General features: G+C 39.4%; 58 protein-coding genes, 1 pseudogene and 2 riboswitches (1 of these 61 running past the window's edge). Of the genes and pseudogenes, 37 read left to right on the forward strand and 22 right to left on the reverse strand.

What is annotated here, in order from left to right; translation table 11 throughout:
* Nucleotides 1-245: 245 nt before the first annotated feature.
* From AC6CHU_RS20485 to AC6CHU_RS20505, 5 genes are all read left to right on the forward strand, one after another.
* Complete coding sequence (locus AC6CHU_RS20485; protein WP_498122667.1) at nucleotides 246-2,801, forward strand: glycosyltransferase; 2,556 nt, start codon at nucleotides 246-248, stop codon at nucleotides 2,799-2,801.
* Nucleotides 2,802-3,010: 209 nt separating this feature from the next.
* Nucleotides 3,011-4,027: a hypothetical protein gene (locus AC6CHU_RS20490; RefSeq protein WP_498122668.1), complete on the forward strand. Its 1,017-nt coding sequence runs from the start codon at nucleotides 3,011-3,013 to the stop codon at nucleotides 4,025-4,027.
* 143 nt (nucleotides 4,028-4,170) lie between these two features.
* Nucleotides 4,171-4,893: a class I SAM-dependent methyltransferase gene (locus AC6CHU_RS20495; RefSeq protein ID WP_498122669.1), complete on the forward strand. Its 723-nt coding sequence runs from the start codon at nucleotides 4,171-4,173 to the stop codon at nucleotides 4,891-4,893.
* A 102-nt stretch (nucleotides 4,894-4,995) separates the two neighbouring features.
* Nucleotides 4,996-5,160, forward strand: coding sequence for a hypothetical protein (locus tag AC6CHU_RS20500; RefSeq protein WP_498122670.1), 165 nt, complete (start codon nucleotides 4,996-4,998; stop codon nucleotides 5,158-5,160).
* A gap of 297 nt (nucleotides 5,161-5,457) precedes the next feature.
* A complete protein-coding gene (locus tag AC6CHU_RS20505) occupies nucleotides 5,458-6,330 on the forward strand; it encodes a glycosyltransferase family 2 protein (RefSeq protein WP_498122681.1) in 873 nt (290 codons plus the stop codon).
* Nucleotides 6,331-6,385: 55 nt separating this feature from the next.
* Here the strand turns inward: AC6CHU_RS20505 and AC6CHU_RS20510 are convergent, their stop codons facing one another.
* The 3 genes from AC6CHU_RS20510 to AC6CHU_RS20520 form a co-directional block, all read right to left on the reverse strand.
* The gene (locus AC6CHU_RS20510; protein WP_159866509.1) at nucleotides 6,386-7,345 is read right to left on the reverse strand and encodes a CgeB family protein; all 960 of its coding nucleotides are present in this window, start codon (nucleotides 7,343-7,345) and stop codon (nucleotides 6,386-6,388) included.
* A 9-nt stretch (nucleotides 7,346-7,354) separates the two neighbouring features.
* Nucleotides 7,355-7,846: a hypothetical protein gene (locus AC6CHU_RS20515; protein WP_251282989.1), complete on the reverse strand. Its 492-nt coding sequence runs from the start codon at nucleotides 7,844-7,846 to the stop codon at nucleotides 7,355-7,357.
* A gap of 180 nt (nucleotides 7,847-8,026) precedes the next feature.
* The gene (locus AC6CHU_RS20520; protein WP_159866515.1) at nucleotides 8,027-8,770 is read right to left on the reverse strand and encodes a BMQ_0737 family morphogenetic spore coat protein; all 744 of its coding nucleotides are present in this window, start codon (nucleotides 8,768-8,770) and stop codon (nucleotides 8,027-8,029) included.
* Between the two features lie 316 nt (nucleotides 8,771-9,086).
* On the opposite strand from AC6CHU_RS20520, the gene AC6CHU_RS20525 reads away from it, so the two are divergent.
* The 5 genes from AC6CHU_RS20525 (at nucleotide 9,087) to AC6CHU_RS20545 (ending at nucleotide 15,302) form a co-directional block, all read left to right on the forward strand.
* Nucleotides 9,087-10,190, forward strand: a complete 1,104-nt coding sequence (locus AC6CHU_RS20525) for a glycosyltransferase family 61 protein (protein ID WP_498122671.1) — start codon at nucleotides 9,087-9,089, stop codon at nucleotides 10,188-10,190.
* A gap of 44 nt (nucleotides 10,191-10,234) precedes the next feature.
* Nucleotides 10,235-10,918 carry a sulfotransferase family 2 domain-containing protein gene (locus AC6CHU_RS20530; protein ID WP_498122672.1) on the forward strand — a complete coding sequence of 228 codons (684 nt, stop codon included), beginning with the start codon at nucleotides 10,235-10,237 and terminating at the stop codon, nucleotides 10,916-10,918.
* A 339-nt stretch (nucleotides 10,919-11,257) separates the two neighbouring features.
* On the forward strand, nucleotides 11,258-14,404 hold the full coding sequence (locus tag AC6CHU_RS20535; protein WP_498122673.1) for a coiled-coil domain-containing protein: 3,147 nt from the start codon (nucleotides 11,258-11,260) through the stop codon (nucleotides 14,402-14,404).
* A gap of 10 nt (nucleotides 14,405-14,414) precedes the next feature.
* The gene (locus AC6CHU_RS20540) at nucleotides 14,415-14,825 is read left to right on the forward strand and encodes a M67 family metallopeptidase (protein WP_498122674.1); all 411 of its coding nucleotides are present in this window, start codon (nucleotides 14,415-14,417) and stop codon (nucleotides 14,823-14,825) included.
* Between the two features lie 300 nt (nucleotides 14,826-15,125).
* A complete protein-coding gene (locus AC6CHU_RS20545) occupies nucleotides 15,126-15,302 on the forward strand; it encodes a hypothetical protein (protein WP_159866530.1) in 177 nt (58 codons plus the stop codon).
* Between the two features lie 136 nt (nucleotides 15,303-15,438).
* Here the strand turns inward: AC6CHU_RS20545 and AC6CHU_RS20550 are convergent, their stop codons facing one another.
* Nucleotides 15,439-15,702, reverse strand: a complete 264-nt coding sequence (locus AC6CHU_RS20550; RefSeq protein ID WP_201306556.1) for a DNA-binding protein — start codon at nucleotides 15,700-15,702, stop codon at nucleotides 15,439-15,441.
* A gap of 286 nt (nucleotides 15,703-15,988) precedes the next feature.
* On the opposite strand from AC6CHU_RS20550, the gene AC6CHU_RS20555 reads away from it, so the two are divergent.
* Entirely contained in the window at nucleotides 15,989-16,789 is an 801-nt protein-coding gene (locus AC6CHU_RS20555) for a CsxC family protein (protein ID WP_159866533.1), read from the forward strand.
* 350 nt (nucleotides 16,790-17,139) lie between these two features.
* Here AC6CHU_RS20555 and AC6CHU_RS20560 read toward each other — a convergent pair whose 3' ends face one another.
* The 3 genes from AC6CHU_RS20560 to AC6CHU_RS20570 all read right to left on the reverse strand — a co-directional run bounded on the left by AC6CHU_RS20560 (nucleotide 17,140) and on the right by AC6CHU_RS20570 (nucleotide 21,803).
* Nucleotides 17,140-17,931: a CsxC family protein gene (locus AC6CHU_RS20560; RefSeq protein ID WP_498122675.1), complete on the reverse strand. Its 792-nt coding sequence runs from the start codon at nucleotides 17,929-17,931 to the stop codon at nucleotides 17,140-17,142.
* 330 nt (nucleotides 17,932-18,261) lie between these two features.
* Nucleotides 18,262-20,943, reverse strand: coding sequence for a hypothetical protein (locus AC6CHU_RS20565; protein ID WP_251282995.1), 2,682 nt, complete (start codon nucleotides 20,941-20,943; stop codon nucleotides 18,262-18,264).
* 80 nt (nucleotides 20,944-21,023) lie between these two features.
* Complete coding sequence (locus AC6CHU_RS20570) at nucleotides 21,024-21,803, reverse strand: CsxC family protein (protein ID WP_159866542.1); 780 nt, start codon at nucleotides 21,801-21,803, stop codon at nucleotides 21,024-21,026.
* 175 nt (nucleotides 21,804-21,978) lie between these two features.
* On the opposite strand from AC6CHU_RS20570, the gene AC6CHU_RS20575 reads away from it, so the two are divergent.
* Both AC6CHU_RS20575 and AC6CHU_RS20580 read left to right on the forward strand, forming a co-directional pair.
* Nucleotides 21,979-23,166, forward strand: a complete 1,188-nt coding sequence (locus AC6CHU_RS20575; protein WP_159866545.1) for a ParM/StbA family protein — start codon at nucleotides 21,979-21,981, stop codon at nucleotides 23,164-23,166.
* A gap of 11 nt (nucleotides 23,167-23,177) precedes the next feature.
* Complete coding sequence (locus tag AC6CHU_RS20580) at nucleotides 23,178-23,549, forward strand: hypothetical protein (RefSeq protein WP_159866548.1); 372 nt, start codon at nucleotides 23,178-23,180, stop codon at nucleotides 23,547-23,549.
* Between the two features lie 86 nt (nucleotides 23,550-23,635).
* On the opposite strand, the gene AC6CHU_RS20585 is transcribed toward AC6CHU_RS20580, so the two are convergent.
* Nucleotides 23,636-24,250 (reverse strand): CotY/CotZ family spore coat protein, encoded by a 615-nt coding sequence (locus tag AC6CHU_RS20585; protein WP_159866551.1) that lies wholly within the window; start codon nucleotides 24,248-24,250, stop codon nucleotides 23,636-23,638.
* Between the two features lie 830 nt (nucleotides 24,251-25,080).
* On the opposite strand from AC6CHU_RS20585, the gene AC6CHU_RS20590 reads away from it, so the two are divergent.
* Nucleotides 25,081-26,454, forward strand: coding sequence for an N-acetylmuramoyl-L-alanine amidase (locus tag AC6CHU_RS20590; protein ID WP_498122676.1), 1,374 nt, complete (start codon nucleotides 25,081-25,083; stop codon nucleotides 26,452-26,454).
* Nucleotides 26,455-26,496: 42 nt separating this feature from the next.
* Here AC6CHU_RS20590 and trhA read toward each other — a convergent pair whose 3' ends face one another.
* Complete coding sequence (gene trhA / locus AC6CHU_RS20595; RefSeq protein ID WP_498122677.1) at nucleotides 26,497-27,144, reverse strand: PAQR family membrane homeostasis protein TrhA; 648 nt, start codon at nucleotides 27,142-27,144, stop codon at nucleotides 26,497-26,499.
* A gap of 144 nt (nucleotides 27,145-27,288) precedes the next feature.
* Between trhA and AC6CHU_RS20600 the strand changes: the two genes are divergently transcribed.
* Entirely contained in the window at nucleotides 27,289-27,843 is a 555-nt protein-coding gene (locus AC6CHU_RS20600; RefSeq protein ID WP_251282998.1) for a DUF1836 domain-containing protein, read from the forward strand.
* Between the two features lie 1,831 nt (nucleotides 27,844-29,674).
* Here AC6CHU_RS20600 and AC6CHU_RS20605 read toward each other — a convergent pair.
* Nucleotides 29,675-30,505, reverse strand: coding sequence for an undecaprenyl-diphosphate phosphatase (locus tag AC6CHU_RS20605; protein ID WP_159866563.1), 831 nt, complete (start codon nucleotides 30,503-30,505; stop codon nucleotides 29,675-29,677).
* 301 nt (nucleotides 30,506-30,806) lie between these two features.
* Here AC6CHU_RS20605 and AC6CHU_RS20610 point away from each other — a divergent pair, with 301 nt between their 5' ends.
* Entirely contained in the window at nucleotides 30,807-31,868 is a 1,062-nt protein-coding gene (locus AC6CHU_RS20610; RefSeq protein WP_159866566.1) for a multicopper oxidase domain-containing protein, read from the forward strand.
* A gap of 240 nt (nucleotides 31,869-32,108) precedes the next feature.
* Here AC6CHU_RS20610 and AC6CHU_RS20615 read toward each other — a convergent pair whose 3' ends face one another.
* Nucleotides 32,109-33,371, reverse strand: coding sequence for a TolB-like translocation protein (locus AC6CHU_RS20615; RefSeq protein WP_159866569.1), 1,263 nt, complete (start codon nucleotides 33,369-33,371; stop codon nucleotides 32,109-32,111).
* Between the two features lie 224 nt (nucleotides 33,372-33,595).
* Here AC6CHU_RS20615 and AC6CHU_RS20620 point away from each other — a divergent pair, with 224 nt between their 5' ends.
* The 4 genes from AC6CHU_RS20620 (at nucleotide 33,596) to AC6CHU_RS20635 (ending at nucleotide 36,829) form a co-directional block, all read left to right on the forward strand.
* A complete protein-coding gene (locus AC6CHU_RS20620) occupies nucleotides 33,596-34,825 on the forward strand; it encodes a CNNM domain-containing protein (RefSeq protein WP_159866572.1) in 1,230 nt (409 codons plus the stop codon).
* Nucleotides 34,826-35,014: 189 nt separating this feature from the next.
* Nucleotides 35,015-35,164, forward strand: a complete 150-nt coding sequence (locus tag AC6CHU_RS20625) for a hypothetical protein (RefSeq protein WP_201306557.1) — start codon at nucleotides 35,015-35,017, stop codon at nucleotides 35,162-35,164.
* Between the two features lie 307 nt (nucleotides 35,165-35,471).
* Nucleotides 35,472-36,107, forward strand: coding sequence for an FMN-dependent NADH-azoreductase (locus AC6CHU_RS20630; protein WP_159866575.1), 636 nt, complete (start codon nucleotides 35,472-35,474; stop codon nucleotides 36,105-36,107).
* A gap of 122 nt (nucleotides 36,108-36,229) precedes the next feature.
* The gene (locus AC6CHU_RS20635) at nucleotides 36,230-36,829 is read left to right on the forward strand and encodes a YdcF family protein (protein WP_159866578.1); all 600 of its coding nucleotides are present in this window, start codon (nucleotides 36,230-36,232) and stop codon (nucleotides 36,827-36,829) included.
* A 44-nt stretch (nucleotides 36,830-36,873) separates the two neighbouring features.
* On the opposite strand, the gene AC6CHU_RS20640 is transcribed toward AC6CHU_RS20635, so the two are convergent.
* Both AC6CHU_RS20640 and AC6CHU_RS20645 read right to left on the reverse strand, forming a co-directional pair.
* Entirely contained in the window at nucleotides 36,874-37,302 is a 429-nt protein-coding gene (locus AC6CHU_RS20640; RefSeq protein ID WP_159866581.1) for a cell wall hydrolase, read from the reverse strand.
* Between the two features lie 111 nt (nucleotides 37,303-37,413).
* On the reverse strand, nucleotides 37,414-38,556 hold the full coding sequence (locus tag AC6CHU_RS20645; protein ID WP_285868555.1) for a CAP domain-containing protein: 1,143 nt from the start codon (nucleotides 38,554-38,556) through the stop codon (nucleotides 37,414-37,416).
* Between the two features lie 218 nt (nucleotides 38,557-38,774).
* Between AC6CHU_RS20645 and speD the strand changes: the two genes are divergently transcribed.
* The 3 genes from speD (at nucleotide 38,775) to AC6CHU_RS20660 (ending at nucleotide 40,559) form a co-directional block, all read left to right on the forward strand.
* Complete coding sequence (gene speD, locus AC6CHU_RS20650) at nucleotides 38,775-39,599, forward strand: adenosylmethionine decarboxylase (RefSeq protein WP_159866666.1); 825 nt, start codon at nucleotides 38,775-38,777, stop codon at nucleotides 39,597-39,599.
* An 88-nt stretch (nucleotides 39,600-39,687) separates the two neighbouring features.
* Complete coding sequence (locus tag AC6CHU_RS20655; RefSeq protein WP_498122678.1) at nucleotides 39,688-40,236, forward strand: DUF3231 family protein; 549 nt, start codon at nucleotides 39,688-39,690, stop codon at nucleotides 40,234-40,236.
* Nucleotides 40,146-40,559 (forward strand): DUF3231 family protein, encoded by a 414-nt coding sequence (locus AC6CHU_RS20660; RefSeq protein WP_498122683.1) that lies wholly within the window; start codon nucleotides 40,146-40,148, stop codon nucleotides 40,557-40,559. The genes AC6CHU_RS20655 and AC6CHU_RS20660 overlap by 91 nt, the downstream gene beginning before the upstream one ends.
* Before the next feature lie 44 nt (nucleotides 40,560-40,603).
* Here the strand turns inward: AC6CHU_RS20660 and AC6CHU_RS20665 are convergent, their stop codons facing one another.
* Nucleotides 40,604-41,524, reverse strand: coding sequence for a MerR family transcriptional regulator (locus tag AC6CHU_RS20665; RefSeq protein WP_498122679.1), 921 nt, complete (start codon nucleotides 41,522-41,524; stop codon nucleotides 40,604-40,606).
* Nucleotides 41,525-41,834: 310 nt separating this feature from the next.
* Between AC6CHU_RS20665 and AC6CHU_RS20670 the strand changes: the two genes are divergently transcribed.
* Complete coding sequence (locus AC6CHU_RS20670) at nucleotides 41,835-42,587, forward strand: C39 family peptidase (protein WP_159866594.1); 753 nt, start codon at nucleotides 41,835-41,837, stop codon at nucleotides 42,585-42,587.
* Nucleotides 42,588-42,627: 40 nt separating this feature from the next.
* On the opposite strand, the gene AC6CHU_RS20675 is transcribed toward AC6CHU_RS20670, so the two are convergent.
* Nucleotides 42,628-43,692 carry an AbrB family transcriptional regulator gene (locus AC6CHU_RS20675; protein ID WP_498122680.1) on the reverse strand — a complete coding sequence of 355 codons (1,065 nt, stop codon included), beginning with the start codon at nucleotides 43,690-43,692 and terminating at the stop codon, nucleotides 42,628-42,630.
* Between the two features lie 137 nt (nucleotides 43,693-43,829).
* On the opposite strand from AC6CHU_RS20675, the gene AC6CHU_RS20680 reads away from it, so the two are divergent.
* Nucleotides 43,830-44,120, forward strand: coding sequence for a hypothetical protein (locus AC6CHU_RS20680; protein ID WP_159866600.1), 291 nt, complete (start codon nucleotides 43,830-43,832; stop codon nucleotides 44,118-44,120).
* A 91-nt stretch (nucleotides 44,121-44,211) separates the two neighbouring features.
* Here the strand turns inward: AC6CHU_RS20680 and AC6CHU_RS20685 are convergent, their stop codons facing one another.
* From AC6CHU_RS20685 to AC6CHU_RS20695, 3 genes are all read right to left on the reverse strand, one after another.
* Nucleotides 44,212-44,484 carry a hypothetical protein gene (locus AC6CHU_RS20685; RefSeq protein WP_159866603.1) on the reverse strand — a complete coding sequence of 91 codons (273 nt, stop codon included), beginning with the start codon at nucleotides 44,482-44,484 and terminating at the stop codon, nucleotides 44,212-44,214.
* Nucleotides 44,444-44,659 carry a hypothetical protein gene (locus AC6CHU_RS20690; protein WP_159866606.1) on the reverse strand — a complete coding sequence of 72 codons (216 nt, stop codon included), beginning with the start codon at nucleotides 44,657-44,659 and terminating at the stop codon, nucleotides 44,444-44,446. Before AC6CHU_RS20690 ends, AC6CHU_RS20685 begins: the two co-directional genes overlap by 41 nt.
* Nucleotides 44,660-45,115: 456 nt before the next feature.
* Complete coding sequence (locus AC6CHU_RS20695; protein ID WP_159866609.1) at nucleotides 45,116-45,631, reverse strand: CBO0543 family protein; 516 nt, start codon at nucleotides 45,629-45,631, stop codon at nucleotides 45,116-45,118.
* Nucleotides 45,632-45,774: 143 nt separating this feature from the next.
* On the opposite strand from AC6CHU_RS20695, the gene AC6CHU_RS20700 reads away from it, so the two are divergent.
* Nucleotides 45,775-46,524 (forward strand): Cof-type HAD-IIB family hydrolase, encoded by a 750-nt coding sequence (locus AC6CHU_RS20700; RefSeq protein ID WP_159866612.1) that lies wholly within the window; start codon nucleotides 45,775-45,777, stop codon nucleotides 46,522-46,524.
* Nucleotides 46,525-46,541: 17 nt separating this feature from the next.
* Here AC6CHU_RS20700 and AC6CHU_RS20705 read toward each other — a convergent pair whose 3' ends face one another.
* A complete protein-coding gene (locus AC6CHU_RS20705; RefSeq protein ID WP_159866615.1) occupies nucleotides 46,542-47,012 on the reverse strand; it encodes an OsmC family protein in 471 nt (156 codons plus the stop codon).
* A gap of 114 nt (nucleotides 47,013-47,126) precedes the next feature.
* Nucleotides 47,127-47,239, forward strand: a riboswitch (TPP riboswitch).
* Between the two features lie 106 nt (nucleotides 47,240-47,345).
* Here AC6CHU_RS20705 and thiM point away from each other — a divergent pair.
* The 9 genes and pseudogenes from thiM (at nucleotide 47,346) to AC6CHU_RS20750 (ending at nucleotide 54,669) form a co-directional block, all read left to right on the forward strand.
* A complete protein-coding gene (gene thiM / locus AC6CHU_RS20710; RefSeq protein WP_159866618.1) occupies nucleotides 47,346-48,158 on the forward strand; it encodes a hydroxyethylthiazole kinase in 813 nt (270 codons plus the stop codon).
* A gap of 12 nt (nucleotides 48,159-48,170) precedes the next feature.
* Nucleotides 48,171-48,998 carry a bifunctional hydroxymethylpyrimidine kinase/phosphomethylpyrimidine kinase gene (gene thiD / locus AC6CHU_RS20715; RefSeq protein ID WP_159866621.1) on the forward strand — a complete coding sequence of 276 codons (828 nt, stop codon included), beginning with the start codon at nucleotides 48,171-48,173 and terminating at the stop codon, nucleotides 48,996-48,998.
* Complete coding sequence (gene thiE / locus AC6CHU_RS20720) at nucleotides 48,982-49,641, forward strand: thiamine phosphate synthase (protein ID WP_159866624.1); 660 nt, start codon at nucleotides 48,982-48,984, stop codon at nucleotides 49,639-49,641. Before thiD ends, thiE begins: the two co-directional genes overlap by 17 nt.
* Nucleotides 49,642-49,990: 349 nt before the next feature.
* On the forward strand, nucleotides 49,991-50,746 hold the full coding sequence (locus tag AC6CHU_RS20725; RefSeq protein WP_159866627.1) for an exodeoxyribonuclease III: 756 nt from the start codon (nucleotides 49,991-49,993) through the stop codon (nucleotides 50,744-50,746).
* Nucleotides 50,747-50,830: 84 nt separating this feature from the next.
* Nucleotides 50,831-51,088 carry a replicative helicase loader/inhibitor gene (locus tag AC6CHU_RS20730; RefSeq protein WP_159866630.1) on the forward strand — a complete coding sequence of 86 codons (258 nt, stop codon included), beginning with the start codon at nucleotides 50,831-50,833 and terminating at the stop codon, nucleotides 51,086-51,088.
* A 51-nt stretch (nucleotides 51,089-51,139) separates the two neighbouring features.
* Nucleotides 51,140-51,239: riboswitch (guanidine-I (ykkC/yxkD leader) on the forward strand.
* A gap of 70 nt (nucleotides 51,240-51,309) precedes the next feature.
* Nucleotides 51,310-51,648 (forward strand): DMT family transporter, encoded by a 339-nt coding sequence (locus AC6CHU_RS20735; protein ID WP_159866633.1) that lies wholly within the window; start codon nucleotides 51,310-51,312, stop codon nucleotides 51,646-51,648.
* Nucleotides 51,645-51,959 carry a DMT family transporter gene (locus AC6CHU_RS20740; RefSeq protein WP_159866636.1) on the forward strand — a complete coding sequence of 105 codons (315 nt, stop codon included), beginning with the start codon at nucleotides 51,645-51,647 and terminating at the stop codon, nucleotides 51,957-51,959. Before AC6CHU_RS20735 ends, AC6CHU_RS20740 begins: the two co-directional genes overlap by 4 nt.
* 1,454 nt (nucleotides 51,960-53,413) lie before the next feature.
* A complete protein-coding gene (locus AC6CHU_RS20745; RefSeq protein WP_159871840.1) occupies nucleotides 53,414-54,256 on the forward strand; it encodes a P-loop NTPase family protein in 843 nt (280 codons plus the stop codon).
* A 2-nt stretch (nucleotides 54,257-54,258) separates the two neighbouring features.
* Nucleotides 54,259-54,669 (forward strand): annotated as a pseudogene (locus AC6CHU_RS20750) (HIT family protein).
* 32 nt (nucleotides 54,670-54,701) lie between these two features.
* Here AC6CHU_RS20750 and AC6CHU_RS20755 read toward each other — a convergent pair.
* On the reverse strand, nucleotides 54,702-55,715 hold the full coding sequence (locus AC6CHU_RS20755; RefSeq protein ID WP_159871843.1) for an AI-2E family transporter: 1,014 nt from the start codon (nucleotides 55,713-55,715) through the stop codon (nucleotides 54,702-54,704).
* A gap of 41 nt (nucleotides 55,716-55,756) precedes the next feature.
* On the reverse strand, nucleotides 55,757-56,065 hold the full coding sequence (locus tag AC6CHU_RS20760; protein WP_236566351.1) for a hypothetical protein: 309 nt from the start codon (nucleotides 56,063-56,065) through the stop codon (nucleotides 55,757-55,759).
* A 106-nt stretch (nucleotides 56,066-56,171) separates the two neighbouring features.
* Here AC6CHU_RS20760 and AC6CHU_RS20765 point away from each other — a divergent pair, with 106 nt between their 5' ends.
* Nucleotides 56,172-57,017: an SDR family oxidoreductase gene (locus AC6CHU_RS20765; RefSeq protein WP_159871849.1), complete on the forward strand. Its 846-nt coding sequence runs from the start codon at nucleotides 56,172-56,174 to the stop codon at nucleotides 57,015-57,017.
* On the opposite strand, the gene AC6CHU_RS20770 is transcribed toward AC6CHU_RS20765, so the two are convergent.
* On the reverse strand, nucleotides 57,005-57,346 hold the full coding sequence (locus AC6CHU_RS20770; protein WP_236566352.1) for a hypothetical protein: 342 nt from the start codon (nucleotides 57,344-57,346) through the stop codon (nucleotides 57,005-57,007). The genes AC6CHU_RS20765 and AC6CHU_RS20770 overlap by 13 nt on opposite strands.
* Before the next feature lie 166 nt (nucleotides 57,347-57,512).
* Here AC6CHU_RS20770 and AC6CHU_RS20775 point away from each other — a divergent pair, with 166 nt between their 5' ends.
* Nucleotides 57,513-57,671, forward strand: the beginning of a protein-coding gene (locus AC6CHU_RS20775) for a metallophosphoesterase (protein WP_251283015.1). It continues 984 nt past the right edge of the window; the window shows 159 of its 1,143 coding nt (coding positions 1-159); it begins with the start codon at nucleotides 57,513-57,515; its stop codon lies beyond the right edge, outside the window.

A 57,671-nucleotide genomic window follows, 5' to 3' on the forward strand; every position in this document is an offset into this window, starting at 1 on the left:
AGTAGTTCCTGGTTATAAAAAATGGTAAAAAAATATGTGCTAATAACCTTGAAATCTGCAATACATTTGTCCAAGTCAATATTCTGAATCTCGCATACAATGATAAAGATAAATCCCATAACATTATCAGCCAATAAAGCAATTTATGCTGTCGAAGGGATTAGATAAATATCATTAAGCAGTCTGTTTAAAACGAGATTGTTTAAATATTATTTAATCTTAAGCAGAGAGGTGAAGTGCAAAATATGAATGTAAAAAGTTTTCAGTTTAATGGAAAAAGAATAGTAGAAATAAAAAATTTTTTTTCTGATGTCTCAAATACCTTCACATATGAATTTTGGGTGAAACCAAGGCGAGCAATAAGTTTGCCTCCTCAGACTAACAGTGGAATCTCCGTAAATAAACTGCCGCAACAGTGGGTTATAGGAGCTAATCACAGACCAGAAAATGAATTAATAGCGGGAGTAGGAATATCTGTTGGGATCAATGGAATTGCGGTGTATGAACATGGTCATAATCATTTTCCTGCAACATTAGTTCACCGTACAAAAATAAAGAAATTGACACATGTTGCGATCGTATACGAGGACAAGGTTCCCTCCTTATTTATCAATGGAACATTTGTTAAAAAAGGACTTAGAAGTAAAAAGGAGACACTTTACCCTTCCGGTATAATCGGAGCACTAGAAAAAAAAGGGTACTTCCGTGGATTTATTGGTGATATAAGAATTTGGGAGTCAGCAAGAAGTAAAGATCAAATTGCCTTAGACGTAAGCAGCATGAAAAAGGAAGAGAAGCATGGATTATTATTATATTTACATCAAACTAAAGATGGCCTATTAGTAAAGGAAGGGAGTTTCATTGATAATTCAAGTAAAAAAATTATTTTCCCTAAACCTTCAGGAGAATGCTTGGTATCAATAATAATACCTGTCTATAATAAATGGGCCTATACACAATTATGTTTAAATTCTATTTATAAAAATACCGATAACATAAATTATGAAATAATCATTGCTGATGACATGTCTACAGATAAAACTAAGCAAATCTCAAAGTATTTTGGCAACATTAAAGTCATTAGAGATGGGCACAACAGAGGTTTTGTCAAAAACTGCAATAATGCTGCAGACCATGCTACAGGCAAATATTTGTTATTTTTAAATAATGACACAACCGCACAGAAGGGGTGGTTAGCACACCTAGTAGCTCTAATTGAAAGTCAAGAGAATATTGGAATGGTTGGGGGAAAGTTAGTGCACCCAGATGGAACACTTCAGGAAGCAGGGAGTATTATTTTTAACGATGGATCCTGTTATGGTTATGGGAGAGGTGATGATCCAAATAACCCAGAATATTCATATGTCAGAGAAGTTCATTACTGCTCAGGTGCTTGTATATTGGTAAAGAGGAATCTTTTCAATTTGGCTGGGAAATTCGATAAACAATTTGCGCCAGCTTATTATGAGGAAGTTGATTTAACCATGAAAATTAGAGAACTTGGCTATAAAGTCATGTATCAGCCGCTAACCGTTGTAAACCATTATGAATTTGGCAGTTCTTCATCAAAAAGAGCAGCCGAATTACAGAAACAGAATAAGGTGAAATTCCAAAAAAAGTGGGCAAAGAAAATAAAAAATTATCAGCCCCCCCATATTAAAAACGCTCTTTTAGGAAGAAACTTTAATGATAAGAAACCTAGATTATTAATAATTGATGATCGAATTCCTGCTCCGGAATTGGGTTCAGGTTTACCAAGAACCTTTTCAATATTGGAGTGTTTAAAGGAATCAGGGGTCAACGTAACGTTCTTTCCACTTTCCAATTCAAAGAAAACAGAACCATGTACAACGAATTTACAGCAAAAGGGTATAGAAGTAATGTACGATACTGCAAAAAAGAAGCTTGACTTTAAAAAATTCTATTTAGAAAGAAAAAATTTCTATGACGCTATTTGGATAAGCCGTCCTCATAATATGGAAAAACTATATAACATAATAAAATCAATTAATCCAAATCAAAAAATCATCTATGATGTTGAAGCGATATTCTCAAAGAGAGAAATATTAAAAATGGAATTGGATGGGATCCATCTCTCTGAAGCTGAAAAGGATACCATGCTCAAAAATGAAATAGAATTAATGAAAAAGGCTGATTTTTTAATTACTGTTTCAAAAAATGATAAAGAAGTTATTCAAAAATATGTAGAAAAACCAATAGTTGTACTTAGCCATTATGTTGAAATAAATAAAACAGAAAATCCATTCGAAAATAGAAAAGACATACTATTTGTAGGAGGATTTCTATCCTCACCTAGTCCTAATGAAGATGCAATATTATATTTCGTAAAAAATATATTTCCAACTGTACACAAAGAATTAAAGGCAAAGCTCTGGATAGTTGGAACAAATAATGCTGAAAAGATATTAAATTTATCCTCAGAAAAAATCATTGTAACTGGTCAGGTAAAAGACTTATCAAGGTTATATAATGAAAAAAAAGTGTTTATTATTCCTACCAGATACGCTGCCGGAATCCCTCTAAAGGCCATTGAAGCAATGTCATATGGTTTACCTATAATAGCCACCCCACTAATAGCTGATCAATTAAACATGAATGAGAATCGAATGCTTATTGGAAAGGATCCAAAAGAGTTTTCCCAAAAAGTGATAGAGCTCTATCAAAATGAAAATTTATGGACAAATCTCCGAAATAATGGATTAGATCAAGTAAAAAGACAATATAATAAGCACATATTTAAAGAAAGTTTATTAAAATTAATTAATTTAATAAAAAAATAACCAAATTAATTTATAAGACCTCCTAAATCTTCTGTAATTCCATTCCATTTGTAGGTTCAGGCTAAAATTTAGTTATGTTGGAAAAGGGGGAAGAGTACTGAAAGAAAAAACCAAAAGAATTAATAAAGTAATTTTGCATGTGGGTTTGCATAAAACAGCTTCATCTAGTATTCAAAAAACATTATTTATGAAAAAAAAACAATAAGCTTTTGGAAGAAAAAGGTTTTCTATACCCGCGATGCTGGTATCCAAATCATTCTGTCCCAATGTATAGCACATTTTGTGACCGTCCTGAAATGTATCATATAAATATTAAGAATGAATATAGCTTAGAGGAAATAAATCGAAATAACAAACAATATTTAAACAAATTAAAAACAGAGATAGCCAGGAGACAAAAATCTAGTTTAATTATTTCAGGTGAAGCAATTTCATTGCTTTCAGCGGATAATTTATTTGATTTACAGAAGTTTATACGGTCATTATCCGCTGAAGATGTTACCTTTCAAGTAATTATTTATGTCAGAAATCCTCTCACCTGGTTATCCAGTACAATTCAACAATCAATAAAAGGTGGTACTTCCTACCAAAAGAGTATAGCAACTCAAAAAATCATCCTGCAGAACCTTTTTAGAAGCAGAGTCGGTAAATTCATACAAGTATTTGGAAAGGAATCTATCAATGTATTCAGCTTTGAAGAGGCTATAAAATTTAGGAGCGGGCCTGTTGGCCATTTTTTGTCGGCACTCGGATTTAATTCCTCTGAGATTACCAAGTTTAATATTTTAAAAGCTAATGAGAGAATGTCTCTAGTTGCTGGAGATTTATTATCGTTTATAAATTCAAGGATACCATCGATCAAAAATGGAAAATTAAATAAAAAAAGATCGAATGGTGATCATATCCCATTTTTTAATATTAAAGGTCCTAAATACGAAATTCCAAATCATGTAAATAAGGAAATATTCGATATCTCCCAAGAGGATATGAAATGGTTAAAGGAAAACTATGGTATAAATTATTTGACATTTACTCAGTCAAGTCAAATAAAAGATAAATTTACTAAGGAAACACTAAATGATATTAAAAAAATATATAAAAATTCCGGGTTATCTAATAACTTCAAAAGATTAATTATAGAGTATATAGCAAATGAGATAAATTCTAGTTCGGATAAAAGGACAATAAGTTTGTTAAGAAATTTATTAATTGAACTGAATCATTAATATGACCATACGCTTTTAAACTAACTCTTAGGTATTAATCCAGTAAAAATGCATCCTTTTGACCGGGGGGACAAATTATTGTGATTGCTTAAATTAAAATGAGAATTATTAAAGAGTGAATTTGTTAAAAGGAAGGTAAGAATATGAGGATTTTTTGGGAGAAAATCATTAAGTATATATTAATAAACTCCAAATCCCGCAGCATTTTAGAAATTGGCGCTGAAAAGGGGGAACACTCATTAAAAATAGTAGAATATTGTAAAGCAGTAAATGGGAAATTAATTATCGTAGATCCCTATCCATTATTAGATTTTGAATACCTAAACTCGAAATACAAGGGCTATTATCGGCTAATAAATGATTATAGCCTAAATGTTCTGCCGAAATTAAATAAATATGATGCTGTTCTCATTGATGGGGACCATAATTGGTATACAGTTTATAATGAGTTGAAACAAATTGAAAGAACTGCTATAAAAACGAAAAAATTTCCGATTGTTTTCCTTCACGATATTGAGTGGCCATACGGGAGAAGAGATATGTATTATTTTCCTGGGTCTATTCCTCCTAAATTTAGACAGCCATTTGCAAAAAAAGGCATAGCACCCGGCCATGCAAAGTTAATAGATTCCCCTGATAGTATTCAAGAAGGAGACAAAATTATTAATAGCGAATTGTATAATGCAATTTATGAAGGCGGAGAAAAAAATGGCGTTTTAACTGCTGTTGAAGATTTTCTTAGAGAATCGAAAATCCCACTGAGTTTTCACCGGGTGAAATCCCATCATGGATTGGGAATTCTAACTGTAAGGGACCGCCAAGTTGACAATTTTATTAATTATATAATTAAAACTTCTGGGTTATAAAAAAAAGAAGAAATCGTTAGCTTTTTTATAATAAGCTGTGCGAAAGTACAAGCAATAGTAAATTTGTAAAATACAATAGTTTAGTAAGAAGGAGGTGTAAGTATGTGTCTTTGTAAGAAAGTTAATAAATATTACCTAGGAAGTGACCCGAATTATGGCAAAGCGGTTAAGCTCACAGCAAACAATTATAAAATGCCTGTGATGAAGGCGACAAAAGCTGGTTACTCTGCAAAGAAATATGTTAACGGGAAGCTTCAGACTTACTAAGAATGCAGCTTGCAGATGAGAGCTTAAAAAGGCGGTGAAATTATGTGTTTTTGCCATGAGGTTAATAGAAAAATCTCTGCTAATGTATCGTATCAAGGCAGAAAAATACCTTCTTCCAAAAAAAGCATGAGTGTGAAGACTTCAAGTGGCATCCTGAAACCTTTACAGCCAAGCTACAAATATAAAAAATAATGAAAATCTGAATTTCTTATGTAAGTCCATCAATTAATGAATACATTGTAATATCGTATCAATTTATCCACTTGTTCAGCAGTAAGGGAGGTGTATTTTTAGTTGGTGGTAGTTCAAAACTATCTAAAAGTCACCAAGAGAGATCCTGTCAGAAAACAAAACAGGGGCGTAACTCCTAATCCATCAAAAAAGCAAAATCTAACTCTATCGAAGAAAGATCGCTCTAATAAAGAAAAAAGCAAGGTGAATAAAATGTCTACAGCCACCAAAAATAAACCTAACCTTAAAATAAGCTGTATTTTAACAAGCTATAATCGCCCTCAAAGAGTCCGTGAGGCCATTGCAAGTGTTCAGCAGCAAACTTATTCTAATTGGGAGCTCATTATTGTTGATGACAATTCAAATGCAAAAACTCAAAATGTGCTAAAGGAAATTGCTGATAAAGATCCGAGGATCACATTAATTCAGACAGGAGTACGTCAAGTGGATCGACCCAAAACAACCAGATATGCAACTTGCATTAATTTGGCACTCGAAAGGATCACGGGAGATTTAGTAACCTATTTAACGGATGATGATATATACTATCCAACCCGATTCGAGAAAATGGCAATGGCGTTTCATATGAATCCCAAAATTCATGTCTTATATGGCAGACAAAAAGTCATTGTGTATACGGGGAATAGGATTACAAGGACTTTTATACGCCCCTTGGTTGGAGTTACACGGTATCCAATGGGAAGGGTTGACCACAATTCTTTTATGCACAGGAGAGCTTGTTTAGAGGTAGTGAAAGGGTGGGATGACCACCCTGACAATTGGAAGGCCGGTGACGCAGCTTTTTTTAAAAAGCTTGTAAGGCATTGGGATTTTTATCCCATAAATGTATTAACTGATGAACATCGGGTACATGACAAAGGGGTTCAGAGAAAACTGCATCGCGGAACAAAACCATGGAATAGTGAAGATGCGGAGTAGGTTAATTGCCAATGATAAATTGATGGTTTAATACTGAAAGTAATTCTATCTATTATCATTGGAACTTACTCAGCATGTCTTCCATCCTTTTTTCAAATGTGTGCTCTTTTAGGACACGCTTAGAGGCGAGTTCCGAAATTTCCTGGCGCTTTTCTTCAAGTTTAATATAATAATTAATTTTTTGAAGCAGTTCTTCTTCCTTTTTAAATGATACGATTTCCTTGTCTTCGATAAAGTGGATTGGCAAATCTTCTTTGTACTCTATTAACTGAAAAGCCCCGCAAGCAGCTACATCAAAGGTTCTATTATTTATGCTATTGCCTTTAATGCCAATCCGATTTTTGTTTTGATGTAAGTTGTAAGGCCTGTGCGTATTTAATACAATTTTTGCTCCGTTATAATACTGAGCCGCAATCGATGGTTCCACCCAAATATCATGAATTCTCAATCTGGGATGATTTTGCAGCCGGATTAATTTATTTCTCCATTTGCCAATTACCTTAATTTTATAAGGTGTTTTTTGGAGAAGATCCTGAACCAGCTTTACCCTATCGGGATATGGATAACCCAGGAGACATATATCGCTTATAAAAGCTGGTCCCGCGTGAATAGGCTTGAATATCTCTGTAGAAGTACCTAATGGCAGGTGGAAGGTTTGCTGGTGACCTTTTTGAATATAGTATTCTTTGGCTGCCGTATCGATCGTAAATATATAATCATAATGAGGTATTAGCACTTCCGTTTTGTCCATGTAATAAGGGTCTTCCGTAAGCCAGACTGCCGTCTTAATCTTTTGAACCTTTAGCCATTGGATTAATTTTAAAGGGACCTTAAAGCCAAGAAGGACAATGACAATGTCTGGTTTAAACTGATTTACCGTGGTTTTTAGCTTTCCAATGCCAGTTAGGGGATCAAATTGTTTAACAGTGGTCACCTTTTGAAGCTCTCTCATAATCCATTGTTCGAAAAATTTATATATCCCTGTATAACCTGATGAAATAAATAATATTCTCATAGCATTCACCTAAAAATTAATCGAGATGCTGTTTAAGGCACTGATTCCATCTTTTTGTTCATCACAATAAAAAAAACCTTCCACAAGAACGAATCTATCTTTTTTCTTAGAAGAAACCTGCAGCTCATAACCAAAATTTAAATTTGTTCCTTGCTCAAGCGCCTTGGATTTACTTGGCTTTAACCAATGTTCACCGCTCGATAATGCTTTTTCCTTCCAGTCATCATCTATATATACCCAGGCTTCTGTATTTGAACCATCAATCATGAGAGCGGTATGATTTACTGAACCGATTTTTCCGCCAAGCCGCACATTTTCAGAAGGCTTCGTCCTCAGGCAAATAAGGGGATTATTTAATGCAGCTGTACCGATATTGCTTATATTCAGGTTTCCAACTGCCATAATATCCTCTTCATCCTCCTCCTTTTCAGGAAGCATAATGGAATAACTGAACCAGGCGATACTTTTAACAATTTCAGGTTCCTTCTTTTTCCAAAACAAGGTATCACTCCTATTCCATTACAAAATGTTTTCTTTATACTTTATGACTTAAAGCAAGGGTAAATGTTAGTGTTTCTGAAGGTAAGAGCTAAGTAAAAATATAAAATTTTATCAAACAGCGCCTTTAAATGTAAAAAAAGAGGAGCGGGCACTCCTCTTAGATCTAATTTTAATGAACTATTAAGCTGGTGATGGTCCAGGACCAGGGAAAACAGTCGGGCACTGAGGCGGGAATGCAAGCGGCGGACAAACGAATGGCATGTCAGGACGCGGCTGGCAGAACTCAGCAGTAATTTCAAGTTTTACCAATGCTTCCATCTGTACGTTTTGGCATAGGTTAATGGAAACATCAAGCTGCTGGAACTCGAATTCACCAGGTGTTGCTGTAGCGCGGCAGATCAAGTTAGCATCGCACTCAAAGTCTGTGATTTCACATTGCAGGAATGTTCCTGGAGGTGCACATAAGAAGAATTTCTCAGATACAGCCCAAGGAATAGGTCCAGTTGTACAAGACAAACCATTTGGATTCGTTACACGTACAACGACAAACCCTTTCTTCAGAACTTTTACCTTTTGCAAAGTAACTGTTGATCCATCAGGCAACTGGAACTGTCCGCTCGCACGGCCATCTGGCTGAGGAATTTCCTGGCATAGAATGGATCCAGGTGCTAAGGGATCAACAGGTGTACCGTTTTCATCTGTTGCAAAGCACTCTACTGTGTAGTTCCCCCCTAGAACTGCACATGGATCAGTATCTGGCGTAACACCGCCATTTTCACAGTCAAACTCAATTGTGCCAGCTGCTAAATCACTAGCATTAAAGGCAAGTAGTGGAACATCTACTTGGCGGGTTACCCAGTCATATACTTTATTTACTTTTATACATAAGGTCTCCTGTCCGCCGTTAATTGACTTAAAATCCATTAACTGATCATCCTCTCACTTTATTGTATTAGGGTTAAACCTACTTGTATGTTATGCTGCTTCTCCTGCTATGTGTATGGGCTTTTGCGTAAATTCAGCCATCATTTCTGATTGCCCAAACCAGAAAGTATAAGTCCAATAAACCTTTAACCCACTTTTAATATATTCCGATTGCGAAGCAGTGTGCTCACAATAGTTAACCGGGTCAAGCCTAAAATAATTGAACCGTTATTTCCTATGGTTTGGACGATAATCCAAGCCATCAATAATAAGATGAATACTATATTTTGTACTGGAATTTTTGGAGGGCAAAGATGTGAGCAGACATTACATGAAGGTAATTCCGTATCGGAATATATGTGCGGCTAAAGACTTTAAGGATTTTAAACTAGGAATATTACCGGAGAATACTCTATATCATTTAAGTGATTCAGAAAGGACTCAAATCGTTCCACCCGTGCGGCCTTTTCCAGGTATAAGCTTGCCGGATGAATGTGTCACACAAGAATTTTATGTTGCAAGTCTTAGAAATACTTTATGCATAAGAAATCAAACTATTATCCACAACAGAAGATTCATCCTTCCTGATAGCTTCAGACATTACGAGTTTAATGCCTCAACTAACCATCTAACCTATAATCTGAGATTAAATCGATTTTCACTGAAGATAAATATCGGAAGTGTTAAGCACCAGAAAGGTGATTGTATTTTTTTAAGCGGAGAAAAAAGCGGCTTCGGCCATTTTTTATTAGAGGTTATCTCCCGATTATGGATTACTCAGTATATTGATGTTAAGAAGGTAAAATTCATTATGAATCCAGAAGATCGAACGGGCTGGAAGCTTGATCTTCTTAAACCATTCGGAATTAGCACGAATCAAATTGTATATCTGGATAATCCAATCGTATGTGAAAGACTTCATATACCAGTTCAGTCCTTTTGTTTAAGAAAATACACCTCATCTTTTGCCTATAAAACCTGGAAAACAATCGGTGACTACTATGATAGGGGGACAGGGCCTGAAAAGATTTATGTCTCCAGATTAAAGTTGAAAAATCAGAGGAGAGTCTTGCTGAATGAGAAAGCGGTTGAAAGGATTTTTTCTTTAAACGGCTACAAAATTATACATCCTCAGGAACTAAAAATTTCAGAGCAAATCAATTTATTCCGCAATGCAAAAGTCATAGCAGGCACTTCAGGGTCAGGAATGTATAACAGTGTCTTTCAGCAAAATCATCCCAAAGTTCTAATCCTTGCTTCTAATTCATTTTTTAAAATGAGTGATATATTGGTGAATACATCAACTGGCGGCAAGCTGCATTATTTTGTCGGTCAAACAGCAGAGGTAAATTCTCCTGGCAATAAAGCAAACTGGATACTGAACACAGAGCATTTGCACCATTTTATAAAAACATTTTGATCAAATGCTGTAATGAATAATTATGAATTACGGGGGATGAAAAGGTGATAATATTTATCCACATACCAAAAACAGCTGGTACCTCCATGAGGAAAATAATAGAAAAGCAGTATACTATTCGTCAAATCCGTTCATTTTATGCTGGATATGAGGACGCTTATAACAAGCTAAAGGGAACACCTAACTCGAGACTCTCTTCAGTTAAGTGGGTACAGGGCCATTTTCAATTTGGCCTTCATGAAGTTTTACCGCAGCCTGCTCAGTATATCGCAATGCTCCGTCATCCTGTAGACCGTGTCATTTCCTTTTATTACTTTCTAAGGGAAAGTCCTCGGCACCCTTTAAATAAAAAAGCTATGTCGTTAACTTTAAAGGAGTTTATTATGTGTGAGGATAGCGATATTCAAAGTCAAATTTATAATTTACAAACGAAAATGATTTCCGGTGATGGTACTCCATCATTAGAAAAAGCTAAAAAAAATATAGAACAACACTTTTTGATGGTTGGAATAACGGAACGTTTCAATGAGTCGCTGGCTGTTATGAGAAAGAAACTTGGATGGAATGTCCCTTATAATTATAAGCACAATGTAACTAAAAGACGCCCGAAAATGGAGCAGGTTCCAGCAGAAATCAGAAAACTGATCGAACAGAAAAATGAAATTGACTTTCAGTTGTATGAGTACGGAAAAGCGTTATTACAGAAAGAAATAAATTCTTTGAAATGATTGGGCGAAAATGGGGCCCAAAGCGAAAAATAATGAAAAGGCTAACTCGAATGATCGATGTAATCGAAACTTTGAGTTAGCTTTTTTATGCCTGCAAATGCGAATAAATTTATTCCGTACTGAAGAGGCTTGTTTGAATTGGCATTAATTGATTCTTGGATAATTTACCTATTCTTCTTGAATACATATATGTTAGAAACAAGTTTTTTATTTGTATAGCCATCCAGCCAAAGTTTGTCTTAGATAAATTTATTGGTTCTGCATTATTACACGTTTTTAGCTGAAAGGCATAAACTAGTAGATAAAGGAATGGGTATCTGCCTAAAGGAGAGGAAAAAGATGCTAAGAAGGAGCAGAGTTGAAAGACTGACTTATGTTCAGCTGCAGCAGAAAGTAATACATCTTGAATCGGAGCTTTCATACTTCCGGGCTAATCATGATGGAGCTGTCCAAAATTATATTGAGCAATTAAACCAAGTGAAATATGAAAATGATGTTCTGAAGAGGGATATGCAGAGACTTATTAAAGAAAATGAGCGGCTCATGCAAAGTGAACTCAATCCAAAATTGATTTCCAAACAGGAAAGGGAGAGAACTGCAAAACACTTAGAAGAGAAAAAACAGCTGGAAAAAGAAATCAGCAGCCTGAAAGAAAAGATATCGTACCTTAATGAAGACATAAAGGATCAGGATCAGCAATTTGAGGAACTCCAAGCATTTCTCGAAGCTAAAACGGCAGCTCTGGAGGAAGCGGAAGCAGAAAAGAAACATAATTATCAGGAGCTCATAACCATGAGAGAAAATGTTAATGAGCTGAAATTGCTGTTAAGCGAGCATGAGAAAAACAAAGACGAATCAAAAACGAGAGAAAATCAATTAGCATCACAGCTAAAGAAGGCTACTGAAGAGAAAAAGCAATTATTACAAAACATCCAGTCAGCTGAAAAAGATTACGAATCCATCAAAGTGGCTCTGGCAAAAAAGACGACTGAACTGGAACAGCTGGAGAACAAACATAAACAAATACAGCAGCGAAATCAAACTGCCGAACTAACGCATCAGCAATTGGAGAAGGAACTCGCTGATAAAACAGAACAGCTGGAGCTCTTGGTGAAGGAACATAAACACTTAAAACAGCAGACCCAAACTGCTGAACAAAATCAGCAGGACCTGGAGAAGGAACTTGCTGATAAAACGGCACAGCTCCAACTCTTGGAGAAAGAACATAAACACTTAAAGCAGCATATCAAAACTGATGAACAGAACAATCAGGAACTAGAGAAGGAACTCGCTGATAAAACGGCACAGCTCCAACTCTTGGAGGAGGAGCATGAACAATTAAAGCAGCAGATCCAGACTTCAGAACTGGCCCATCAGAACCTGGAGAAGGAACTTGCTGATAAAACAGCACAGCTCCAACTCTTGGAGAAAGAACTTCAACATTTACAGCAGCACATCCAGACTGCTGAACAGTCCCAGCAGGAGCTGAAGCAGGAACTTACTGATAAAACTTCACAGCTGCAACTCTTGGAAGAAGAACATAAACACCTAAAGCAGCAGATCCAAACCGCTGAACATACCCATCAGGAACTTCAGAAGGACCTCGCTGATAAAACGGCACAGCTGAAGCAACTGGAGGAGAACCAAAAAGACTTACTCCAGCAAAACCGAAAATTAGAGAAGGAATTTGCTAATAAAGCATTAGAATTGGAAAAATTACGCGAGGAAAAAATTGAAGATAAGGCAAAAATTGAATCTCTACAAAATGAATTGCAGCCAATTGGCCAGAAGCTGAAAGAGGCTGAACAGAAAATCAGCATTCTTAAAGCAAAAGCAAGTGAAATGGAAACAGAGAATCAGCATTATCACAGTGAATTGTCAGAGGCAACTCAAAAAAGGCTCCAGGCTGAGGAAAATGCCAAAGATTTGGAGGAGCAAATTAAGAAATTATCAGATGAAGCAGCAGCAAAAATCAAAGAAAACGAAAAAATGGGCCAAGAATTACGGGATTTACTCCAAAATCAGGAACAATTAAAACAAACAAACGTATCTTATCTACAAAAGATAACCCAATTGGAGTCTGAAAAAAATAATTCAGTAGAGTCAGTCAGTCATCTTAAGTCAGAAGTAGAAGCTTTAAAGGCAGAATTAAAACAAAAAGAGAAAGAAAAGCTGGAAGTGCTTAACCGTCTGGAAGACCGCGAGAGTGAATTGGGCAAGTTAAAAGAAGAGACCAGCAGTTTTGAAAAAGAAAAAATCGATCTTCTAGAAAAGCTTGCTAAACTGGAAAAGGAAAATGCTGAATTTAATGAGAATTTCTCAGTCCTTTCTTCTCATCGCAAGTCAGACGAAAAACGCATGGATTTAATTACATCAAATTTAAACCAGGTATTTACAGAAATGAAACAATTAGTACGGATGACTTCCTCATTAAAACACCAATTGGAATCAAAGAATATAGAGCTTAATCAAATTAAAAAGGAGAAGGGTGTGCTTATGGAGGAGCTAGTAAAGATTAAGGAAGACTATGAGAAGTCAGAAGCAAGAAAGGATGAGTTGGAGAATCAGATTGAGATAATGAGAACCGAGCTGCAAAAGGCTCAAACTTCACTCACACGTCTGGAACAATTTGAATCTGAAAAACTCAGACTTAAAGAAGATCTTGAGACAAAAATAGAGGAGTTTAATTCATTAACGGATCACTATAAACGTGAAAAAGATTCTTATCTTCAGGTCCTCGAGCATGTTCAGGATCAGGTAAATGTATATAAAGAAAAATCTGACCAGTTTGATGCAGAAAAAGGTTCCTGGTCCAAACAAATTGACGAGTTAAAAAGTGAGCTTAAGAGAACAAAAGCAACTGTTGAAAAAATGGAAGAGCTTGAAAAGATGAATGCCCAGCTGGCTTCAGAATTACAGGCGAAGGACATTGAAATCTATAAAGTTAAAAAAGATAGCGAACGTGCCCTGCACCAGCAATTAGAACAGTTCAAAGCAGATATGAAGCAGTATCAGGATAAAATCTCACAATATGAAAAGGACAGGGAAATCTGGGAAAAACAAATGAAGCAAATGAAGGCTCAATTTACTGCATTGGAATCAAGCCTTGAGGAAAAGGAGAACTTTATTAAACAGTATATCAAGCAGCCGCTATCACCATATAACACTTCATTACTTCAAAATACTTCCGATCAAAGTTCACCCCAAGAGGAACAGCAGGTACAAAACCAGCCGCAGGAAAACCAATACCAGGCTGGACAGCAGCAAAGCCAGCAACCCTCCGGATTTTTCCAAAGAATGCTGTCTCAGCAGCAAGGAGGCAGCGCACGTCCCCAAAGCTTTCAGGGGCAATACCATCCCAGTCAAGGGCAATTTCAGCAGGTCCCAAAACAAACTGCCGCACCAGCAATGGACTTTTTCACATTGCGGAACAAAACGACACAGCAAGCCCATCCAGGGAACGGGAACCAATGGAAAGAGGATTAGCGAAAAGCACATGAAAAATGAAGATATTTTGATTAAGAAAAAGATTTATGAAGATATGATAAGCTATTGCAGCAGCAAATTACCGTATGAAGCCTGCGGCCTGCTCTCAGGGGCACATGGCCGATGTACAGCTATGTGGAAAATAAAGAATGAATCTCAAAAATTGAACCGGTTTATGATGTCCTCTGAATCCATCAAAGATGCCGTTCAGGAAATGGAACAATTGAGTGAAGATCTAACTGGAATTTTCCACTCACATCCTAATTCACCAGCCGTTCCATCAACACACGATATTAATAATAATTCCTACCCTGAAATACCTTATTTTATTGTTTCCTTTTATAGAGGAAAAACAGAAGTTAAAGTCTATAAAATAGAAGGAAAGAAGTACTATCCGCTAAATCTAAAAATTATTGATTAGTCCACTAAACCCGGTACCGATTAGGCGCCGGTTATTCTTTTTAGCTATTTAGCCATTGAGGCAGGAAATTACCATTTTTCGGACTGTATATATTTTTTAAGCTGCTGAAAAACTGATATGGTCTTTTCTGCTGAAAATACCAACTTAATATCTATGTTTATCAGCATCATTTACTGCAAGCAGACTTACCGGGCATCCGCCTGGCCTGGTCCAGTTAAATTGGGTATTCGCCTGAACACGTTGCAGCTAAATGTCTCATAGGATATATTGTGGTGGATTTATTTGTTAGGAGGAATTCATTTGTATAAAAAACGGGAGATGCCAAAGAGTTATCAAACAGGTAATCCACAGATAAAAGAAGATAAAATTTACATGGGTAATTCAATAAAGGGAGCGGGCTATAAGAAAAAAAGATCTGGAAATGGAGACTGCGGCTGCGGATCGAATGTAAAGAAATTACGCGCTAAGAAGGCATAAGAATTTTGCTATCTATTAGTATCCCGTGTTCTTTAAGCCGCAATTTAAACAAGGGGGGCAAATAGAATGCTCCCCTTAAAAATCTTAATCTATTAATATATGTTATTTTACAAAATACTCGATATATATATCAAGATTATAAGAGTTTTATCTCCAATTCGTCCTTATAGCAGCAAAACTTAAACTTCTTACCTTTGCCACAGGGACAGGGATCATATAATTTATCCTTCATTTTTGTTTTTAATGCTTTTTTCAGCTGAGATATATCCACATATGGCTTCAGCTTGATAACCGATTGAATACCATAATCCTGGCAAATTTTCGTCACCTGTGCTGCCTGGAGTTCAGTTACGACAGAACAATAAATCAGGTTTTCTTTTCGAAGGTTTGTATTTGACAAAATCAATTCTCCCTCCAATTTTTAAAAGTTAGTTTATCATACGCATTTAAGCTGATTTCGGAACGTTAATTAATTCAAAAAATGGGGGAACTGTCATTTCAAAAAACTCAGATTGATTTGATCTTAAAAATTGGATGTCCAAAAATTGTTCAACCATATTATAAATGTCCATGCCATCCTTGTCTTCTATACATATATAAATAGTAAGTCAAAAGAAAGAGATTCCCTCATCATGTTCTTATGTACTCTTTCTGTTTTGATTAATATCTATAAGGAGTGAAATTGTATGAAGAAAAATACGGGGTGCGGCAACAATGGGCATAGCGGATCCTGCGACGTCTCGAGAACTAAGACAGTTGACTGTTTTACCAGATCTTTTGCCCCTATTGCAGACATTCAAAATGTTCCTGTCTATGACATTCCTGTCGTATTGGCAGAGGTAGAGCTCCAGGCGGATGTTGAAGCCGATATTAAGCTCCCTACACCTGCAAGAGAGATTAAATGGATTCGCAAGAATGTCTCCCTCAAGCAGTGTAAAGCAATTCCGTCCATTCAAAACCCTGGGTATGTTAAGTTATTCGTTACCGGTGTGGTGCACAAGAATATTCAATATGTTGAAGAATGCAGCGGGTATATTACGGACTTTAGCACTGACATTGATTTCAGCTGTAATCAGCAAGTTAAGGTTTTTAATACACCATTGGAATTTCCAAGCAGAAAATCATCTGTGGATGAGAGAAGATTTCTCGATAAAACGGGACATGGTGCTGACCACACAACTGGAGGTTCAAGAACCTTCGAATTTTATAATGATCCGATTGACTGCAAATTAATTTTCTCAGAAGTTAATGACCTTGACCTTTTTAAGGAATTCAACCGGTTTGGGCAGTTCGAAAAGATTACAGAAAAAATGGAAATAACTCTATTCTTTAAATTATTGCAAAACCAGCAATTTAATCCTAAGTTCGTCCAGCCCCCGAAAAAGGGAGCCTGCAATCTTCCATGGCCTGCTCAAAAGGTACAGCCTCAAGCAACGGCTCGTGAGAAATTTGTTGAGAAAATTCAAGGTATGTATCGCATCAGATAAGTCTGTAATAAAAGAGTTTAACTCTTTTTAAGTTAATCACCCTGTATTTGCTGATTGCTCATTCTGAGTCTGTTACAGACTCAGAATGGTTTTTGAATAGTTTATTAATAAAATAAGTACATAAAAAACTTGAATTTAATTAAGGTCATTAATATTAGTAATATTAATGTTGATCTAAGGAATTATACTTTGTCTGGATTTTCACCGATATGCTGGACCCGCGGACTGGTATTTTGAAGGTTTAAAAACTTGTGGAAAATAATAAAGCATTACCTTGGGGCCATTTTGTCCTAAAATGGCCCCAAGATAATGCAATAATTTAACCGTTTTAATTTTTAGAGGAAGGAAGATTATAAAACATTCACACGAACCTGCTGATTTTGCAGGACTTTAATTGTGAATTCCAGGAACATTTTTTCAACGATTGTTTGGAAAGTTCCCTCACCAAAAGCATTGTGGTTCGGCAGCGGGTGACGATCTATGGCTTCATCATATTCAACAATTCTGCTTGCGAGTAATTCACAGAAAGGAAATTGGTTATAGAATTGTCGGCTTTCCTGATGAAACTGGGAAAGATCGCTTGAAAGGAGATGGTCCTTTTCAGGAAACCCTTTTCCTAACTCTTGGGATCTAAAGAAATCAAATTCTCCTTCAGAATTAAACATCGGGCGCTGTGGCGGGTTCAAAAAGTCTTCTGGAGCGATCGTAGTAGAACATTCAAATGGTGTATCTACAGTTAATGACTTAATTTCTGATGAAACACATGAACTGCCATAGGAATATGCGCATGGAGTAGCGTACTGGATGTTTTTGCGGACAAAACCTCTTATAAATAAAGGAATTGGCGTTGAGGAAGGTGCAAAAGGATCAAAACCCGAAGCTCCTGGTAGAAGCAGTGTACATTGGACAATTTTAACCCTCTTTTTAATAGCCTTGATTTCCAGCACTGGTTCAGGGAAATGAATATTTGCGGATATGTTTGTCCTAACATTCAGCTCGGCAAGAGTTACAGGAACTTTTAGAATCGCTTCTCCTCCAGGAGTTGCTCCTCCAGGTGTTGTAATCGGAGTTGACGGCGAACTCTCGCACTGCTCTACAGATGCGGATTGGTTAGTACTGATACAGTTGTTATCTTTTTTCAAAATTATTCCTCCTTTGTTAAATATGCTCAAATTATCATATGCAAAAAGTAAGACAAACTATAGATGAATGAAGTAGTACATTAGTGGATTTTTGAAGGGGGACTTATCTTTAGGATTTGCATAGTTAACAGGAGAGGAGCTAATCCAAACTATCGTTTAATTAGGCAGTACCTTGTTTGGATAAGTGAGGTTAAATTGCTGAACGCAAATCCAAAATAAGTGGAAGTATTATGGGTTTTTGACAGGTTCGAAATGATTGACTCAGTATGTATAGCACTTGCCTTTTAAGTTAATACAAAAAGAGGATACCCTTTAAAAGATACCCTCACGTTATAGTTTTACATATTGCTCTTGGAAAAAGTCCAAACTTAATATAGCATTCCCTTGGATTTCCAGAATAGGCCCGGATCCGAGAGTATCATGCCAGACAACATGGATTTTTTTAAGCTCGCAGCAGATTTCTTCTGAAAATTGCTGAAAGAATTCACGATGAGCATTACTTCCACTTTCAGCTTGAAACATGTATTCGTTTTGGCTGACAGCCTCTGGAAGCACCGGAGGGGATAGCCAGCATAATTCCAGCGTATGTTCAATAGGAATTGCTATCTTCGCCAATTGCAGGGTATCATTATTTTCATAAATTATTTCTGCAAAAATCATCGCTCTTATAAATGCAATGTTTGATGGCAGCATAACCCGGCAGCGCAGTGAATCAACTGACCATTCGATTTTTTTTATTTCTTTGACCATAAATTCAACAGGGAGGCATTCAAATAGATTCATTTCTAATTCTGACTTTGCAACTATTACAGGTACTTTAATGATTGGTCCTGTCCGGCAGGGAGGGGCGACTTGCTGCTCGAAAACGCAATATTCACTTTTCTCATTCATTTCCTCTTCAGTGTTATCACACATACTGGATGACTCGCTATTAGAAAGGGGCATTTCTTCCACAGTATCTGATGAATCAAGCTCTGACTTGAACTTTTCAATAAGATTGCGGCTTTTATCGTCATTAATGTCATCATTCGCTTCACCTGGCGCAGCATCCCCATCTTCAACAATAGAAGGAGCCATTTCATCCTCAGTATCAGATGATTCAAGCTCTGACGTGAACTTATCGATTAGATTGCTGCTTCTATCGTTACTAATATCATCATCCACTTCACCCATATCAGCGTCTCCATCTTGAAAAATAGAAGGCTCCATTTCATCCTCAGTATCAGGTGAATCAAGCTCTGACGTGAACTTTTCAATAAGATTGCGGCTTTCATCGTTATTACCTTCATCATCCGCTTCACCTGAAGCAGTGTCTCCATCTTCAACAATAGAAGGGGGCATTTCATCTACACTATCAGGTGAATCAAGCTCTGACTTGAACTTTTCAATAAGATTGCTTCCTTTGTCATTTAGTAGTTCAACATCCATTTCACTTTGAGCAGCATCTCCATCTTCACTGTCAGTAAGGGCCATTTTATCCACGGTTTCAGGAGAATCACCCTCTGACGTGAACTTATCCATAAGATTTTTTTCATTTAAAACATTATCTTTTTCTACACCTTGAGCTTCTCCGTCATTAATGTAGTCATTTTCCTCCATCATGGAAGAAAAATCATTTAACAAGACCGATATCTTATGATACTTTTCATTTTCAGCATCTGCTCTATACTTTCGATATGAAATACCTTCCTCACTTATAATGGATGAAACCTGGTCACTTATATAAGATAATTCCTCCATTAACGAGAATAATTTTTCCTGAAGTGGAAGGAAAGAAGTATTTTTCGTTTCAGCTGGTAAATCACATTTTCGGGAGGAGCATTCTTGAGAGCCGTCCTGATCAAAATCATTAAGAATTTCTTTTTTTTCATCGGAGGATTCATGAACTCCAAAACAATAATCCATTTCCTGCACCGAAGAGGATGATTCTTCAAATTCAGCATATTTATCATAGTATTTTTCCATCATAAAGGAACTGGACTCACTACGGCCAAATGAATTATCAGCTTCGACTGAAAATAATTGATCCGGTTTAGATGGATCAATGTCCGATTCTGAAGAAGACGATTCCTCCAGCATTGAAACAAATTCACTCTCCAGTGAACGATCGTTATTTACTTTGGGATCATTATTAGAGTCTAGGGATTCATCAAACTGAACATTTTTATCCTGACTTTCTTCATTAAGTAATAAGCCTTTTTCCAAAGATAATTGAAATTCATTTATAGGTTCTTGCGGGTCCATTTTCCTTGAATTTGGATCATCTATATTAGTTAATGTTATTTCTTTATTAGGAACGTCAATGTTTGTTTGGTTAGAAGTTTCAAGGATTGCTGTAAACTCTTCTACCAAATCCACTACTTCATACTGGCTTGAACTGGTCTTTAAATCCAGCTGCTTTTCATGCTGAAGGAAAGAGGTATCCCTTTTGTCTTCATCGAAAGCACTTGTTCTTTTTTCAAATAGGGATATTTCTGCCTTATCTAATGCATTAATGCTGTTCTGGATTGGCAGAGTATTTTCTTTAGAGTAATGATCATAGCCAGGTTGGCCATTTTTTTCGATATCCTTATACCCAGTTTTATTTGTAAATTTACTTGGTAAGGAGGGAGACCAGCTGAGCATTGGAGAAAAAGGAGTCAGCATAGTCATTAAGCTTTTTGGAATACTTACACTTTTTTTATCGAGTATCTGACCATTTTCTTTTTTAGGTTTCGGCTGTGCAATCAATCCATCATCTAAAATTGAGTCTAAGGGATTTCTTTTATTACGGCTGACTTGCCTGTCTTCTAATTTTGGAGGTGTAAAAATAAATGGTGCTGAATCTCCTTTTGGCGAAAACAAAGGCTTTAGCTTCTTTACCTGTTTCCCTTCAGGCTTAGACTTCTTAGACTCACTTTCAATCATTTTGCTGTCCGGTTTCCCTTGCCCAGAATAATAATACATTTGCTGGGCAGTCTGCTTATTCATTCCTCTTTTAATATTATTAATTGGAGTATTGTCATTTCTCATGGTTCCAGGAAGGGGTGCTGTCTATAAAAGCAACCTCTCCAATCCCCTCCTTACCTTCAAGATTAATCATCTTCAAAGCGTTAATCGCAATGATCAAAACAATCATCATCATTAGTTGTGGAAGATACGCGGATCTGCTGTTTTTGCAGTACTTTTAAGGTTAAATCCAAAACCATTTTCTCCTCAACCTTTGTAAAAACACCTTCTCCTAATGGTGAGCAGTTGGGAAGTGGAGACCGGTCGATGGCTTCATCCCATTCTATTATTCTGCTTGAAATTAGTTCACAGAATGGAAGCTCGTTATAATGCTGGATACTTTCCTGGTGGAACTGGGAAAGGTCCTTTGTCTGCAGCTTATCTTTCTCGGGATGGCCTGTTGGCAAAGGTTTAGAAATAAGGAAGTCAAATTCCAATCTATTATTCATTTCCGGCATTTGAGGCTTTGTTAAGAATTTTTTAATCTCACTCACACAATGAAAGGGGATATCCACAGTGTATGAATGTATATCAGAAGCAATGCTTTTCCCCGTGTGCATTTCAATATCAGGGGATGGACTGGCATATTGAATGTTTTTCCGCACAAATCCTTTAATAAATAATTTATTTGTAGGCAGTAATAGTCTGCATTGTGTTAATTTAACTGTTTTCTTAATGTCCTTTATTTCCAGAACCGGCTCTGGAAACGTCAGTAAGGCATCTATATTTATTTGTAAGGTTAGCTCAGCCAGCACCACGGGTACCTTTGTAACAATTTTGCCGATGTTTACATGGGGATGATGTTCGATGCAGCTTTCACATTCACAATTATGAGTAATTGCCCAGCATGCATTCTCATGTTTATCTTTATGCGGTTCAGACATATTGGGGCCTCCTGAAGTCAAGATATAGCATAGTATGCGTGATAAATGACTATGTATGGGCACCTGCCCTATAGAAAAAAAGAGCCTTTAAAACTGAAGGAGAAAATTTTATAAAAAAAAGACGGGCACAACTGGACTCCTAACCCGCATAAGATTCAAGGAGGAGTGAGGGAAAATGGATAGAAGAAATTTTCTTGCGGTTGATATAGGGAACAGCTGGTATAAAGCAATGGCATCAGATAGCGGACAAATATCCGAGTACCAGCTTCCAAATGCAATTGCGCTTTTTGACAGCGAATTTTATGAAAAACCATATGATGATGAGGATACTATCCTTGAAGAGAATTTGATCGTTGAAGTAAAAAGCAGGGCCGTTAAGGAAAAAAGAGAAATATATTATATTGGATTGGGAGCTGCCAGACAAAAGGATGTTAGCTTAACTTCCTTCAATAATCAAAAAGTTGATGAGGATCGAACGTATGTTTTACTTTTCGGATTAGCAGCATATCATGCAGCCATTCAAACTCCTGATGAGCTGGAAATAAGCTATTCTGTCGATCAATTAGCTGTATCTCTGCCGACAACGCAATACAAAGAGCGTAAATCAGTATTTAAAGAGAAATTAGTCGGTTCACATACAATTATTTTACACAAAGTGCCTGGATTGGCTGATCCAAAAGAGCTGGAAGTTAAACTTAATATCAGAGATGTAATTATAGGGGCAGAAGGAGCCTGTGCCTACCTGGGTTTAACCAGGGATCAGGACACTCTGGGAATTAAAAACCATGAACTGGTTAAAGAATCCGAAAAAGGAATCATCATTGGAGATTTGGGCGGAGATTCTGTTGATTTTGTAGGAATAAAGCATAATAAACCGGTTGCTTCCATAGAAGGGGAACCTTTTGGAATAAATCAGTTTCTTGACCATATTATCCAGAAGGTTAGCAAAAATGAGCTATATCGTTTCGATTCACGGGCAGAGCTTGAAGAAAAATTGGCAGCGGGGATCTCAGAATGGTATGTGGAGCCCTTTGCAGGAGTAAAAAAGGACATCAGCAAATATATTATACCGCAGCTAAAATCTATGGCTGCAAAATACTTGGAGCATTTTGACAGGGTGCGGAGCAGTTCGAGGGAGATTAAAGGGGCAGTCAAGTATATTGCAGTGGGTGGTGCAGCCAAGCTGGCCCAAAAGCAGATACTCGAAGCTGCAGTGAAATGGTCTGATAGAGGCCGGCCAATTGTGCTAATGTTTCCTGAAGAAATGGAAAAGCTTAATGTTCAGGGTTTGATGATTCTGGCGAAAATGAATCAAATAAAAAAAGAAAAAGGAAATAGCACTGCCATTTCCGTAAATAGTTAGGGATGAAGCTAATGTCCAAAACATATACGGATTCTCTTAATAAAACTGCTATAACGATTTCCGAATCCTTCATAGATGTAAAAACGGGAAATACTATTACTGTATCCCCAAAAGTGGTGGAACAAATTAAATACCATTCAGCAAATCAGACTTTAATGCATCTGCTTTTATCAGCACTTCATAACTATCTGCATCCTAAATCAGCAGGCAGCAGCAGTGAAGTGATTTTAGCTGAAATAGCAGAATTAAAAAGGCTTATAGAGGGCGGGTCCATCACTTTGAATAGGAAAGAAAATCAGGAATATACAGTTAAGAATCAGACAGATGATGCAGATTTAGATTTAAAAGAAGTAGTCAACGTTCTGGAGGCTTTCGGGGGATAAAAGTAAAAAGGTGCACCTAATGAGGTACACCTTTTTTGTTTCAGTTTTTACTCTAGTTCCATCACAAGAAAAATACCTACAAGTCACTAAATGCGGACAGCAGGCAAGCAGGTTACGGCACAGAAGCATGAGAGATCCACGTTGATACAAATACCTGTACCAGCCAGGTCTTCAATATTTTCATGATCAATTTGGCTGCATGGAGAGCAAAAATCCTTTGAAGCGTGTTTGAAGGGATCTCTTGATGATTTGCAGTGCTTGAACGTTAATAATTCAAGAACTGCGCATTGACCATCAAATTCTTTTATTTTAAAAATAAAAGACGTAATACATGCAAACTTTTTCTCTTTTGAATGATGAGTAAATGCAGTCACTCCTGTGGCCTTAAATGGTTCACAGTCCCCACAATAGAGGATAAATGGGATCGTATTTTTCTTCGGCTTTTTGGATCCTGCCATGAGCCGATCAATGGAATCCTTACAGGATGTCTTGCAATCGTCCTCATCTCTTACCTTTCTCTGAGCTTTATCAATGGCTTCCAACACCTCTTCTACACAGTTTCTATGAAAATGGTGATGGAATTTATGATTATCACTATTTTTCTCCGGTTTCCAATGGCAATCGCAGTCGTATTCATGTTCATCGCAAAAATCATCGTGCTTTTCATGACCCTTATGATATTTCTTGCCGCACAAACCCATGAATTTTTCACTCCCCTAAAAATTATCTTCATCATTAGCATACGGCTGGAATGAATATATCGAGTGAGAATCTAGCCTATATAGCGGGAAAAAAATTTGATAAACAACTAATATTATAGAAATTTTAATAAAAACAATTGAACTAAAACTGAATAACAGGTCCAATCCCTTTTATTTCTAACAAACATATATTTATCGTAAATAAAACTAATTTAGAGGGGACTTGTGGAGAAGCAAATATGATAAGCAATTACCTATGACTCTGCAATTACGAAAGAATAGACGAAAATGGCAAGAACTGCGAACTTCATTTGAGACAGGGTATTGAAGTAACTACTGTTCCTCACCATTTGTCCGAACTTCAGCCGAAGTATGTACAAAAGGCAGGGATTATTTTATAAAATACTTGGAAACTGAAAACTACACTGTATTCAAATGGGAAATCCAAGACAGTGCCGAGATGAAAAAAGAAGTACCTTTTATACAATCTGAAAAAAGGGGACCACCACCTTATCCTGCTGGCCACGATGTCGATTTATTAACTTAAAGATGAGAATTTTAGGCTATTGTTTTACACGCTTAATATTAGTCCTGTTTTAACCGGTAAGAAAGCCCAAACCAGGCTTGCTGTTATGTACATAAAAACATGGTCTATCATCTTAAAAATTTGCTGGGCCTGACTAATGATAGAAATAGGTCATGTGTACAAGCCATATATGCTGTCTAACATATACTATTATTAGCAAGTATACTTGCTATGTTAGATTCATAAATTGGGATGCTCCAAAATTTTTAGCTATTGCACATAACTAATAAAAGGAGTGGAGACCATGAAGCTATATTTAGACCCTGGACACGGAGGTACAGACCCAGGCGCACAGGGGAACGGCATAAAAGAAAAGGATATTACACTTGATATCGCAAAAAATATAAAAAACATCTTACTTACTGTTTATCAGAATGTAGAAGTAAAGATGAGCCGTGAAAATGATGCGACTAAAAGTCTGAACCAAAGGACAACTGAAGCCAATAGCTGGGGGGCTGATTTTTACCTTTCTATTCACTGTAACGCTGCAAATGGAGCAGCGAGGGGGTATGAAGATTATATTCATAGCAGCTTAAGCAGCTCCTCGCAGACTGCCATTTACCAGAATATCATCCATGCGGAAGTCACCAAATTGAATAACCTCACTGATAGAGGTAAAAAGAAGGCAGATTTTCATGTGCTGCGTGAGTCGGCCATGCCTGCCCTATTATCTGAAAATGGTTTTATTGATAATCCGGCAGATGCCGCTCTAATGAAGGACCCGCTGTGGAGACAAAAAGTGGCGCAGGGCCATGTGAATGGAATCGTGAAAGCCTTCAACCTTAAAGCGAAAACAGCCGTTCCTCCAAATCCCCCAAAGCCAGCTGACCCAAGTAATCTGTACAGAGTTATAGCCGGTTCTTTTACTGATAGAAAAAATGCTGAGGAAAGGGCAGCCGCCCTCAAAAGCAAAGGCATTGAATCTGTTATAGCGGCTGCACAAATATCAGGAAAGGTCTGGTATCGGGTACAGGCAGGGGCTTTCAGTTCAAGGGAAAATGCAGAAAAACAGCTGGCAGCAGTGAAGAAGGCAGGAATATCAGATGCCTATATACAGTCTGACGCTCCACCGGCAGTCCCTTCTGAACCGGCAGGCTATTCCATTCTGGGAGTAACTCATTTATCACCAGAACATATGAACCAATATGCAAAACAGATAAATCCGAATGCCCCCAATTTAGGTTCATTCTATTCATCTCTCGGTGAGTATTATGGAATCAGAGGGGACGTGGCATTTGCACAGGCGATACACGAAACCAACTTTCTCCGATTTACCGGTGATGTTAAACCCGGCCAGAATAATTTCGCCGGAATTGGTGCAACAGGGAATGGTGCGGCAGGAGCAAGCTTCTCCACACAAGAAGAAGGCGTTTTGGCACATTTACAGCATTTATATGCTTACGCAAGCACACAGCCTCTACCAACGAAATACCCTCTGGTGGATCCGCGTTTCAGCTTCGTAAAAAGAGGTTCGGCAAAGATGTGGAGGGAACTGAATGGCAAATGGGCCGTACCTGGAACAAATTATGCTGAATCTATTATGAACATTTACAAAAATATGGTCCGATTTTCGGATCAAAAATTAGAAGCTGTTTTGAAGGAAATAGAAGGAATCTAATTAAAAAAGCGGACTGTACAGTGTCCGCTTTTTTTCTATTGATTAAATTACATACATGAACACACAAAGAAAATGAGCCATGCTTCCCATCAGGATGAAGATATGAAAGATCTCATGAAATCCCAAATGATGGAATTCAAGAAATTTTGGCTTAATAGCATAAATTACTCCGCCGATCGTGTAAAGGATGCCTCCCAGCAAAAGAAGCAGAACACCCGACAAGCGTAATGACTCAGAAAGAGGAGAAAAGGCGAACACGATAATCCATCCCATGGCAATGTATAATGCTGTTGAAAGCCAGCGCGGGCAGTTAAACCAGATCATTTTAAACAAAATGCCCGATAATGCAATAGCTGTAACAATTCCAAAAAGAACCCAGCCCGTTACACCATTTAAGGTGATCAGGCAAAATGGTGTATACGAACCTGCAATTAATACATAAATCATGGAATGATCAAGCTTTCGTAAAAATGCTATGACTTTATCTTTAGCGATGACCATATGATAGGCAGCTGATGCTGAATAAAGAAGCATCAAACTAATTCCAAAAATAACAACAGAGGCAATGGCAATCGGTGAAGAACTTGTTAATGAGGCTTTGATTACCATGGCAAGCAATCCGGCAAAGGATAAAATGGCTCCTGCTAAATGGGTTAGTCCGTTTATGGGCTCCCGGATGTATGAATTCATAAAATCTCCTCCTAATGTATCTTCATGTAGTTTTTATAACTACTTAATATAATATATACAAAACATCATCTGGTCAACATTTACATTCTGCGTTCATTTAAGTAAAATTTACATAACGATAAATGAAAGGTTTGAGGGATACCTATGGAATTGGAAAAACTTATTGCGGATAACCAAATTGAATTGGAAGATATCCCGCAGATAGATTTATACATGGACCAGGTAATTCAGCTGTTTGAAAACACCTTTGGCAGCACGAAGAGAAATGATGAGGAAAAAGTGCTTACTAAGACAATGATAAATAACTATGCAAAAGGGAAATTGTTTTTTCCTGTTAAAAACAAAAAATATTCCAAGGAGCACCTTATCTTAATTGCTTTTATCTATCAGCTAAAAGGGGCATTATCTATAAGCGACATTAAAAGCCTGCTAAATGACGTCAGCAGCAGGACTGCAAATGGAGAGATGAATCTGGACCATTTTTATCAGCTTTACCTGGATTTGGCGAAACTTAATGCCAATACCTTTGCGAAGGATTTGGAAAACCAGGCGAGCAGGTCGGCAGATCTAAATGAAGGGCAGCCAGCCAAGCTCGAAAAAGTTCTGCTGGCAGCTTCCATGGTGCACATGAGCAACTTATACCGAAAAGCAGCCGAACGCATTGTTGATGAGGTAAAGGATGAAGCGGATGATAAATAAGAAGTTGTGAAAACGAGGGCGGCTGGGAGATATTCTGGAAAAAATCCTCGGTTTTAGAAATTTCTCATTCGGGTTGTATTGAGGAGCCCTAGGTTAATGATTAGCTTTATTAAAAAACTATTTTTATCTTGAAATTGATAGGGGGACCAGTCCACGGTGTTTGAAGGTGATGCAGTTGGTTTGGACAAAGAGAGCTTGAAAAGGGGGATTTGAGTTGGAACTTGGGGTAACTTCGGACACCATAAGAGAGAATCCAGGGTTTTGTGTCAGAACCTGGGGGCATTTAGGACACAAAAAGGGAGATTTCTCGGTTTGTGTCCGAACCTTGAGCCACTTCTGACACTAAAAGGGCGATTCCTGGGCCTTTGTCAGAACCCGTGGTCACTTCCGACACAAAAAGGGCGATTCCTTGGTTCTCTGTCAGAACCTTGAGCTACTTCGGACACAAAAAGGGATAATCCTCGGTTTTGCGTCAGAACCTTGAGCCACTTTGGACACAAAAAGGGCGATTCCTCGGTTTAGAGTCAGAACCTAGGCCCACTTCGGACACAATAAGGGAGATTCCTCGGTTTTGTGTCAGAACCTTGAGCTACTTCGGACACTAAAAGGGAAAATCCTCGGTTTTGAGTCAGAACCTTGAGCCACTTTGGACACAAAAAGGGCGATTCCTCGGTTTAGAGTCAGAACCTAGGCCTACTTCGGACACAATAAGGGAGATTCCTCGGTTTTGTGTCAGAACCTTGAGCCACTTCTGACACAATAAGGGCGATTCCTCGGTTTTGTGTCAGAACCTAGGCCCACTTCGGACACAATAAGGGCGATTCCTCGGTTTTGTGTCAGAACCTAGGCCCACTTTGGACACAATAAGGGCGATTCCTCGGTTTTGTGTCAGAACCCAGGCCCACTTTGGACATAATAAGGGCGATTCCTCGGTTTTGTGTCAGAACCTTGAGCTACTTCGGACACTAACAGGGAGATTCCTCGGTTTTGTGTCAGAACCTTGAGCTACTTCGGACACAAAAAGGGCGATTCCTCGGTTTTGTGTCAGAACCTAGACCCACTTTGGACATAATAAGGGAGATTCCTCGGTTTTGTGTCAGAACCTTGAGCTACTTCGGACACAAAAAGGGAAAATCCTCGGTTTTGCGTCAGAACCTTGAGCCACTTCTGACACAATAAGGGCGATTCCTCGGTTTTGTGTCAGAACCTTGAGCTACTTCGGACACAAAAAGGGAAAATCCTCGGTTTTGCGTCAGAACCTTGAGCCACTTCTGACACAAAAAGGGCGATTCCTCGGTTTTGTGTCAGAACCTTGAGCTACTTCGGACACAAAAAGGGCGATTCCTCGGTTTTGTGTCAGAACCTAGGCCCACTTTGGACATAATAAGGGAGATTCCTCGGTTTTGTGTCAGAACCTTGAGCTACTTCGGACACAAAAAGGGAAAATCCTCGGTTTTGCGTCAGAACCTTGAGCCACTTCTGACACAAAAAGGGCGATTCCTCGGTTTTGAGTCAGAACCTAGGCCCACTTTGGACACAATAAGGGCGATTCCTCGGTTTTGTGTCCGATTTATTGAGCAACTTCACACACAAAAAGAATTGTATCTTACCCCAGACCAACTTCTGACACAAAAACCTGAAAACTTCATGTTCGGGTCAGAATTTAGAGCCGCCTCTAACAAAAAATAAAGGATCGAAAATCCAAAACCTCTGTTTTCAAATCCAAATCATCCTCTCACCTAAATAAACCAATAAAAACCCCATAAGCAATTAACCGCTCCATATGACCAAACAAACAAAAAACCCGGACCACCAAAGTCCGGGTTCATTTTTATAAAAATACGAAATAGATAACCCCAGCCAATACAATCCTGTAAATAGCAAAAGGAACTAGTTTAATCTTGCCGATAATTTTCAAGAAGAATCGGATTGAAATTAAGGCAAAAACAAAGGCACTGATGAAGCCTGCAATAAAGAACGGAAGCGCCTCAACTGAAAAGTATTCGAGATTCTTTATTAATGAAAGGAAACTTGCACCGGCCATGATCGGCACAGCCATAATAAAAGTAAAATCAGCTGCAGCCCGGTGTGAAAGGCCTAGCAGCACGCCACCGGAAATGGTGGAACCTGAACGGGAGAATCCTGGCCAAAGGGAGAAACACTGAATCAGCCCAATGGATAAGGCCTGTTTATAGGTGATTTGGTCAACCGATGTTGTTTTCGGGTCCTTGCTTCCAAAAATATCTGCAAAAATCATCAAAAATGCGCCAATAACCAAACCAATCAGTACAGTCTCTGTTGAAAACAGGTGTTCATCAATATAATCCTCAAACAAAACGCCAAGAATCCCTGCTGGAATTAACCCGACAATTACTTGAGACAGTTTCAGGCGATTTTGTTTTTCTGCAGAGCTTTTAGCCCGTTTTCCAAGACCGAGCATTTCAATGAAGCGGTCTCTAAAAATGATCACAACCGCTAAAATAGAACCGAGCTGAATAACTACTTTAAAGGTATTGGCTTCATATTTTGATAAAAACTCCTTTGTATTCAGCCACATATCATCCACAATAATCATATGTCCTGTCGATGACACTGGGGCAAACTCTGTCATACCTTCAACAAACCCCAATATAATTGCTTTCAAAATCATAATAAATTCCATAACTATTAAATTCTCCTTTTAATCTGATGCAATAAACTACATTTAATGATTATAAACCATTTGAGGCAGATAGGAACACTATTTTACAATGTAATATAAATGTAAGTCTCTATTAAAATGACGCAGAATTGGTTGCAGACCGAAGAATGACAGAGAGGAAGCGCCATTCAAGGGCTTCGATCACTTATTCACAAACTCTTCACAGAATTCCAAAGTCTTGTGAGAAAAATCACCAATTTTAGACCAAGTTTACCATATGATTAAAGCAGATAAACCAATCATAGTTAAGGAGGAAAACAAGATGAAAAAAGGGGTAAAATATCTGCTAACTTCAGCTATAGGCATAGGTTTACTAACCGGCTGCAGCCAGGGGGGAACACCGCAAAATTCCCTTCAGCCCGAGGAAAAAGTTCTGGCAGCAGAAACAGCTCAGCCTGAGGCAATTGCTCCGCACAAAAATTTAAATCAGGAACCTGTTCCCTTGAAGATTGAAAGAGTCGGGGCGAAAGAAGTGAATGTCGAAATGACTTCCCAAATCACAGATGTAGAAATCGACAAAGGGAAATTCTATAAAGCATGGACATTTAACGGGGAAGCACCTGGGCCGGTAGTTGTTGTCAAAGAAGGGGATATAATCAATTTCACTTTAAAAAACATGGATCCGGCAATACCGCATAGTATGGATTTTCACGCTGTACATGCAGCACCTTCAGAGGACTTTTCGAACGTCAAACCTGATGAAACGGGCACATTCAGGTACCCTGCAAATAAGCCTGGTGTGTTTATGTATCACTGTGGTACTTCACCGGTTTTATCACATATCGCAAATGGAATGCACGGAACGATCATTGTAAAACCCAAAGACGGCTATCCGACAGATAAAGAGGTTGATAGAGAATATACTCTTATTCAAAACGAATGGTATAAATACAACGATCTTGATGATTTTACAAATGGTGTTCCAACTCATGTAGTTTTTTCTGCAAAGGCATTAAAAGCGGGAGACCCTAATACAAATGGGGATACGTTCACACTTAAGGACAATCCGCTTCTCGCTAAAGTAGGGGACAAAGTGAGGATCTATGTAAATAATGTGGGGCCAAATGAAGTGAGCTCTTTCCATGTGGTTGGCACGGTGTTTGACGACGTATACATTGACGGCAATCCTTATAACCATTACAAAGGTCTCCAAACGGTTTTGCTCCCGGCGAGCGGCGGAGCTATTGTGGAATTTACCGTTACGAAGGAAGGCAGCTACCCAATAGTGACGCATCAATTTAACCACGCACAAAAAGGAGCCGTCGCCATTCTAAAGGTAACTGAGACCGGTGAAGACGACGGCGAGGCTACAATGAGCCATTAAATATAAATAAAAAACTCAACTTAATCTAAATTATACAAGAGAAAAATCAAAAATGGAAGGAGGTCTTCTGAGAAGATACCAGAACGGATAAATCCTGCTGGGTATTCAGCAGCAATAAATAGATGAATGAGACCATGCCAACCTGATCTGGTTTTCAAACAGTAAAAATATACCTTTTTGGCTAACAATAAAATGATTTGAACTGAATGGAACACCATCCGGACAGAAAAACGATTCCATTTAGGAACCGCTTTTCTGTCCATTGTTTTCATAAAATGAATATTGTTCTACATCCTTTGCCCATAGCTTCGGTTTTTCCCCACTAAGCTCAGCAAGCCATATATCGCCTTTTTGCTCTGCCAGTTTTTTTCTGATCCATGTCAGCTTGCCAGCGGTCTTTAAATAAAAAGGGTTATAATCTCCATTTGAATTTTTAGGATTAGTGATTCTCGTCTGCTGGGTATCGCCGAGGTGGATTAGAAAGAGTGATGGTTCGGGGCGTTTTTGAGGATCATTTGACCATTCACTTTCTTCCACACGTGAGGCAACCAGCCTTTCATTATCCACCCAGGTAAAGCCCATTTCTGCAAATTTAGCAGGGGTAAGATTTAGGGTCTTGAATGCAGGCAATTCAGCCACCTTCAATTTTTTATTTTTGAATCCCATGACAATTCTGCCCCCGCCTGCAATGTAGCCCAATAGATTCCTGCCGGGCGCCCATTTAGGGACGTCCAAATGAAGGATCATCTCATCAAGAACTTCGAAATTCTTCCCATCACTTGAAATGACGCAGACCATATTACTATCCATGGCCAGCGAAGCAGTTGGACTCACAATAAAAGAGATCCATCTGCCATCTGGAGAGAACTTAAATGACATTGCATTGATGGACATAATGGAAGCTTTGCCATAGCCTATTTCCTTAGGGATTGGGAAAAGGGGTTTCACATGCTGGGTTAAATTCATATTTTCAAGTTTTTCCGGCAGCTGAACCTTATATAGAATGGGACTGGTCCAGCCATCCGGCCTTAAGACGGCGCTGGAAGACACAATGAACCCTTTTCCGTCAGGATCCCAATTATAATCACTTACTCCTAAAGCAATATTATAGAACCGATCTAGGTCAGATATGTTTAGGACACCACCATTGCTCGTAAAAGCAATTCTATAATCGGAAGGTGCCCATTTGGCATTCCCGCCACCTTTAAAAATCCTCTTATGTGTCTGTGACTTTACATGATATACCCATATCTCAGTTTCAGCCGAATCGGATTCCTTCACTTCTTTTTCATAGAGAAGCCATTGGCCATCATAGGACCATTTTGGCGGACTTGTGAACGTGCCAGGTTCTGCCGTAATTCGTTCTTCCAGTTTTCCTGTCTTAATCCATACATACTTATTTCGTATAAAAGCTGCCTGTACCTGATTATCCGCCGTATCTCCCCATACTGCTGATGGGCTAATAAGCAGGAAACAGCACAGCAGCATAATCATCCTGTTCATAACTATTTCATCTTCTTTCAATTTTTATCATGATTATTATGAGCAAAGAGTGATTTTTTATTGAAAGTATAAAAAAGAGAACAGTGAAGGAAGCCTTATATTTTCGATAAAATTGCTTTTACTTTATAATAATGGTTTAACAGACAAAATTGCCCAGCACTGTTTTTTTGGGTGCTGATTGGGTAAAAACAAATACAAATGATTAACATTGGAGGAAATCAACCTTGTTTATTGCTATTTTGTTCTTTATGTTCATGTCCTTTTTCCTGTCGGGAAGTGAGACGGCATTAACTGCAGTTAACAAAATGAAATTAAAATCCAGAGCAGACAATAATGATAAGAAATCACAACGAATTTTAGATATGGTTTCAAAGCCTGATGAGATGATTACTTCCATATTGATTGGCAACAATATTGCTAATATCATGCTGCCTACATTGGTAACCATTATTGCCCTTGATTATAATTTCAGTGTAGGGCTGGCAACAGGTTTTCTGACGGTTGCGCTAATCTTATTTGCTGAAGTTCTGCCAAAATCCATAGCAGCAACCTTTGCAGATAAAATTGCTTATATTGTTTTTCCAGTCATTCGATTTCTTATGCTGGTTCTGAAGCCTGTGACCTTTCTAATATCGAAATTTACGAGGGGAATAATTAAATTTCTTTCCAAAAATGATGGGGATTCTGTTTCAGTATCCAAAGAAGAGCTCATTACCATGGTCGATATAGCCACAAGTGAAGGAACGTTCCATGAAGAAGAAACTCAGCGGATTAAAGGAATCATTGATTTTTATAATTTAGATGTCAGTGACGCACTTAAAACGCCGCGAATGGACATTGAAGGTATTCCCTATGAAGCCACAATGGAAGAAGCAAAGAAGATCGTGCTGGAAAATCATTTTACAAGGTATCCGGTGTATAAAGATAATATGGATAATATTGTGGGCGTATTCCATGCTAAAGGTCTGCTCTTCTGGTCTAATCAGCCTGAGAAAGCCTTGCATGATTTTACTGACTTAGAGCCTTTATTTGTATACGAATTTCATAGCATTGACAAGGTATTCAAAATGATGATGAAAGAAAGGAAGCACCTTGCCATTGTTTTGGATGAATATGGCGGGACTAAAGGAATCATCACTCATGAGGATATTCTTGAAGCAATGCTTGGCCAGGAAATCGAAGATGAATTAGATGACAACACTGAGGTGCTGATTGATGAATTAACGGAGAATCATATTATTGTTCATGGCAAACTGGCCATCCGCAGGATCAATGAAGTCTTTAAAACAAAAATTCCCGAGGATGAGGATATCCTTGCAGGATTCCTGCTAAAAGAACTGGGCCATTTTCCAGCTGAAGGGGAAACATTTGAATACCATCATCTGCACTTTGAAATAAAATCGATTGAAGACAACCGGATAAAACTGGTTGAAATCAAGAAAAAAACACCTTGAAGCTGAAGAGCATTCATTCCCAATACGGAATAATGCTCTTTTTTTGATCTAAAAAATCCGGATATAGTCGCCATTAAAACGGAACAATAGTTACAGGAAGATAAATAAATATTTTTTATTTTTTCTGAAAAAATAGGTCTTTTTTAGTGTATAATTAGGTAACAAAAATAAAAATGAGGTGAATTTTTCATGGAAAATAAACCATTCCACTATGATGGAAGCATACAAATGAACTATGAAAAGGACGGAGAAGCAAGCTCGAGCATTCCTTTTGAACTAACAGATGAAATGAGAAAAAATATTGGAACTAATCCATATTCACCTAAAGAAAAGGAATAATAAGACCCGATCCTGGGTCTTTTTTTTGCCCATTTCCGTCAAGGGTTGGAATGATCTCCGCATGGATGGAGGGGGGGCAGTTCAAGAAATCCCGTTAAATAAGGGGAGATAACCATTCTTTTGAGGATTATCCATCAGATCTTTTTGATAAAAAAATATCCTGAGCAAATCATTTGTAATTCTCTTTTATTTTGAATATGATTATCTCGGATTAAGAATAAAAATGATCATACTGCAGGATGAATACATATTTTACTTCTGATTCAAACTAAATTGACTCAATTCAAAATAGAAAGGTGATAAGATTATGGCTCAAGTTTTATACATTACTGCACACCCTCATGATGACAAGGTTTCATACAGTATGGCAGCAGGGAAGGCATTTATTGATTCCTACAAAGAAGCTAATCCAAATGACGAAATCGTTCATATTGACCTATATAAGGAAAATATTCCGGCAATTGATGTGGATGTTTTCAGCGGATGGGGCAAGCTTCAGTCAGGCAAAGGTTTTGAAGAACTGACAGAAGAAGAAAAATCAAAAGTAGGCCGTTTATCCGAGCTAAGCGAGCAGTTTATTGCAGCTGATAAATATGTGTTTGTTACACCGCTTTGGAACTTCTCGTTCCCACCAGTAATGAAAGCGTATCTTGACTCAGTGGCTGTAGCCGGCAAGACATTTAAGTATACGGCAGAAGGCCCAATCGGGTTATTGACAGATAAAAAAGCGATTCACATCCAGGCTCGCGGAGGCATCTATTCGGAAGGTCCAGCAGCAGAGATGGAAATGGGTCACCGCTATTTAACAGTATTAATGCAATTCTTCGGAGTCCCTTCATTCGAAGGTCTGTTTGTGGAAGGGCACAATGCTATGCCGGATAAAGCAGAAGAAATTAAAGCAGATGCCATTGCCCGGGCAAAAGACAAAGCAAAAACATTCTAAACGAAAGCAGCGGATTTCCGCTGCTTTTTCTTTGAATTAGGCAAATATACGTTGAACTCATGTCCTGGAGGAATAGTATAATACAAGAAGGGAATAAGCTGGGAACGAAAGGGGGAAGTTTTGTGAAAATCTCGGAATTCAGCCCCAGCCAGTTAAATGAAGATGACGTCACGAAGCTGCTTTATGAAGGGATTGAAGATAATCTGCAAAAGGGGGATTTTATTTTTGTGCCTGGCAGCAGTAAAGCAGCAGAATATCGATTGCCTGAAGCTATAAGACTTTATAAGGAGGGAAGGGCAAAAAAGCTGCTTTTCTCCGGTGGTGTAAAATGGCCGGGCAATGAATTAACTGAAGCAGAAAAATTAATGAAAAAAGCAATCTTGTACGGAATCCCTTCGTCTGATCTTTTTATTGAGAATACATCTCTTCATACAAAAGAAAATGTGCTTGCCTCTATGCTGGTTATGGATAGGATGTGCGGTATGGAGAATATTTCAAATATCATTCTCGTGACTGCTCCATTCCACATGAGAAGGCTTCACTTGACTTTTAAGACCTATATGCCTGGCTGGATAAACTATTCTCTTGTATCTTCCAATGATGGTGCAACAGGGAAAAGCCATTGGAAGCAGCATCCAAGCGGGAGAAAAAGAGCGTTCGATGAAGCAAAGAAAATAATAATTTACGTAAAAAAGGGAATTCTGATGGACATGGAAATTTAGTGATTAAGAAAATCCCCGCCAGTATCCAATTGGCAGGGATTCTTTTAAAATGTATTATAAACATTCTCGCATTCTTCCGCTGTAGGCTCGTAAAAGCAATGCAGTTTAAATCTTCCTGCCAAGGGCTGATCGTACCAGGTGGGCGGACATTCGCCAGGCGGCCGGAAATACCATAAAGCAAATTTGGATGGCCAGATCCGTTCACCTCTTACGGCCCTCCGTGCAAGCCGTCTCTCCACTTCTCTTGGACGCTGATAAAAATAGCTTTTCTGTACTGCTTCAAAAGCATGTGGCTGGTAAATCATTTGCGGTATCGTGCGAATGCCTTTGAAATCAGAACAATTTCCTCTGATCCGGTTAATCCCCACATTCCCTACCATTAGCATGCCCTGCTGGCCTTCGCCTTCGGCCTCTGCCCGAAGAAGACGGGCAAGCAAATCTATATCCTGATCTCGTGCCTTTACTACTGCCATTCTGCTCACCCCAATTGCTCAAATATTAAATAGGCTGATATAGGGTATGCATAAAAAAAGAGAATGTGATTTTTACCATCACAAAAAAAGCTCCGGCAGAAGCAGGAGCTTTTAGTTGGCATAAAAATTTTCCGTATAATAAGGCTGTGATTTCGAATTAAAAGCGACACCCACACCCATAAATTCATAATCCGCACGCAGAATATTTTTTCGGTGGCCAAGTGAATTCATTAACCCTTCGTGGGCAAAGATACTGCTGAATTGACCGGAAGCAAGGTTTTCCCCGGCTAATGTGAAGGAAACCTCATCTGCCTGCATTCTGTCAAAAGGGGAAAGGCCCTGCAGATTGGTATGGTCAAAATAGTTGTTTTCCGCCATATCGCTGCTGTGCTTTCTTGCCGTTTCCTTAACAGCATCATCCCATTTTAGTACAGACACACCGTGAGCCACTCTTTCAGCGTTTGTAATATCAAAAAGCTGTAATTCAAATCCTTCTTTTAAAGCAGTGCTGGCATTTGCATAAAACGCATCTTTTTGTTCTTCAAGTGCTTTACTTACTATCTGGATGGATGTTACCGTATTGTCACGATGCTTATCATAAAAAATGGTTACATAATTCCCATCAAGTTCGTATAAATCGTAATCTCTATCCTTTTCTAGCTGGAAAATGACAAAGCCCTTCCTCATTTGGTCAAGCGGTTCTCCAAGCTGATGCGCAACGGAAGACTTTGGCGTTCCATAGGAAATCTCTTTTGCAGAAGAAATCAAATCCTGATTTGTATAGATGCCGGCAGCTTTATCCTGCTTGTCATATGCCACCATTACGAAATTTTGATATTGATCATGATATGCATGCCAGTCTGATCCATATTCATTTGCGGAGATGCGGTCTGCGGAACCGAGATTCTTTTCAATTTCCGCCTTATCATCGCCGATTTCTATGTTATGAATAGAAAAGATTTGTTCCTCAGGGGCTTCCAGAACAGGTTTTTCCGCTTTTTCCTTAGGAGAAGGATTTTTTTCCCCGGTGAATTCCCCGATAGTCAGAAGAAATTTATCTGCCCAGTTTTGCGCTTCCTCCATCACACCGGTAATTATATTCTGCAGGTCCTTATTATCTTTAAAAAGCTGAATATCTGTTTTTATATTATCCATTACAGTTCCTGATTTAGGATCATCGGCTGATTTCTCATCCGGCTGTGAAAAGGCAAAACCGAGAAACAGCAGGACAAATATAAATAAAAACTTCCTCAAATAATCTCCTCCCATGCACCTTTCAACCCATTATCAAAGGTATGCCCATTCATTATAAGATTTAAAAATCCGGAAATGCAAAACATTGCTGTCTTCCTTTTTTTTCTACCCTTTTTGGCAGTCTCTTTAACCGTGATTCGATATTTTACCGTTTTTAAAAGAAAAGTTTGGGTAACATAAATATAAAAATGAACAGATAGTGCAAAGGGGGAAGCATGTTGAAACTTACTCCGGAACAACGAATAGAGCTGCATGGGTTTAATAATTTGACTAAATCACTCAGCTTTAATATGTACGATGTTTGCTACACAAAGACCCGGGAAGAGCGTGAAGCATATATAGATTATATTGACGAGGAATATAGTGCGGAGCGCCTGACAAAAATTTTAACGAATGTTTCCGAAATTATTGGCGCCCATGTCCTGAATGTGGCACAGCAGGATTATGTGCCGCAGGGTGCAAGTGTAACGGTTCTTGTATCCGAAGGGCCAGTGGTAGAGGTGCCGGCAGAATCGTATGATGAATCTCCCGGTCCGCTGCCTGATAATGTAGTCATGCAGCTGGATAAAAGCCATATTACCGTGCATACCTATCCTGAATATCATCCGGACGAAGGAATCAGCACATTCAGGGCAGATATTGATGTATCCACCTGCGGAGAAATTTCCCCGCTGAAAGCCCTAAATTACCTTATTCATTCCTTTGATACGGACATCATGACCATCGATTACAGAGTCAGGGGTTTTACACGGGACAAGGACGGAAAAAAATTATATATTGATCATGATATCAGTTCGATCCAAAACTATATACCGGATGAAGTAAAAGAAGATTTTGATATGATCGACGTAAATATTTATCAAGCACACACCTTTCATACCAAATGTAAAATCAGGGATTTTGATTTGGATAATTATTTATTTGGATATACTAAGGACAAGCTTGATCTAAAGGAAGCTGAAGAGATTACTGAGCGGCTTACTACAGAGATGGACGAGATCTTTTACGGCAAAAATATTAAACCCGGTTCTTTATCAGAGTAAACTTGAGGCTCCCATACAGGGAGTCTTTTTTCATAATCCCTTAAAAACAGGAAATAATAAAGATAACGATAACTAGGGGGATTTTGGAATGGAAGAAAAGAAGGTACATTTGACATCAGGTGAAATGGCCGTTTTATGGACGGGATACCAGAATGATAGCATGTCACTGCCTCTTCTGGAGTATTTTGTTAAGACCGTAGAGGACGATGAAATTAAACCTGTAATCGAATTCGCCCGTCAATTATCAGAAGGGCACATCAAGTTCTTGACTGCATTTTTCCAGAATGAAAAGTTTCCGATCCCTGCAGGCTTTTCATCTAAGGATGTTAACCTCAATGCCCAAAAATTATACACGGATCCATTTATGCTGGAATTTATTATACTGATGGCCAAATCCGGTCTGGTTGCGTATGGCAGCTCCTTGGGCATGTGTACCAGGAAAGATATACGAGCCTTCTTTATTAATTGCATCGATCAAACTATGGAATTATATGAAAAAGTAACGGATATTTATCCTTTAATCTTGAAACCAACATGGTTGGTACTATGCTTGCTCTCAGCTTTTCACAGGCTGCCAAATCAAAAGAGATTATCAGGTACATGGAACGGGGGAAGGACATTTCCAAAAAACATGTGAAGATTCTTAGTGCGACATTACTTGACAATGATATACAAGCCCCTAATTCCGCTGATTATGCTGTTAAGGGCAGCGGCGAAGCACCATTCACCGAACGGCTGATGATGCAGCTAATGGCTTTTCTGACTACATTGGGATTAGGGAACTATGCAGCAGCAGCTTCCGCAAGCCAAAGGAGTGATTTAATTCTGAATTATGAACGTCTTTCCCTTGAGATTGCCCAGTTTGCCAAGGACGGAGCAGACCTTATGATCAAGCACAAATGGCTGGAACAGCCGCCAGGATCACCGAACCGGAAGGTCTTAGCCAAAAAGCAAAGTTAGAACCAGGGGAATAAGAGTCTCCTGGTTCTTTTCATACGCCAATCCTATTTCCAGAATTTCCACCATTTTTTTTCAGGTTCCTGTGCAGCGGCTGCGTTTCGGAAGGAAACAATCATGTCCTGAAAAACGTCTTCCCGCTGCTTTACCTCATGCCAATATTGCTCCCGCTCTTTATTAATGGTTTCGATATAAATTTCCCTGTCTGTATTTAACGTTTCGATCAGTGAGCTGATTTCGGTGCTGGTCACCTCGGCAGAAGAGGAGATGTAATGGATCATGGTTTTGAATTCTTCAGAAGATGCTTCCGAGGATTCGGTCAGTTTATTTGTCAGTTGATGAATTTGATCGGAAGTGCGTTTCGAACTCTTCGCAACCCTCTTAGAAAGAGTTCCGACCGCTTCGGAAGTTTCTTCCGAAGTCAGCTCAATCTTCGCTGTCAGTGACTCGATTTCCGCTTTTGTTTTTTCGCCGGATTTATAAATTGAATCCGACAGGCTTTTAACAGTATGCAAAGACCCTTTGCTAATCTCTTTTTTCACTTCATCCAAAACCTCCTTTCGAACGCCGCTGCGAATTTCATTTCTGATATCTGTAAGTAAACTGTCCTTGAAGTTTTCCATCAAAGCCATGAACTGTTCTGCATCCATAACTGAATCAGGCTCTTTATGTATGGCTGTTTCCTGTTCTACTGCCGCCAAAGCGTTTTCATTTGACGATGAATCCGTTTCAGGAGCATATTCCATATGTTTTTGCATTAATTCCCGGATCATTTCCTTGCTCAGATTTTTATCGCGCATTTGCTTCACTTTATCTAGCAAGGCAATTTCATGGTCTGTATAAAAACGGGCTCCTTGTTTGGAACGGGGAATCAGCAAAAGTCCATTTAAATCCTTTTCCCATTGCCTTAAGGTCCCGGGTGGCACATTCAGCATTTTTGAAACCTCTTTTATTGTATAAGCTTTCATATATTGCGTATCCATTTAACTCAGCCCTTTCCAAAATAGATTCTGAATCATTCGGAATCGGGTTCCGAATCAATTTCCACTTAACCTATTCAGCATGATATCCCTCTTTTTCCTGCCGCATGACAAAAGCTATCAAAACAAGACGATATTCATCAGAAAAAAGCAAAAAACAGCGATTTTGACAAATATTCTAAAAAAAATTGCCAATCATCAGCGTATTTGTAATATCCGGGCGTGTATGGCACAATGGTACCGGAGTTAGCAAACTAGAATATTATATAACAGCGAAATGATGAGGGAGCATGATCAATTGGGTAATAGAATTCTCGCCATGTCTTTAGCAGCCGGGGTTGGATTATCTCTGACTGTGGGAAGCATAAAGATAGGGAGCCATGAACATTCAAAACACAAAGAAATTTACTATGCAGCTGTTCCGCATGGGGAGGCAAAGCATGAACCGCCTGTTAAGCAGGAGGTCCAGAAGAAATCGGTGCTTCTGGATGTGCCATTGTATAACCAAATGGATCATCCGCGATTATATAATGGTTGTGAGATTACCAGTTTAGCAATGATATTAAGCTATGAAGGCATGAAAGTATCAAAGAATGATTTGGCACAGGAAATTAACCGTGTGCCTCTGAGGTATAGCGGAGGGGAATACGGAAACCCCAATGCCGGATTTGTCGGCAATATGGAGGATGGTCCGGGACTGGGCGTTTATGAGGGGCCGATTTTCGAACTCGCCAAAAAGTATTTCCCTGATCGTACTGAGAATCTGACTGGCAAGCCGTTTGATGTGCTGCTTGATAAAATTGCAGAAGGTTCGCCGGTCTGGATTATTACGACGGCAAGCCTTTCTCCCGCAGCATCCTTTGAAACCTGGAATACACCAGGCGGACCTGTAGAAGTATCGTTCCAGATGCATAGTGTGGCGATAACCGGATATGATGAGGAAAATATCTATGTTAACGATCCATATGGCACAAAAAATAAAAAGGTGCCAAAACAGCAGTTTATAGAAGCCTGGGAGCTAATGGGGTCACAGGCTATAGTAATTAACTAACATAATAGCAAAAGAAGGGGCTGCAGCTGCAGTCCCTTCTTTATTCGCTTGAGGTTCCCAATCTCTTAAACTTCAAAAACAGCCATTTTAAAAACGGCGGCACCACAAAAAAGATAAAGAATAAGCGAAAAAGCTGATATCCTGTTACGATGGCCAGGTCTGCACCGGTTTCATGGGCCATGATAGCCATTTGGTCCATCCCTCCCGGCGCAAGGCTCAGTAATCCGGTAGCAGGGGAAATTTGAAAAGCGTGCATAACCCAAAAACTAAGCAGAACCGAACACACCATTAGAATCAGACCACTTAAGGCAGCAAGTGAAATCGTTTTAACCTTATGATCCAGTTTTTCAGGCCTCATCATCATGCCGATATGTGCTCCAATTAATAGCTGTGATAGGTCCAGAACAGAGGAAGGAAGCTCGGGCCCATTAATGCCGGAAATAACAAGGGCAGCTGTTCCCATAATCGGACCGAGAAGGGGTGCGGTAGGGAGCTTTAGTCGTTTGCTAAGGATAATGCCGGCAAAGGAAGCCAGTGCGAAGAGAAAAATATCAGGGAATAAATCTCCCCATAATGGTTCTGCAGCTATATAACCAGATCCTCCTGTAATGTTCATCCAAGGTCCGAAAACCAAAGCAGGGACAGTGAAAATAATTATGAACAGCCTTGCAACCTGCATAAAGGTAACCACAGTGATATCGATTCCTTTGACTTCCTCTGCCAGAAGGATCATTTGTGAAAGACCTCCGGGAATACTGCCAATCAGAACTGTTGGATAATCGATGCCCATTAATCTGGAAATGAGAAGTGCAGAGAGGGCACAGAAGAGAATAAGGCAAATCGTTATTAGCATAATAAAAGGCAGCTTCTTAAGAATTAACAGGACCGCATCCTGTGTAAAGGAAAGGCCAATGCTGTAGCCGACAATGATGATTCCGGCATCGCGAAATGCGGCTGGCCAGTAAAAGGGAATTCTGCTAAGCCGGCTTCCAATCATTACAGCAGTCAAGGCACCAAGTAAAAAGGCGACCGGAACATTCAATAAAGAAAATAAGCCTGCACCTGCAGCGGCAGCACAAAAGGTGATAAAAATATTTTTTTTCACGCAAAAACCTTCTTTTCTTTTGATTACCTAAAGATATTTATACCATATGTTAACAATGAATGAATTACAAGTTTTATGTAATGATATATTTTCATACATTTATAAAAAAGGCGGGCTTTCTAAAAGGGGGACTAACCATGCCGGAAAAATTAAGCCATCTGGTTTTCATTTTATCTTTTGTATGCCTCGGTTTATTTTTGCTGCTGGGTTTTTCGCCTCTGTATGATCTTTATCTGAACAAAATCGGCCATCGGCCATTTTCTGTCCTTCTACTGCTGACAGTTCTTGTCTTCGTCGTAAGCATCAATGTCTTAAAGAAAGTCCAAAATTGGCAGGCGGGCTTTCATGTCCTATTTTCCATTATCCTCACGCTTTTTCTTTCATCGGTCCTCGCGATCATTGTTTTCTTTGGAGGCCAATTCAGATAAAAGGAAAGAGCCTGCACCATAATTGGTACAAGCTGGATCATTTACTGGATTGGCATCCAGTTTACTTTCCATATTCCATCGCTGTTCCTGCTTAGTCCGAATCCAAAGATAAAGTCTGTTCTTCTGGTATAGAAGCTGACTGGTTGATCCCATTGGGATAAGCATTTAGATCAGGAAATGGCTTTTCGACATGCGGGTCATGGTTAAACAGGACATATTGAGTATAAAAGTCCTTAACTTCCTCCGCAAACAGATATAGCTGGAATACTTCTGCCGGCCTTAAACCCTTTAGGATCTCATCTGTTCGTTTTAAAGATAATTCTTTATATACATGATTTAATGGCTCTGGAAGGATGATTTTCATTGCTTAGGGACAGCTTGAATGGACGAGCCTCATTATGCAGTTCTTCATGCATAACCACCTCAACATCTTCTGCCTGATGGACAGTACCTTCTGCAGCACGATATTTGTTAATAATTAACGAAACCTTTTCATCTTCAATCGGCATATTTACGCTATTTTCCAGCTTTTCAAACACACAGTAATATAAGTATCCTGTGTCAGATCGCTTGCAGTATTCCAGTCTTTCACATAGCTGTATATTAATCGTTTCAGAACGGTGCCATACTCATCCATAAACATCTCAAGAACGAGAGCACGGTCCGCTTGATCCGTTATTGACCGTTATATATACTCTTCAATGCTCACATGTTTACCTCCCAGCTTAAATGCCAGCCTGCCGATACCGGCTGACTTTTATTTGACTGACAGTTAGACGACAGATAGAAGCAAATCGCTTCATTTTTTTGGCATGTATTAAGAGTATACACAAAAAGCGCAAACCATTTGGTCTGCGCTAAATTATTTATTTGTTTTTTTCCTAATTAAATAAAACCACATCGATGCATAGGTTGCGAACAGAAGGAGCAAAAATAAGAAAACAGACAAATCGTTCTGAATAATCATTCCAGTACACCTCGCTTTATGTATGCATTTATTTTAGGCTGTCCAATGGAACAGGGAATAATAAATAGAATACCACCGCAGCAGGCAGGGAAATCAGCATGGCAACCGCCGGTCTTCGATAGTGGATTCGCAATACAGCAAATAAAGCGATATTCAGACAAATATTATGCCAGCTGTTCCAGCCGTTATCGTACACATACATTCCTTTGTGGGCAAACAGTGATTGAATAATCGTAAAAAAGCCAATCCATACAGCAGAGTATATGTATCCCTGTTTTTTATATTCAGGGTAGCGCTGCAGATAAATGATCAGAGCCATAGGTGTAATAAAAAAAGTGAAGGCTAAGTTAATAATTGAATGATTCAGCCATTCCGCCGTAATGCCTCTAAAAGCCCATAGTGTATGATTAAAATAGAGCATATTGTAGGTCAGGTTGATTGCAATAAAAAATAAAACAGTCGGATATTGCTTTCTCCACTGCGACCAGTCAATAAAGCGGTAAGCGAACAAAATCCATACGATCATCACAAGTGCGAGATACATAGTAACATCACCTTTAATATTTAATACATACAGGTATTTCCATTTTCCTTAAAAGTATTCATCTGGAATGCGCCTTCTTTGAAGGAAAGCCGGCTTACCTATATAATGGCTTTATTGTGTTAATAGAAGAAAGGAAGAGGATTATGAAAGATTCTAAAATTCCACCGCAAATTAAATTAATCGCCCTTGATATGGATGGAACATTACTGAATTCCAAAGGAGAAATTCCTGAAGAGAACCGTGCAGCTATAAAAGAGGCAAAGGAGAAAGGCATCGAAGTTATTTTGAGCACTGGCAGATCCAGATTAACGGCAGGCGATCATGCTGATTCTCTTGAATTAAATTCTTATTTGATCACGGTAAATGGCAGCGAAATATTTGGACCTGATGGTGAATCCATTTTAAGAGCTCCAGTGGATTCTAAAGTAATGGAATGGATGTGGAATCTGTCTCAGACACACAAGACCAATTTCTGGGCAACTAGCTGTGAACGGGTGTGGATGAACGAAATGCCGGAAAATATCCATGACCATGAATGGCTTAAATTTGGGTTTGATATTTCAGATGATGCGATCAGGGAACTGATCCATAAGGAACTTCGATCAAAGGGCGATCTCGAAATTACCAACTCAAGCTTAACCAATATTGAAGTCAATGCTTTAGGCATCAACAAAGCCATAGGAATCCTCAAAGTAACCGAACTCCTTGGTATTTCAATGGAAAATGTAATGGCCATGGGAGACAGCTTGAACGATATTGCCATGATTGAGGAATCAGGCTGGGGAGTAGCGATGGGAAATGCACAGGACATTGTTAAAGAAACAGCCGATGCTGTAACAGGAACGAATGATGAAGCCGGCGTTGCACTGGCCATCCGTAAATGGGCTCTTTAATCTGAACGAAACACCGGCTATCCTGCCGGTGTTTCGTTTGTTTTTTTATTGCGGATGGTTTCCTGTACTTCGACTTCCACATTTCCTTTAATGGCCCTTGAGATCATACAGGATGCTTCCGCTTTTTGCGCCAGCTTCTTGGCAAGTGTATAGTCCTTTCCATCGGCGTCTGCCTTCAGCACGATAACTGGACGATGAATAATCTTTTTGTACGTAATCACACCTTTTGTGACATCCACAATTCCGACTGACTCCATCGTGAGGTCCTCTTTATCGAGCCGGCTGCGTTCCATCATGGCTGCAAGGGTAATAATATAACAAGCAGCCGCCGCCCCAAGCAGCATTTCATCCGGATTCGTTCCGATTCCGGGACCGTCCATTTCCGGTGGAATGGATACCTTTGTTCTCAGGCCGCCTGTTTCTATTTCCCCCACATCATTGCGAAGACCAGGCCAATGTGCTTTCAAGTGAAAATGGTGTTCAGCCATATCTGAATCCTCCAAGCTATGTATTCTTACTTACACCTTAAAGAGGAAGCGGCAGAATTGCAAGCTTTACAGATTTCACGATTCAGGCTAAGATAAAAACAGCCAACTTAATAGTTTTACTGCTAGGGGTGCCCGATGCTCGCGGGCTGAGAAAGAAACCGGACTGTTTTTTACCCTTCGGACCTGATCTGGATTATACCAGCGTAGGAAAGTAGTAATTGCGGAGAACCAAATGACTCTCTACAGATTATTCAGCCAGGTCCATATATGGGATCTGGCTTTTTGTGTTCCCTTAAGAAACTATTAAGCAGCATTTGCAGAGGAGGAATAGATGTGAACATTCAAGAAATTACCAGCCTATTGGAGAAAGTAAGAGAGATAAATCCATTAGTACATAATATCACCAATGTAGTAGTAACCAATTTCACTGCCAATGGCCTGCTGGCTATTGGAGCATCACCTGTCATGGCCTATGCGCATGAAGAGGCGGGTGATATGGCTAAAATCGCCGGGGCACTGGTTCTGAATATGGGAACACTGTCTGAAAAAGAAGTGAAAAGTATGCTTATCGCAGGAAAATCAGCCAATCAGCATGGGGTGCCGGTTATTTTTGATCCTGTTGGCGCCGGCGCCACTGCCTACCGCACAGAAACTGCCAATCGAATAATGAAAGAATTAGATATTAGCATCATAAGAGGCAATGCGGCAGAAATCGCCAATGCCGCAGGACAGCAATGGAATATTAAGGGCGTCGATGCAGGAGAAGCAGAAGGAAACACATTAGAGCTTGCCAAATCTGCAGCAAATAAACCTGGTTCAGTCACCGTCATAACAGGCAAACAGGACATTGTTACAGATGGACATACTACATTTACCATCCGCAATGGACATTCCCTATTAACGAAGGTAACGGGTGCCGGATGTCTTTTGACTTCTGTCGTAGGAGCTTTCGCAGCAGTTGAAAAAGATCCTGTAAAAGCGGCAGCTGCTGCTCTGGTCGTATATGGCTCTGCCGCCGAAATCGCAGCAGAAAATACAGATGGCAGGGGCCCGGGCACTTTCCAGATAGAGTTTTTGAACAGCTTATATAATATTTCAGCTGAAGATGTTGAAATGCGCGGTTCAATTGAAAAAACGGAAGGATAGGAGGCAATACATATGAAAGTGAACAAAGCATTAACTATAGCGGGATCAGACAGCGGAGGAGGTGCAGGTATTCAGGCAGACTTAAAAACCTTTCAGGAACTGGGTGTATTCGGCATGTCAGCTTTAACTGCCGTAACCGCCCAAAACACCAGAGGAGTACAGGGAGTTTTTCCAATGACCGCAGATGCGGTTGCATCCCAAATACAATCCATAGGAGAAGATTTAAGTCCGGATGCAGTCAAAACTGGAATGCTGTTCAGTGCTGAGATCATTGAAACTGTTTCAAAGGAGATGGCAAATTACGGCTGGAAAAATATCGTCATTGATCCTGTGATGATTGCTAAGGGCGGAGCAAGCCTTCTTCAGACTGAAGCTATTTTAGCAATGAAAAAGCATTTGATTCCGCTTTCCATGGTGATTACACCCAATATTCCAGAAGCAGAGGTATTAACGGATACTATCATTCGGTCTATGGATGATAAAAAGAAGGCTGCTTATGAATTGCACAGGCTTGGAGCAAGACATGTCATCATAAAGGGCGGCCATGAGGAGGGAAAAATGGCTGCGGATCTATTATTTGATGGAGAATGTTTTACCGAATTCAAGAGTAATAGAATCGAAACAGTGAACACGCACGGCACAGGCTGCACTTTTTCGGCTGCCATCACAGCTGGCCTCGCTGACGGCCTATCTGTACCCCTGGCTGCAGATCGCGCTAAGCAATTTATCCAGGCAGCAATTGAAAATGACTTAAAAATTGGCAGCGGCCATGGGCCAACCAATCATTGGGCCTTTAATGCCAAGAAAAAGGAGAGCCTCATACATGGAAGTCAATACTAAACAAATGAGAGACTGGCTAAAGGTATATTTCATCATGGGAAGCGTTAATTGCCATCAAGATCCTGAAGAAATTCTCCGATCAGCGATTCAAGGGGGCATCACCCTGTTTCAATTCCGTGAAAAAGGAGCAGGATGCCTGCATGGCAATGAGAAGGAACGCCTTGCAAAAAAGCTTCAGGCAATCTGCAGAGAGAGCAGTATTCCTTTTATTGTTAATGACGATATCGAATTGGCTATTCGCCTAAATGCAGATGGTGTCCATATTGGCCAGGAGGATGAACCGGCAGATGTGGTCCGCAGGAAAATTGGCAGCAAAATTCTTGGTGTCTCCGTTCATAATATGATGGAAGCAGAAGCAGCAATCAGGCAGGGGGCCGACTACCTAGGCATTGGCCCTATTTATCCGACAAGCACAAAGAAGGATGCCAAAGCTGTGCAGGGGCTTACGTTTTTAAGTGAATTGAGATCTGCTTCCATCGAGATTCCTGTGGTGGGAATCGGGGGAATAAATGCTAAAAATACACCTCCGATAATGGCTGCAGGCGCAGACGGCGTTTCAGTCATTACGGCAATCAGCCTAGCGGAAACCCCGGAAAAATCAGCAGGAGAGCTCAAAGAAGCCGTACAGAAAAGTGTTCAATAATATTTGTAAGCCGCCCTGCTCATCAAGCACCGGAGTCTTCTAGTTAGAAAATTTTTATTGTCTTATTGGCCAAAAGGCATAGAGGCAAAGATGTGCAAATTCAGAATTAATGGCAGTAAGTTTGTTATATTTTTTACACCGCTTTCTTTAGACTATTTTAGCTGGCTTTAGCAAGATTAATGAAGCAGGGAATTGCGTTGATTTCATGCAAACAAGATCAGCCAATATCCAGGAACTATTAGTATTGCCGGCTGCCCTTCAAACATCAGTGCTTTAACAGTGCAGAACATGACGGTCCATGGTAATGTTGTACTCAGGTATATTTTTTACATAAGGAGATTTATAAGCAATGAAACTTGTATCATGGAATGTGAATGGCATTAGAGCCTGTGTGAAAAAGGGCTTCATCGATTACTTTAAAGAGGTGGATGCAGACATCTTTTGCATCCAGGAGTCCAAATTACAGGAAGGACAGATTGAGCTCATCTTGGAAGGCTATCATCAATATTGGAATTATGCACTGAAAAAAGGGTATTCCGGGACAGCCGTATTTACGAAAAAAGAACCGATATCAGTCCGATATGGATTGGGCAATGACGATACAGAACCAGAAGGCAGAATTCTCACACTGGAGTATGAAGAGTTTTACCTCGTGAATGTGTATACGCCGAATTCTCAGCGGGACCTGGCCCGTCTGCCATACCGGCTTAACTGGGAAGAGCGGATTCTGGAGCATTTACTGGAGCTGGATGCGATGAAACCCGTGATCATGACCGGCGACCTAAACGTGGCACATTCTGAACGGGATCTAAAGAATGCAAAATCAAATCGCGGGAATTCCGGGTTTACCGATGAAGAACGTGATAGAATGTCCAGATTGCTTGGTTCTGGGTTTGTGGATGCCTTCCGCTATAAATACCCGGAAGCCGAGGGAGCCTATACATGGTGGTCGTATATGGCAAAAGTAAGAGAGCGGAATATCGGCTGGCGCATTGATTATTTTATTGTGTCGGAAAAGCTTCAGGAAAAAATAATAGATTCACAAATTCATTGTGACATTATGGGCAGCGACCATTGTCCGATCGCACTTGAACTTAATATATAGAATGGAACCTCTGCTGTTGTGCAGGGGTTTTGTTTTTGAAAAACGGGCAATAATTGAATTAAGATTATCTAAAGGAATGGTTATATGAACAAAACAGAAATGCTGAAGCTTTTTGTTCTTATTGAAAGAGTGTATCCGCCTTTCCGGATCAAAAATGAAATTGTTCATCGTTATTTTGATCACTGTCTGGAATTCGATTATGACACAGCCTTCAACAGCATAAAAGAGCATATCAGGAGTAGCCCTTATCCTCCGCCAATCAGTCAAATCAGCGGCTTAGCTGATCTGGCAGACTGCCGGCATTGGGAAAAAGAATATGTCCTTGCAGATCATTTGAACTGATTTGGATGGAAAATGATCATATAATCTGTTATAATGCCTGTAAATCTAATATAAAAGGTTTTCTAGGGTTCCGCAGCAGAAGCTGGGCTGGTCCGAGAGAAAACTCATAGCTATTATTGCTATGCCACGGAGGGATAAAAGCCTGGGAGATACTGATTATCAGATATCTTCCGGGTTTTTTCTTTTTCCAGGAGAGATTATTTGTTGAAGGGGCTGATTTCATGCAGTGGCTGAAGGTTTTTATTGCTGCATTTTTTGAAGTTTTCTGGGTCATTGGCTTAAAACATGCAGATGATCCATTAACATGGGCAGGGACCATCATCAGCATAACCGTCAGTTTTTATCTGATGATCATGGCGGGAAGGGTGCTGCCAGTGGGAACTGTTTATGCCGTCTTTGTTGGCATGGGCACCGCCGGGACAGTTCTATCTGAAATTATATTCTTCGGCGAACCGCTGAAATTTTCTAAGATCATTCTAGTTCTTGTTTTACTAATAGGAGTCCTCGGTTTAAAGCTGGTGACAAACGAGGACGAATCAAAAGGAGCTGAAAGTTCATGAGCTGGGTGTATCTGATACTTGCCGGGGTTTTTGAAATGACCGGTGTCACGATGATAAACAGCTGGCACCAGAAACGCAACTGGCAATCATTTCTCCTACTGGCTGGCGGGTTTGGCGCAAGCTTTCTGTTCCTGTCTCTGGCTATGAAAGAGCTTCCGATGGGCACAGCGTATGCGGTTTGGACCGGAATCGGCGCCGCAGGTGGAGCGATTCTTGGCATGATCCTGTACGGAGAACCGAAGGATGCCAAACGGATATTTTTTATTGCGATGGTATTAAGTGCAGCCATTGGGCTTAAACTTGTTTCTTAGAAGATTATTGGTGAAATGGTGCCATGCGGCTTTCATGACTACGAAAAGGCAGGGGCATATTCAAAAACGGGCGCCATGGAGGCTTTATGACGACGAAAAGGCTGTGACACATGCAAAAACGGGCGCCATGGGGCTTTCCTGACGACCAAAAAGCTGCGACACATGCTAAAACAGGCTCCATAGAGCCTTTATGGCTACCATAAGGCTGTGACACATGCAAAAACGGGCGCCATGGGGCTTTCCTGACGACCAAAAAGCTGCGACACATGCTAAAACAGGCTCCATAGAGCCTTTATGGCTACCATAAGGCTGTGACACATGCAAAATCGGGCGCCATGGGGCTTTCCTGACGACCAAAAAGCTGCGACACATGCAAAAACAGGCGCCATAGAGCCTTTATGGCTACCATAAGGCTGTGACACATGCAAAAACGGACGCCATGGGGCTTTCATGATGACCAAAAGGCTGTGACACATGCTAAAACAGGCGCCATGGGGCTTTCATGACGACGAAAGGGCTGTGACACATGCTAAAACAGGCGCCATGGGGCTTCCATGATGACCAAAATCCTGTGCTCCTCTCAAAAACGGGCGCCATAGAGGCTTTATGACAACGAAAAGGCTGTGACACATGCTAAAACAGGTGCCATGGGGCTTTCATGACGACCAAAAGGCTGTGACACATGCTAAAACAGGCGCCATGGGGCTTTCATGATGACCAGTAGGCTGTGACACATGCAAAAACGGGCGCCATGGGGCTTTCCTGACGACCAAAAAGCTGCGACACATGCAAAAACAGGCGCCATAGAGCCTTTATGGCTACCATAAGGCTGTGACACATGCAAAATCGGGCGCCATGGGGCTTTCCTGACGACCAAAAAGCTGCGACACATGCAAAAACAGGCGCCATAGAGCCTTTATGACGACCATAAGGCTGTGACACATGCAAAAACGGACGCCATAGGGCTTTCATGACGACGAAAAGGCTACGACACATGCAAAAACAGGCGCCATGGGCTTTCATGCTACCAAAAGGCTGTGACACATGCTAAAACAGGCGCCATAGAGCTTTCATGATGACCAAAATCCTGTGTTCCTCTCAATAACGGGCGCCATAGAGATATTATGATAACCATAAGGCTGTGACACATGCAAAATCGGGCGCCATAGAGATTTTATGAGACCAAAAGGTTGTGACACATGCAAAAACGGACGCCATAGAGCCTTTATGACGACCAAAAGGCTTTGACACATGCAAAAACGGGCGCCATAGAGCTTTTATACAGACCCAAAGGCTGTGACACATGCAAAAACAGGTGCCATACGGCTTCCATGACCGCAAAAAACCCTGGTTTAATACTCCTTCCGCAAAGACAAACAGCAAATAAAACTGTTTGTTTTTCTTTCTATGCCTTACAATAGATCTTGAATTCTAAATATTGCGAAGGTGAATCCATGGATACAAAATTAATATTAATCGAGGGTCTGCCTGGTTCAGGCAAATCCACTACGGCAGCACTGGCCTATGAGGTGCTTCGGCAACAAGGGATCGATGCAGAAGTATATTTCGAAGGGGATCTAAGCCACCCGGCAGATTTTGAAAGTGTCGCTTATTTAACTAATGAAGAGTGGCAGCATTTATTAGAGGAATTTTATACTTTCAGAGAGCTAATTTTAGAGAAAAGCATTTTAGAAGATGATGGCTTTTTGCTGCCTTATAAGAAGCTTGGGTCTAATATGCCGGATTCATTTTATGACAGAGTATTTAAACATGATATCTATGAGCTTCCGCTGGACCAAAATATGAAACTCATCACTCAAAAGTGGGCAAGTTTTGCCAGGCATGCTGAAAGCAGCAATAAAGTCCATATTTTTGAATGCTGTTTTATCCAGAATCCGGTTACGGTCGGAATGATTAAGTATGGGGCTCCTAAATCAAAGATACAGGATTATGTTTTAGCGCTGGAAAGTTCGGTGAAAAAGCTTAATCCATTACTAATTTATATCAATCAGGATGACTTAGACTACTCGTTTAATAGAGCAATAAAAGAGCGGCCGAAAAGCTGGTCAGAGGGTTTTATGCATTATTATACCCAGCAGGGATATGGATTGAAGAATAATCTGAGCGGGGAAGAAGGCACTATTAAGGTTCTTAAAGCAAGGAGACAGGCAGAAGAAGAAATCCTCAATAGCCTGTCTATCCAAAAGGCCGTACTCAATAACTCTGGATATGATAAATCTTCCCATAGAGCTGCATTAGAGAAGTTACTCATAAACTGCCAAGAAAGGAATCCATGAAAATGACACATCAGAAAGCTTGTCCTTTTTGCAGCCCTCACACGGATCCACACCAGAATATCATTTTTGAAAATCGCACCTGTTATTTCCTTCAGCACGATAAAGAGCAGGACGTTTTGGAGGGATGTGGGGTCATTGTGCCAAAGGCTCATCATTCAGATGCCTTTCACCTAACTGCAGAAGAGTAGAAAGATACATATGCGCTTCTCCAAAAAGCGAAGCATTATTTGGATAAAAAGTTTTCACCGGATGGATACACCCTTGGATGGAATGTCGGTGAAGCTTCAAATCAAACTATTCTTCACAGCCATCTGCACATCATTCCCAGATATAATGATGAACCATATGCAGGAAAAGGGCTCAGGCATTGGCTGAAGCAGCCTGATAATAAAAGGGGAGTAGTGAACAAATAAAAAACACACAGCGCGACTGTGTGTTTTTTAAGTTATTGTATTTTTGGCGGATTGCTCTTGACCTCAAGGACATCCAGAAGAAATACAAATACCGGAATACCGACGATAAGGCCCCAAACACCGAAGAAATGCTCTGAGAAAATCAGAACGATGAACGTATAAAATACAGGCAAATCCGTTTTGGAAGACATAAGCTTCGGGTTTAAAATATAGGCTTCTATCGCATGGATCACCATTATCAACAGAAGGATATAAAACACCTGGATAAAGCCGCCGAGAGAATAAGCGATTGTACACAAAGGAACCAGGGAAATAATCACGCCTGCCACCGGGATTAGACCAAGCAGGAAGATAAGTATAGACAAGCCCATCAGGTGTGGGAAGTCCATGATCCATAGGGCAAGTGTAGTCAAGATGCAATTTACTGTGGCTATGACCACCTGTGCTTCAATTACTTTTCCAAATGTTTGCACAAACTTACCGCCAAAATAGGAAATCTCATTATAAAATGCAGCCATTTTGCTGTGTTTGAACTTTAAAGTAAACTCTGTCAATTTAGGCTTTTCAAGCAGGAAGAACAAACTAAGGATCAGGGACAGCAATACTTGAATCGCAATATGGCTAATATCGGAGAAATATTGAAGCAGGAAAGCAAAGCCCTGTTCGAGATACTTTGTAATTTCATTTGTTTCGAGCATTTGCACAATGTATGTGATGACAATATTGTCATGCTTCTGAGTATAAAAGCTCTCAACCTGCTTAAACAGCTGTGAAATTTCAGATATTATTAAAGGAAGGTACTTAATTATCCCGATGGATAACAGGCCGATAATGCCTATATAAAGGATTACAACTGTCAGTTTTCTATTCAGTTTAAATCTCGATAGGACCAGTTTCACGAGCCTATCCATCAAGAAAGAAAAAATAAAAGTAATCAGGATTAAATTAATCATGCTCCTCGACAAATAAAGAGCCAGAACTATAATTCCAAAAATGACGAAGCGTTTAAAGCCATTATTATTAAGTAGTGATTTAATCGTTTCCAATCTCATTCCTCCACACTTTAGTAAGATTCTTCAAGGTTTCATTAAATGCGGAGATAATTACTCTGAAACATGTAAGGGGTCATGTATTCATTGCTTCTCTCGAATGCAATCGATTTTAGATTCTGAAAATACATGCGACGTTCTTTAAATTTAGTTGTTTTTGCGGTTGTTTTGACTGCAGTTATCAGTGTGCTGCAAAAAGCAGGGTTTTTTAGGGCTGGTGAATCAATGACAATGGCATCTCTTCCCGGGTCATTGAAATTAATCGGCTCCTGGCTTTGCTGCACTGCCGGAATCAAACCGGATAATAGCAGAAAAATGCTGATAAATATTTGAGCCACCTTGTTCATCCTCTTATTATCAATATATTTATTATTTTATAATACTTTTACACTTAATTATATATCTATTTACATTTAAAACAAAAAATTCAGCCCAGAGAAAGGATGAAAGTATTTGAATAGGAAATATGCCCTCATTACCGGCTGTTCCAGCGGGTTTGGAATATTAATGGCCATTGAGCTTGCAAAAAATGATTTTCACGTTCTTGCAACCATGAGGAATTTGGATAAACGCCAAATCTTATTGGAGAAAGCTGATAAAGAGGGAGTGCTTAAGCAGATTTTCATTCACGAATTAGATGTCACTTCATCAGCTTCTATTGAAAATTTAAAAAGCCAGCTGCTTCAATTGCCTTCTATAGATGTTTTAATAAATAATGCAGGCTACGCAGGTGCAGGATTTGCAGAAGAAATTACACTGGATGAGTATAGAGCGCAATTTGAAACAAACGTCTTCGGAACGATTGCTGTGACCCAGGCAGTTCTGCCATTCATGCGGGAACAGGGAGCGGGAACCATCATTAACATCAGCTCCATCAGCGGAAGAATAGGTTTTCCGGGCTTATCGCCATATGCAGCCTCAAAGTTTGCGTTAGAAGGCTGGAGTGAATCTCTTAGGCTTGAAGTCAAGCCGTTTGGAGTAAATGTGGTGCTCATTGAGCCGGGATCTTTCAAAACAGGCATTTGGACAACTGGGAAGAAGATAGCGGAGCCATCATTAAAGAAAGACTCGCCATATTATACCTATATGACAAAAATACAGCGGTACCTTGATCAAGGGGAGCCATCATATGAAGATCCGATAATCGTTGCAAAAAAAGCAGTGGACATTATTAGGGAAAGAGAACCCAGACTCAGATACCCCGTCGGAAACGGTGTCGGAACAAGAATTCGCCTGAAACATCTTCTAAGCTGGAAAAATTGGGAGAAAATCATAATGAAAACACTTTATAAAGACTGAGTACTAAACAAATAACCAGTAATGATTAACCCAACGATAAAAAAAGCAAAAGTTCCGGCTAAAAAGGGATTAAGATTAATGAAGAAATTTGCTCTTTCTTCTGTATTCATATGTGTCGCCATGTTTATTTTTGATTTGGCAATTACATTATTTGTCCAGGCATCGCCATGAGAAAATGAAAATAAGCTCAATGCAAATAGGAGAAAACTGCTGTAGGCTAGGGTATCAAGCAGAGGAAAATTAAGTAAAAATGACACGGCGGCTGCTAAAATGGTTTCTAAAATAAAAAATAATATGGCCCAAATCCAAAACTTCCTGTGCATGAGCATAGAAGAACCCCCTCGATTCGTATTTCATTTTATACGTGATATAGGAAAAAATGTTTCAAAATTTTCCTTTTTTTCTTCTTTTTTCTTAAGTCCCCAATCTCTGATTAATTTTCTTGCATCTAGAGAAAATAAGAAAACTAATCTTTGATCGTCTGGGGGAGTTGGAATGAAAAAGGGAATGAAAAAATATACTATCTCACTGATATCATTCATAGCCCTGCTGCTTGTCTGGAACCAGACGGAAGCTGAAGTATCCGGACCGCCAACCATCCATCTGCGCCTGATGGAAACCACTGATCTCCATGGAAACATGATTGGTTATGAT

The sequence above is a fragment of the Cytobacillus sp. GQ23 genome, from assembly GCF_059758675.1.

What these genes read in the sequence shown, in the direction of transcription:
- AC6CHU_RS20600 (WP_251282998.1), top strand. Translation starts at nt 27,289, where the DNA reads ATGGAATTGGAAAAACTTATTGCGGATAACCAAATTGAATTGGAAGAT.
- AC6CHU_RS20740 (WP_159866636.1), top strand. Translation starts at nt 51,645, where the DNA reads ATGAGCTGGGTGTATCTGATACTTGCCGGGGTTTTTGAAATGACCGGT.
- AC6CHU_RS20585 (WP_159866551.1), bottom strand. Translation starts at nt 24,250, where the DNA reads ATGGGTTTGTGCGGCAAGAAATATCATAAGGGTCATGAAAAGCACGAT.
- AC6CHU_RS20500 (WP_498122670.1), top strand. Translation starts at nt 4,996, where the DNA reads ATGTGTCTTTGTAAGAAAGTTAATAAATATTACCTAGGAAGTGACCCG.
- AC6CHU_RS20610 (WP_159866566.1), top strand. Translation starts at nt 30,807, where the DNA reads ATGAAAAAAGGGGTAAAATATCTGCTAACTTCAGCTATAGGCATAGGT.
- AC6CHU_RS20580 (WP_159866548.1), top strand. Translation starts at nt 23,178, where the DNA reads ATGTCCAAAACATATACGGATTCTCTTAATAAAACTGCTATAACGATT.
- AC6CHU_RS20590 (WP_498122676.1), top strand. Translation starts at nt 25,081, where the DNA reads ATGAAGCTATATTTAGACCCTGGACACGGAGGTACAGACCCAGGCGCA.
- AC6CHU_RS20700 (WP_159866612.1), top strand. Translation starts at nt 45,775, where the DNA reads ATGAAAGATTCTAAAATTCCACCGCAAATTAAATTAATCGCCCTTGAT.
- AC6CHU_RS20730 (WP_159866630.1), top strand. Translation starts at nt 50,831, where the DNA reads ATGAACAAAACAGAAATGCTGAAGCTTTTTGTTCTTATTGAAAGAGTG.
- thiD (WP_159866621.1), top strand. Translation starts at nt 48,171, where the DNA reads ATGAAAGTGAACAAAGCATTAACTATAGCGGGATCAGACAGCGGAGGA.
- AC6CHU_RS20615 (WP_159866569.1), bottom strand. Translation starts at nt 33,371, where the DNA reads ATGAACAGGATGATTATGCTGCTGTGCTGTTTCCTGCTTATTAGCCCA.
- AC6CHU_RS20625 (WP_201306557.1), top strand. Translation starts at nt 35,015, where the DNA reads ATGGAAAATAAACCATTCCACTATGATGGAAGCATACAAATGAACTAT.
- AC6CHU_RS20535 (WP_498122673.1), top strand. Translation starts at nt 11,258, where the DNA reads ATGCTAAGAAGGAGCAGAGTTGAAAGACTGACTTATGTTCAGCTGCAG.
- AC6CHU_RS20745 (WP_159871840.1), top strand. Translation starts at nt 53,414, where the DNA reads ATGGATACAAAATTAATATTAATCGAGGGTCTGCCTGGTTCAGGCAAA.
- AC6CHU_RS20680 (WP_159866600.1), top strand. Translation starts at nt 43,830, where the DNA reads ATGCCGGAAAAATTAAGCCATCTGGTTTTCATTTTATCTTTTGTATGC.
- thiE (WP_159866624.1), top strand. Translation starts at nt 48,982, where the DNA reads ATGGAAGTCAATACTAAACAAATGAGAGACTGGCTAAAGGTATATTTC.
- AC6CHU_RS20570 (WP_159866542.1), bottom strand. Translation starts at nt 21,803, where the DNA reads ATGTCTGAACCGCATAAAGATAAACATGAGAATGCATGCTGGGCAATT.
- AC6CHU_RS20760 (WP_236566351.1), bottom strand. Translation starts at nt 56,065, where the DNA reads ATGAACAAGGTGGCTCAAATATTTATCAGCATTTTTCTGCTATTATCC.
- AC6CHU_RS20770 (WP_236566352.1), bottom strand. Translation starts at nt 57,346, where the DNA reads ATGCTCATGCACAGGAAGTTTTGGATTTGGGCCATATTATTTTTTATT.
- AC6CHU_RS20735 (WP_159866633.1), top strand. Translation starts at nt 51,310, where the DNA reads ATGCAGTGGCTGAAGGTTTTTATTGCTGCATTTTTTGAAGTTTTCTGG.
- AC6CHU_RS20605 (WP_159866563.1), bottom strand. Translation starts at nt 30,505, where the DNA reads ATGGAATTTATTATGATTTTGAAAGCAATTATATTGGGGTTTGTTGAA.
- AC6CHU_RS20725 (WP_159866627.1), top strand. Translation starts at nt 49,991, where the DNA reads ATGAAACTTGTATCATGGAATGTGAATGGCATTAGAGCCTGTGTGAAA.
- AC6CHU_RS20695 (WP_159866609.1), bottom strand. Translation starts at nt 45,631, where the DNA reads ATGTATCTCGCACTTGTGATGATCGTATGGATTTTGTTCGCTTACCGC.
- AC6CHU_RS20565 (WP_251282995.1), bottom strand. Translation starts at nt 20,943, where the DNA reads ATGAGAAATGACAATACTCCAATTAATAATATTAAAAGAGGAATGAAT.
- AC6CHU_RS20555 (WP_159866533.1), top strand. Translation starts at nt 15,989, where the DNA reads ATGAAGAAAAATACGGGGTGCGGCAACAATGGGCATAGCGGATCCTGC.
- trhA (WP_498122677.1), bottom strand. Translation starts at nt 27,144, where the DNA reads ATGAATTCATACATCCGGGAGCCCATAAACGGACTAACCCATTTAGCA.
- AC6CHU_RS20660 (WP_498122683.1), top strand. Translation starts at nt 40,146, where the DNA reads ATGCTTGCTCTCAGCTTTTCACAGGCTGCCAAATCAAAAGAGATTATC.
- AC6CHU_RS20540 (WP_498122674.1), top strand. Translation starts at nt 14,415, where the DNA reads ATGAAAAATGAAGATATTTTGATTAAGAAAAAGATTTATGAAGATATG.
- AC6CHU_RS20655 (WP_498122678.1), top strand. Translation starts at nt 39,688, where the DNA reads ATGGAAGAAAAGAAGGTACATTTGACATCAGGTGAAATGGCCGTTTTA.
- AC6CHU_RS20665 (WP_498122679.1), bottom strand. Translation starts at nt 41,524, where the DNA reads ATGAAAGCTTATACAATAAAAGAGGTTTCAAAAATGCTGAATGTGCCA.
- AC6CHU_RS20520 (WP_159866515.1), bottom strand. Translation starts at nt 8,770, where the DNA reads ATGGATTTTAAGTCAATTAACGGCGGACAGGAGACCTTATGTATAAAA.
- AC6CHU_RS20485 (WP_498122667.1), top strand. Translation starts at nt 246, where the DNA reads ATGAATGTAAAAAGTTTTCAGTTTAATGGAAAAAGAATAGTAGAAATA.
- AC6CHU_RS20575 (WP_159866545.1), top strand. Translation starts at nt 21,979, where the DNA reads ATGGATAGAAGAAATTTTCTTGCGGTTGATATAGGGAACAGCTGGTAT.
- AC6CHU_RS20685 (WP_159866603.1), bottom strand. Translation starts at nt 44,484, where the DNA reads ATGAAAATCATCCTTCCAGAGCCATTAAATCATGTATATAAAGAATTA.
- AC6CHU_RS20495 (WP_498122669.1), top strand. Translation starts at nt 4,171, where the DNA reads ATGAGGATTTTTTGGGAGAAAATCATTAAGTATATATTAATAAACTCC.
- AC6CHU_RS20510 (WP_159866509.1), bottom strand. Translation starts at nt 7,345, where the DNA reads ATGAGAATATTATTTATTTCATCAGGTTATACAGGGATATATAAATTT.
- AC6CHU_RS20640 (WP_159866581.1), bottom strand. Translation starts at nt 37,302, where the DNA reads ATGGCAGTAGTAAAGGCACGAGATCAGGATATAGATTTGCTTGCCCGT.
- AC6CHU_RS20705 (WP_159866615.1), bottom strand. Translation starts at nt 47,012, where the DNA reads ATGGCTGAACACCATTTTCACTTGAAAGCACATTGGCCTGGTCTTCGC.
- AC6CHU_RS20630 (WP_159866575.1), top strand. Translation starts at nt 35,472, where the DNA reads ATGGCTCAAGTTTTATACATTACTGCACACCCTCATGATGACAAGGTT.